47 protein-coding genes and 1 pseudogene (1 of these 48 running past the window's edge) are annotated in these 57671 nt (G+C 40.7%); 25 read left to right on the plus strand and 23 right to left on the minus strand.

Annotated elements, in window-relative coordinates; genetic code table 11:
* The coding region (locus VF06_RS17400; protein ID WP_143874522.1) for a two-partner secretion domain-containing protein at window positions 1-2158 on the minus strand (2158 nt) is incomplete at its 3' end.
* A 166-nt stretch (window positions 2159-2324) separates the two neighbouring features.
* Between VF06_RS17400 and VF06_RS17405 the strand changes: the two genes are divergently transcribed.
* The 3 genes from VF06_RS17405 (at window position 2325) to VF06_RS17415 (ending at window position 6700) form a co-directional block, all read left to right on the plus strand.
* The gene (locus tag VF06_RS17405) at window positions 2325-2816 is read left to right on the plus strand and encodes a COP23 domain-containing protein (protein WP_099070780.1); all 492 of its coding nucleotides are present in this window, start codon (window positions 2325-2327) and stop codon (window positions 2814-2816) included.
* Between the two features lie 625 nt (window positions 2817-3441).
* Window positions 3442-5439 (plus strand): tetratricopeptide repeat protein, encoded by a 1998-nt coding sequence (locus VF06_RS17410; RefSeq protein WP_099070779.1) that lies wholly within the window; start codon window positions 3442-3444, stop codon window positions 5437-5439.
* A 271-nt stretch (window positions 5440-5710) separates the two neighbouring features.
* A complete protein-coding gene (locus tag VF06_RS17415; RefSeq protein WP_099070778.1) occupies window positions 5711-6700 on the plus strand; it encodes an SGNH/GDSL hydrolase family protein in 990 nt (329 codons plus the stop codon).
* A 237-nt stretch (window positions 6701-6937) separates the two neighbouring features.
* On the opposite strand, the gene sbcD is transcribed toward VF06_RS17415, so the two are convergent.
* Together sbcD and cysH are read right to left on the minus strand one after the other, a co-directional pair.
* On the minus strand, window positions 6938-8191 hold the full coding sequence (gene sbcD, locus VF06_RS17420) for an exonuclease subunit SbcD (protein WP_099070777.1): 1254 nt from the start codon (window positions 8189-8191) through the stop codon (window positions 6938-6940).
* A 147-nt stretch (window positions 8192-8338) separates the two neighbouring features.
* Window positions 8339-9064, minus strand: a complete 726-nt coding sequence (gene cysH / locus VF06_RS17425) for a phosphoadenosine phosphosulfate reductase (RefSeq protein WP_099070776.1) — start codon at window positions 9062-9064, stop codon at window positions 8339-8341.
* Between the two features lie 110 nt (window positions 9065-9174).
* On the opposite strand from cysH, the gene VF06_RS40905 reads away from it, so the two are divergent.
* Window positions 9175-9339 carry a hypothetical protein gene (locus VF06_RS40905; RefSeq protein ID WP_244918165.1) on the plus strand — a complete coding sequence of 55 codons (165 nt, stop codon included), beginning with the start codon at window positions 9175-9177 and terminating at the stop codon, window positions 9337-9339.
* Window positions 9340-9640: 301 nt separating this feature from the next.
* Here the strand turns inward: VF06_RS40905 and VF06_RS17430 are convergent, their stop codons facing one another.
* Complete coding sequence (locus VF06_RS17430) at window positions 9641-11230, minus strand: DHA2 family efflux MFS transporter permease subunit (protein WP_099070775.1); 1590 nt, start codon at window positions 11228-11230, stop codon at window positions 9641-9643.
* Between the two features lie 88 nt (window positions 11231-11318).
* Here VF06_RS17430 and VF06_RS40910 point away from each other — a divergent pair, with 88 nt between their 5' ends.
* A complete protein-coding gene (locus tag VF06_RS40910; protein ID WP_180267866.1) occupies window positions 11319-11525 on the plus strand; it encodes a hypothetical protein in 207 nt (68 codons plus the stop codon).
* The gene (locus VF06_RS17440; RefSeq protein WP_257208132.1) at window positions 11462-12154 is read left to right on the plus strand and encodes a TetR/AcrR family transcriptional regulator; all 693 of its coding nucleotides are present in this window, start codon (window positions 11462-11464) and stop codon (window positions 12152-12154) included. Before VF06_RS40910 ends, VF06_RS17440 begins: the two co-directional genes overlap by 64 nt.
* 226 nt (window positions 12155-12380) lie before the next feature.
* Here VF06_RS17440 and patD read toward each other — a convergent pair whose 3' ends face one another.
* A complete protein-coding gene (patD, locus tag VF06_RS17445) occupies window positions 12381-12779 on the minus strand; it encodes a heterocyst frequency control protein PatD (RefSeq protein ID WP_099070774.1) in 399 nt (132 codons plus the stop codon).
* Between the two features lie 296 nt (window positions 12780-13075).
* Here patD and VF06_RS17450 point away from each other — a divergent pair, with 296 nt between their 5' ends.
* Both VF06_RS17450 and VF06_RS17455 read left to right on the plus strand, forming a co-directional pair.
* Window positions 13076-15352 carry a RelA/SpoT family protein gene (locus VF06_RS17450; protein ID WP_099070773.1) on the plus strand — a complete coding sequence of 759 codons (2277 nt, stop codon included), beginning with the start codon at window positions 13076-13078 and terminating at the stop codon, window positions 15350-15352.
* Window positions 15353-16032: 680 nt separating this feature from the next.
* Window positions 16033-21168, plus strand: a complete 5136-nt coding sequence (locus VF06_RS17455) for a DUF4347 domain-containing protein (RefSeq protein WP_099070772.1) — start codon at window positions 16033-16035, stop codon at window positions 21166-21168.
* A gap of 269 nt (window positions 21169-21437) precedes the next feature.
* Here the strand turns inward: VF06_RS17455 and VF06_RS17460 are convergent, their stop codons facing one another.
* Window positions 21438-22628, minus strand: coding sequence for a sensor histidine kinase (locus VF06_RS17460; protein WP_099070771.1), 1191 nt, complete (start codon window positions 22626-22628; stop codon window positions 21438-21440).
* A gap of 523 nt (window positions 22629-23151) precedes the next feature.
* Here VF06_RS17460 and VF06_RS17465 point away from each other — a divergent pair.
* The 4 genes from VF06_RS17465 to VF06_RS17480 all read left to right on the plus strand — a co-directional run bounded on the left by VF06_RS17465 (window position 23152) and on the right by VF06_RS17480 (window position 27196).
* On the plus strand, window positions 23152-23877 hold the full coding sequence (locus tag VF06_RS17465; RefSeq protein WP_099070770.1) for a class I SAM-dependent methyltransferase: 726 nt from the start codon (window positions 23152-23154) through the stop codon (window positions 23875-23877).
* 717 nt (window positions 23878-24594) lie between these two features.
* Entirely contained in the window at window positions 24595-25674 is a 1080-nt protein-coding gene (locus VF06_RS17470) for a M4 family metallopeptidase (protein ID WP_099070769.1), read from the plus strand.
* Between the two features lie 209 nt (window positions 25675-25883).
* A complete protein-coding gene (locus VF06_RS17475) occupies window positions 25884-26183 on the plus strand; it encodes a protealysin inhibitor emfourin (RefSeq protein WP_099070768.1) in 300 nt (99 codons plus the stop codon).
* Between the two features lie 101 nt (window positions 26184-26284).
* Window positions 26285-27196 carry a DUF4437 domain-containing protein gene (locus VF06_RS17480; RefSeq protein ID WP_244918163.1) on the plus strand — a complete coding sequence of 304 codons (912 nt, stop codon included), beginning with the start codon at window positions 26285-26287 and terminating at the stop codon, window positions 27194-27196.
* Window positions 27197-27328: 132 nt separating this feature from the next.
* Here the strand turns inward: VF06_RS17480 and VF06_RS17485 are convergent, their stop codons facing one another.
* Window positions 27329-28816, minus strand: a complete 1488-nt coding sequence (locus tag VF06_RS17485) for an amidohydrolase family protein (protein ID WP_099070767.1) — start codon at window positions 28814-28816, stop codon at window positions 27329-27331.
* 117 nt (window positions 28817-28933) lie between these two features.
* Between VF06_RS17485 and VF06_RS17490 the strand changes: the two genes are divergently transcribed.
* Window positions 28934-29728, plus strand: a complete 795-nt coding sequence (locus VF06_RS17490; RefSeq protein ID WP_099070766.1) for an aspartyl/asparaginyl beta-hydroxylase domain-containing protein — start codon at window positions 28934-28936, stop codon at window positions 29726-29728.
* A 222-nt stretch (window positions 29729-29950) separates the two neighbouring features.
* On the opposite strand, the gene VF06_RS17495 is transcribed toward VF06_RS17490, so the two are convergent.
* Complete coding sequence (locus VF06_RS17495) at window positions 29951-30739, minus strand: superoxide dismutase (protein ID WP_099070765.1); 789 nt, start codon at window positions 30737-30739, stop codon at window positions 29951-29953.
* 193 nt (window positions 30740-30932) lie between these two features.
* Window positions 30933-31283 (minus strand): phage holin family protein, encoded by a 351-nt coding sequence (locus VF06_RS17500; protein WP_099070764.1) that lies wholly within the window; start codon window positions 31281-31283, stop codon window positions 30933-30935.
* A gap of 463 nt (window positions 31284-31746) precedes the next feature.
* On the opposite strand from VF06_RS17500, the gene VF06_RS17505 reads away from it, so the two are divergent.
* Window positions 31747-32145, plus strand: a complete 399-nt coding sequence (locus VF06_RS17505; protein WP_257207690.1) for a hypothetical protein — start codon at window positions 31747-31749, stop codon at window positions 32143-32145.
* 333 nt (window positions 32146-32478) lie between these two features.
* Here VF06_RS17505 and VF06_RS17510 read toward each other — a convergent pair whose 3' ends face one another.
* The gene (locus VF06_RS17510; RefSeq protein ID WP_099070762.1) at window positions 32479-33609 is read right to left on the minus strand and encodes a site-2 protease family protein; all 1131 of its coding nucleotides are present in this window, start codon (window positions 33607-33609) and stop codon (window positions 32479-32481) included.
* 691 nt (window positions 33610-34300) lie between these two features.
* Between VF06_RS17510 and VF06_RS17515 the strand changes: the two genes are divergently transcribed.
* Window positions 34301-34996 carry a potassium channel family protein gene (locus tag VF06_RS17515; protein WP_099070761.1) on the plus strand — a complete coding sequence of 232 codons (696 nt, stop codon included), beginning with the start codon at window positions 34301-34303 and terminating at the stop codon, window positions 34994-34996.
* 75 nt (window positions 34997-35071) lie between these two features.
* Here the strand turns inward: VF06_RS17515 and VF06_RS17520 are convergent, their stop codons facing one another.
* Together VF06_RS17520 and queA are read right to left on the minus strand one after the other, a co-directional pair.
* On the minus strand, window positions 35072-36148 hold the full coding sequence (locus tag VF06_RS17520; protein ID WP_099072913.1) for a tetratricopeptide repeat protein: 1077 nt from the start codon (window positions 36146-36148) through the stop codon (window positions 35072-35074).
* Window positions 36149-36512: 364 nt separating this feature from the next.
* Window positions 36513-37814: a tRNA preQ1(34) S-adenosylmethionine ribosyltransferase-isomerase QueA gene (queA, locus tag VF06_RS17525; protein ID WP_099072914.1), complete on the minus strand. Its 1302-nt coding sequence runs from the start codon at window positions 37812-37814 to the stop codon at window positions 36513-36515.
* Window positions 37815-38061: 247 nt separating this feature from the next.
* Between queA and VF06_RS17530 the strand changes: the two genes are divergently transcribed.
* Window positions 38062-38451 (plus strand): hypothetical protein, encoded by a 390-nt coding sequence (locus tag VF06_RS17530; protein WP_099072915.1) that lies wholly within the window; start codon window positions 38062-38064, stop codon window positions 38449-38451.
* A 70-nt stretch (window positions 38452-38521) separates the two neighbouring features.
* On the opposite strand, the gene VF06_RS17535 is transcribed toward VF06_RS17530, so the two are convergent.
* Window positions 38522-39085, minus strand: a complete 564-nt coding sequence (locus tag VF06_RS17535; RefSeq protein ID WP_099072916.1) for a YraN family protein — start codon at window positions 39083-39085, stop codon at window positions 38522-38524.
* Window positions 39086-39150: 65 nt separating this feature from the next.
* Between VF06_RS17535 and VF06_RS17540 the strand changes: the two genes are divergently transcribed.
* Both VF06_RS17540 and VF06_RS17545 read left to right on the plus strand, forming a co-directional pair.
* A complete protein-coding gene (locus VF06_RS17540) occupies window positions 39151-40422 on the plus strand; it encodes a tyrosine-type recombinase/integrase (RefSeq protein WP_099073493.1) in 1272 nt (423 codons plus the stop codon).
* 524 nt (window positions 40423-40946) lie between these two features.
* Window positions 40947-41522 (plus strand): pentapeptide repeat-containing protein, encoded by a 576-nt coding sequence (locus VF06_RS17545; RefSeq protein ID WP_099072137.1) that lies wholly within the window; start codon window positions 40947-40949, stop codon window positions 41520-41522.
* A gap of 186 nt (window positions 41523-41708) precedes the next feature.
* Here VF06_RS17545 and VF06_RS40915 read toward each other — a convergent pair whose 3' ends face one another.
* Entirely contained in the window at window positions 41709-42086 is a 378-nt protein-coding gene (locus VF06_RS40915; RefSeq protein ID WP_099072136.1) for a hypothetical protein, read from the minus strand.
* A 129-nt stretch (window positions 42087-42215) separates the two neighbouring features.
* Here VF06_RS40915 and VF06_RS42755 point away from each other — a divergent pair.
* Window positions 42216-42293, plus strand: a pseudogene (locus VF06_RS42755) (Uma2 family endonuclease); the annotation flags it as partial.
* Between the two features lie 478 nt (window positions 42294-42771).
* Here VF06_RS42755 and VF06_RS17560 read toward each other — a convergent pair.
* The 4 genes from VF06_RS17560 to VF06_RS17575 form a co-directional block, all read right to left on the minus strand.
* Window positions 42772-43017, minus strand: coding sequence for a pepsin/retropepsin-like aspartic protease family protein (locus VF06_RS17560; protein WP_180267602.1), 246 nt, complete (start codon window positions 43015-43017; stop codon window positions 42772-42774).
* Window positions 43018-43049: 32 nt separating this feature from the next.
* The gene (locus VF06_RS17565) at window positions 43050-43322 is read right to left on the minus strand and encodes a hypothetical protein (RefSeq protein WP_099072135.1); all 273 of its coding nucleotides are present in this window, start codon (window positions 43320-43322) and stop codon (window positions 43050-43052) included.
* Window positions 43323-43663: 341 nt separating this feature from the next.
* Window positions 43664-44497 (minus strand): NAD-dependent epimerase/dehydratase family protein, encoded by an 834-nt coding sequence (locus VF06_RS17570; protein WP_099072134.1) that lies wholly within the window; start codon window positions 44495-44497, stop codon window positions 43664-43666.
* Between the two features lie 240 nt (window positions 44498-44737).
* On the minus strand, window positions 44738-46492 hold the full coding sequence (locus VF06_RS17575; RefSeq protein WP_099072133.1) for an N-acetylmuramoyl-L-alanine amidase family protein: 1755 nt from the start codon (window positions 46490-46492) through the stop codon (window positions 44738-44740).
* Between the two features lie 85 nt (window positions 46493-46577).
* On the opposite strand from VF06_RS17575, the gene pyrG reads away from it, so the two are divergent.
* Together pyrG and VF06_RS17585 are read left to right on the plus strand one after the other, a co-directional pair.
* Window positions 46578-48209 carry a CTP synthase gene (gene pyrG / locus VF06_RS17580; RefSeq protein WP_099072140.1) on the plus strand — a complete coding sequence of 544 codons (1632 nt, stop codon included), beginning with the start codon at window positions 46578-46580 and terminating at the stop codon, window positions 48207-48209.
* 123 nt (window positions 48210-48332) lie between these two features.
* Window positions 48333-48755 carry a hypothetical protein gene (locus VF06_RS17585; RefSeq protein ID WP_099072132.1) on the plus strand — a complete coding sequence of 141 codons (423 nt, stop codon included), beginning with the start codon at window positions 48333-48335 and terminating at the stop codon, window positions 48753-48755.
* Window positions 48756-49008: 253 nt separating this feature from the next.
* On the opposite strand, the gene VF06_RS17590 is transcribed toward VF06_RS17585, so the two are convergent.
* The 3 genes from VF06_RS17590 to VF06_RS17600 form a co-directional block, all read right to left on the minus strand.
* Window positions 49009-49446 carry a hypothetical protein gene (locus VF06_RS17590; protein WP_099072139.1) on the minus strand — a complete coding sequence of 146 codons (438 nt, stop codon included), beginning with the start codon at window positions 49444-49446 and terminating at the stop codon, window positions 49009-49011.
* Window positions 49447-49515: 69 nt separating this feature from the next.
* The gene (locus VF06_RS17595; protein ID WP_180267601.1) at window positions 49516-50208 is read right to left on the minus strand and encodes a hypothetical protein; all 693 of its coding nucleotides are present in this window, start codon (window positions 50206-50208) and stop codon (window positions 49516-49518) included.
* 316 nt (window positions 50209-50524) lie between these two features.
* Window positions 50525-51166, minus strand: coding sequence for a Uma2 family endonuclease (locus VF06_RS17600; protein WP_099072130.1), 642 nt, complete (start codon window positions 51164-51166; stop codon window positions 50525-50527).
* Between the two features lie 228 nt (window positions 51167-51394).
* On the opposite strand from VF06_RS17600, the gene acs reads away from it, so the two are divergent.
* The 4 genes from acs (at window position 51395) to VF06_RS17620 (ending at window position 56525) form a co-directional block, all read left to right on the plus strand.
* Window positions 51395-53368 carry an acetate--CoA ligase gene (gene acs, locus VF06_RS17605; protein WP_099072129.1) on the plus strand — a complete coding sequence of 658 codons (1974 nt, stop codon included), beginning with the start codon at window positions 51395-51397 and terminating at the stop codon, window positions 53366-53368.
* An 87-nt stretch (window positions 53369-53455) separates the two neighbouring features.
* Complete coding sequence (locus tag VF06_RS17610; protein ID WP_099072128.1) at window positions 53456-54124, plus strand: tetratricopeptide repeat protein; 669 nt, start codon at window positions 53456-53458, stop codon at window positions 54122-54124.
* A gap of 327 nt (window positions 54125-54451) precedes the next feature.
* On the plus strand, window positions 54452-55654 hold the full coding sequence (locus tag VF06_RS17615; RefSeq protein ID WP_099072127.1) for a nucleotide kinase domain-containing protein: 1203 nt from the start codon (window positions 54452-54454) through the stop codon (window positions 55652-55654).
* Between the two features lie 91 nt (window positions 55655-55745).
* The gene (locus VF06_RS17620) at window positions 55746-56525 is read left to right on the plus strand and encodes a Uma2 family endonuclease (RefSeq protein ID WP_099072126.1); all 780 of its coding nucleotides are present in this window, start codon (window positions 55746-55748) and stop codon (window positions 56523-56525) included.
* Here the strand turns inward: VF06_RS17620 and VF06_RS17625 are convergent.
* Together VF06_RS17625 and VF06_RS17630 are read right to left on the minus strand one after the other, a co-directional pair.
* The gene (locus tag VF06_RS17625; RefSeq protein WP_099072125.1) at window positions 56522-57103 is read right to left on the minus strand and encodes a Uma2 family endonuclease; all 582 of its coding nucleotides are present in this window, start codon (window positions 57101-57103) and stop codon (window positions 56522-56524) included. The two genes, VF06_RS17620 and VF06_RS17625, sit on opposite strands and share 4 nt — an antisense overlap.
* A 176-nt stretch (window positions 57104-57279) precedes the next feature.
* A protein-coding gene (locus VF06_RS17630) for a DHA2 family efflux MFS transporter permease subunit (RefSeq protein ID WP_099072917.1) crosses the window boundary here: on the minus strand, window positions 57280-57671 show its 3' end. It continues 1204 nt past the right edge of the window; only the last 392 of its 1596 coding nucleotides appear in the window; its start codon lies beyond the right edge, outside the window — the gene reads right to left on this strand; it ends in the stop codon at window positions 57280-57282.

Here is a 57671-nt window from a genome sequence, read left to right on the forward strand (position 1 = left end):
TAATCTTACTACCTTCTAAGAGTGTCACAAAGTTGGCTGGACTAAAGCCAGCAATGTTAATATTGCCTCCGTTACCACTTCCACCGGCGGTGGCGGATATTTGACTGTTATGACGCATCAATAGGGCATTTGTTTGCAGAGATATGTTACCACCTTCCCCTGATGTGGTGGCAGCAGATAACAAGGAGCGATCGTCGAGTGTCAACTGACTCGCTTCAATTGTCAATCTTCCACCTGCTCCCGTACCAAAATTGTCGCTAGATATCTGACTATTACCGAACACCTGTAAGGAATTCTTGACTCGTAAATCAATGTTGCCACCTTGACCGCCTTTGGTAGCGGCGGTGATTCCCCCTTGATTCTCCAGCAAAATAGAGCCAGCATTCACCTGCAACGTCCCTGCATCCCCTGTACCATCGTTCCTCGCCGTCACCTGTGCCCCATCTTTAACAATCAATCGTCCCGTATTAATTATCACATCTCCAGAATATCCACTGGGTACTGGTGGCACTCTTAATAGTTGTTGCAAAAGCGGATCGACTATATTCCCTGAGGAGATAATCAAACTAGGATTTACCGAGCCGGGGACTTTGCCACTTACCTCTACACTATCTTGAGCGTTAATGGTGACGCTACCAGCAGGGCCGCTGGCCAAGGTGGAAGCATCTACTCTACCACCGTCTTTGATGACCAAACGTTGAGTATTAATGGTTACGCTACCAGCTTTTCCAGGGCCACCAGTACCGGCGGTTATTTGGCTGGGAGTGAAAACAAAGGGTGTTACACCAAGCAATTCTACTAGCTTCGAGGCATTGACAGTGACATTTCCTCCAGAGCCAGTACCAGCAGTTACAGAGGCAATATTTCCTCCAGAAAGAGCAGTTAATTGCTGAGTTGTCACTGTCAGAGTTCCAGCATTGCCAGGGCCAAAAGTTCCCGCCGTAATATTACTGAAGCGAGTGGGGTTAAATGGTGAAAATCCCGACACTTCCAAATAATTATCGGCTTTAATATCAATATTTCCACCAGCAGCAGGTGTGTAAGTAGCCGCAGATATGGCTGCCCCATCTTGAAGGACTAAGCGGGGAGTATTAACGCTAATATCTCCACTCTTGCCACCACCGATGGTTTCTGTAAATAAATTGCTGGAAATCTGCCCATCTGTTGTGGTACTTACTAAAGATAAGGATTCAGAGGCATTGACGTTAATCCCTGCTGCTGATTCTGTTCCTTGGGTTTGAATTAACACCACCGAGCCATCGCGGATGGAAATGTTTCGCCCCTGCAACTGAATCGAGCCGCTACCAGGGCCGCTGGTATCTGCTAATGCCTTTTGAGATAAAGCAATGTCTTGAAAGCTTGTCACCCCTTGATAACCTAAATTCCAGCCTTGAGGACTGGGATTGAGACTGACTAAACCTCCTGCCACGCTACCTAAATCAATGCGCCCGCCTTCGGCTGTGAGGGTTCCCCCCTCTGAAATAATTCCTCCTCCCACCAACGCCAGGGTATTACCTGGCTGCACCTTTAGTCCTTCGGTGTTTCCCCTAGTGAAGGGTGAAAAGATCGGACTTTGCAGCGTAATGTTATGCCCTTGACCTTGGAGGCGAATCGCTTGCGGATTTTGCCCAAATTGCAAACCTATCGGCACACTAATGGTTAATCGGGGGGAAGTTGCATCAGTAGCACTAAATTCTGAACCATCAGCAAATTTCAGGCTCTCTGCTGTACTGGCCAAAAATGAGCCGCCAATATTGAGTTGAGCTTTAGTACCGAAGTTAATACCGTTGGGATTTATCAGTATGAAATTCGCACCGTAGTTTTCCCTAATTAAGCCATCAATATTGGAAATTGAACCACCTGTAACTCGGCTAATGATGTTATTAATATTAGTGAAAGCTGCGGTGTTGTTGAAAAAAGCCTCGCCACCAGTGGGGACAGAAAATTCTCGAAAGCTGTGAAAGAGATTGTTACCGACTTGTGTTCCGCCTGTAATGACAAAATCCAGCCCTGGGGTCGTCCCTGGTGAAACCACAGTTTGTCCATCACCAAGTGTGTTATCTGAGGAAATTTGTGCTAAAACGGGAAAGCCAGTAATTAGACAAGAGATATAAATAGCACTAGCAATTAAAATTTTTTGACAAAAAAATTGTTTCATTTTACACGAGTGAAATTACCCAATAAAAAATTAATTAAATGTGTTTTTTTAGTGCATTTTAAGTACATTTAACCAAAAATGATATTATTGAGTTTAATATTTAAGCCTAAATTTTGGTCAAGAAAGGTCTTTAAGTAATATGAACAACAGGCAGTCTTGGGCAACTATGGCGACAGCCCCAATATTAGCTATGGGTGTTATGTTAGCAGTATCTGTGCCCAGTAGAGCTAGTAGCGTACAAGTCAGCTGCAAGACTGACACCACTACACCAAAAGTGATTGTCAGTTTGGTGAAAGACGGAAGTACTCAAAATTACACTATATTAAATTTTCTGCCGAAATATTTCTCTGCGATGAATGGCGTGCAAAATTGCCAGAACACAGCTAAAAGTTTACAAAGTATATACGAGACTGGTGATTCTGAATATTTAACAGGCGATCGCCTGAACGATCAATCTGTTGTGTGTGCAGTAGAACGCAGAGGTATCGGTTGCAATCATTACAATGCTAAAGTTTTATTTACTCTCAAACCAGTTGATAACCCCTCTCAAGCTTTATACGAAATGTTGGGTAGCGATTTTAAGCAAGCAAAGCCTTCCAACACCAGGACTCTTAGCCGTACTTACACCAATACCAAACCTTTTTGGTGGCCATTTTAATAAGTATTAAATGTCACTGTTCATGGTTTAATGTTGACTGTTAACCGTCAACTAAAGGCTTTTGGACTTGATATGCAATGGTGTGGCGAGTCTCCTAAATTGAGGAGATGAGCAGCGTGTAGTGAGTAAATGATAGAAAATTTAAATCAATCATATTCAATCTTATTAAAACTATCGATATCAAATTATCAAAATCCGATTTGGTTCAAGAATACTCGTAGAGACTCTTAACAAATAACAGGAAATGGGGAACAGGTAAAGTTATTGTTATTTTTGTTATAAAAATTAAGTAAATTAAGTATATATCTATATCGTCGTCAGTCGTACTATAAAATACAAACACAACTAATCATCTAAGTAAGTCAGTGAAAATAAACAAAACTACACTTGAAACCTTTGCCAAGAACAAAGGACAAAGTGGAAAGTCTCTGGCGTTGATGAAAGAGCCACCAGACCCCAGTTCAAGAGCGGTTCAAGTTTAGTTTTGTTTATTTGCACCGAATTACTTAGGAGTATTAACAAAAAATAGTCAAAATTATTACATGAACAAGAAAATTGACCTTTGATAACTCAAAAAAATAAGTTCTTTTGCTACCTTCATAACTAAATATCTTTTTTTTCGATTATGAGGCCACTTGGTAAAGTTTTACAACAGGCTGACTTGGTTTCATCTGAGCAGATAGAAATTGCTCTCAAAGAGCAAGCTAAAGTTCATGGCTTGAAGCTTGGTGAAATTCTAGTTTTGCATGGATGGCTTAAACAAGAAACGGCTGATTTTTTCTCTGACAAGTGGCCAGTATTATTGGAGCAAAAACCAAAACAGCCTTTGGGTAAATATTTCCAAGAAGCTGGACTATTAAATGAACAGCAAATCAGAACTATCCTTGCTGAACAAGCAAACAAAAAACTTCGTTTTGGAGAATTAGCAGTACTGAAGGGTTGGTTGAAACCGACTACTGTGAATTTTTTTCTAGAGAATTTGGCTTTAGAATCCCAACTCCAGGAAGAAGAAATTTCAAATAATCAAAACTCAACCCACATAGAAAAATCACATTTAAAAATCGTAGTGCCGCAGCCAAACAATTTACAAATCAACCCCATTGAGCATTCAGCTTTTGCTTTTAATTCGGCAGAGGAAGAATCATCAACATTAACAGTATTTAGTCCTGGTAGTCTAGAATTATTCAAACAATTACAAGAAAAAGCTAGTTGTCCGGAAGCTTTGCTGACAGAAGTCCAATTTTGGACAGATGGGGAACCGAATTTAACAGAAAAACTTTGCCAATTGCTGGTGGAATGGCCAGATAATATTGCCGCCGGAGCAGAAGCGGTAATAGTGCAACAAATCGTATATAGAAATTTTACTAATAATTGGGAAACTCAAATTACTGCTGAGTATTTACAAGGTATACATGAAAGTACGATCTGTAATCAGCAATGCGATCCCTTATCTTTGTTGAAGCTGTATCGAAAAATTTGGCAAGAAGGCGAATTACCAATTAACAACAGTCCAGAAGAGGCAGAACTGTTGCGTATAGGGTTGATAGTTCAACAACAAGACAAACTAAAAGTTGCCAACCGCATTTATCAAGCAGTTTTTAATTGTAACTGGATAAACCGGGAATTAGAAAAAATTCTGTATAATTCATCATCAAAAACAGCTATTTCTCCAAATACGAATTGGAATATCAACAATACTATTACTAAGCCAAAATCTAGTTTAAATAAAAGGTTTTTGGCATTACTAGGAATAGCTGGTTTAATGGTGTGTGGTTCTGGCTTGATTATTTTTGGCTTGAGTGTATTTAGATGGTTGCAAGTAGAAAAGATTTTCAAAGAAGGTAATGGTTTCTTACAGCAAGGACAATATCAACAAGCCATCACCAAATATAACAACCTTCTGAAGTTTGATAGCAATTACTACCAATCTTGGACGAACCGAGGCTATGCACTAGCTGGACTCAAAGACTACGACCAGATGCTAGAATCATGCACCACAGCAACTATTATTAATCCAGAAGCTGTTTATGCGTGGAATTGCAAAGGAGAAGCACTATTTAACCTCAAACAATATAATCAAGCACTGTCAGCTTTTGATAAAGCCATTCAACTAAACTCGAAAGATCCTGTGTTCTGGATTAACAAAACAGAAGCTTTACTAGCAGTCAACCAACCTGATACAGCACTTGTTAGTATTAATCAAGCAATTGAGATTTTAAAAGAAATTGCAGAACTTCAACATAAAAATACAGATGCTAAAGAATTAGCCATTGCTTTTAGCTATCAAGGTAAGGTATTATTCCGAAAACAAGAATACGAAGGTTCTCTAAAAGCCTATGAACAGGCATTAAAATACAATCCTCAATACTTTGTAGCTTTACGGGGTAAAGGGATGGTGCTACAAGCTCTAAAGCGAGACGATCGCGCCATCGCGCAATTTTATTTTCTTCTAGATCATCACAAATTAAGTGATGGTCAAAAAGCCGAAGTCTGGTATTATTTAGGATTGAGCCTTTGTAGATTCCAGCAAACCGAAAAAGCGATCGCTGCCTTTGATGAAGCTTTGAAGCTCAAACCCAATTACCAACTTCCACAACAAGCCAAAGAGATTTGCCCAAAATAAATGGTTTAATTCGTAATTAAATCGATACTTTAGGTAGAAGTTTAATACTAATTAATCATAAATTCACTGAAATTAGCGCCCATATTTTTGGCGATTTCGGTAGATATATTATGTATATTTATGTTGAGATAATTTTGTTTTTCATCCCGACGACTTAATTTGATTTAGCCCTCAAAATGAGCAAAACAAAAATTATGATCGCCACAAAATAACTAGCTTTGCAAGATTTCTAAAACTATCTATTTAGTAAAAAAGACTAACGATAATCAGTATGAAAAAACATATTTTAGCCGTAGGATTGATATTATCTTCTTCTTTTGTATTCTCACTCAAAGCATCAGCCGCCAATTTTAGTCAAATTTACGCTTTTGGTGACAGCTTAGTTGATACTGGCAATGCTTACAATTTTATTAAAGCGGCTACAGGAGACGAATTTCCTCCCAGTCCACCGTATTTTCAGGGACGCTTTACCAATGGCCCGGTTTGGGTAGAAGGTTTATCTTCCAGTTTGGGAATAACACTAACTAACTTTGCCTTTGGTGGTGCTACTACAGGTACTTTGAACACCATTGATGCAAATTTACCTGGATTAGTTCAACAGATAGCAAGCTTTACTACAACAAATTCTCAAGCCGACAGCGAAGCACTATATGTCATCTGGGCTGGTGCAAATGATTACCGTAGTGGCATCACAAACCCTGCTGAACCAGTTAATAATTTAATAAATGCAGTAAAATCACTTGCTAGTGTTGGTGCTGAAAATTTTCTTGTAGTAAATTTACCTAATTTAGGTGCGCTTCCTAGCATTAATAACAATCCAACGCTTTCCGCTGGACTAACTGCTTTGACTAACGCCCATAACTCCGGCTTGAGTGCGGGTGTCAACACTTTGAACCAGCAAGAAGATCTTCATATCACCCTTTTTGATGCTAATGCCTTATTGAATAGAGGTCTTGCATCACCGCAAGAATTCGGTCTAACAAATGTTACTGATGCTTGCTTGACAATAACCAGCCCAACAAGTTTTACCACCTGTCCCGACCCCGATCGATATTTATTCTGGGATCAGTTGCATCCCACAGCATATACTAACAGCATTTTAGCAGGAGCCGCATTAGTAGCAGTTCCAGAATCTTCCCCAGCTTTAGGGATTTTAGCACTGGGGGCTTTAGGGACAATAGGAGTGCTGAAGCGTCAACGTATGTATAGGAAAACTCGAAGAGATAAATTATCTTTGTTGAAGTTGATGAGTGATGAGTGATGAGTGATGAGTGATGAGTGATGAGTGATGAGTGATGAGTGATGACGGGAAAAGCAGGATTTATTCTCCTTGTCTCCCCCATCTCCCCATCTCCCCATCTCCCCATACTTCGGCTCCGCTCAGTACAAGTCTCCCCATCCCCCAATCCCCCAATCCCCAAATCTTCTATTCGTATAGCGATCGCCATTTCTATATAAGTTTTGGGGAGTGGAGTCTGGTAAATTAATAGGCTTTATGCTATTCATTAGTTGCAGCTTCTAGCCAGATTTCTACATCATCTGCTAGCAACTTTTGTGCTGCTTCTAGCATTGCGGCTGCGATGTCTTTGAGGTCTTCGCGATTGTTTAAGTAAGTTTTCAAGGCTTCCATTGGGTCAATGCTACTACTAGCACTCAATTCGGGAATTCGCGGTCGAGCCAATTGACTGACTAATTCTGCTTGCATAGTGTAGGTGTGAGCCGCACTTAAAGCAGTATGTAAAGAAGCACTTTCAATTAAATCCATTTGTTCTGAGCGCAGTTTGTAGATTAACCGCACTACAGCATCTTCAATATCATACTTGGCGATCGCTTTGATTAATGCCCCTTGCGGATCTTCTGCTTTGGAGACATCCACCTCAATTGTGCAAAAATCCCGGACTGGTAACTGACAAAACTCCCACTCTGCCTTACCCCGTTCGAGTTCTAGCATTACATAGCCTTTATCTTCTTTTTCTTCACTAAAATCTACCCGCTCAATACTCCCTGGATAAATCACTGGCGGGTTGTTGGCTTTATTCAAATTTTGATGCCGATGCACATGTCCCAATGCTACGTAATCAAAACAAGGCCGCGTCAATAAAGATAAAGGCAGAGTAAAACCTTTACCCACTGCTAAGTAGCGTTCTGCGCCTAAAGTTGCATTGTCAGCCATCAAGTGAGCCAAAAGCACAGTTGGCACATGGGGGTCAAGACGGCGAACTTCCCCTTCTAAAACAACTCGCAGACGTTCTGTTAATAGTTCATTGACTTCAGCCAAAGACAAACCCTCAGTTTCTTGGCGAGTCATCAGCGTCGAACGAGTCAGCCAAGGCAGGGTAATTACTTGTACTTTGCCATTGCGAGTTTTGATGTGATGAGTAGTCAATGTGTCGCCAACGACAAAACCAGGCACTCCCAAGGTGCGGTAAATACATAAACTCGCGCCTCCTAATCCTTGGGAATGTTGGTCGTGATTTCCCACTAACAGTACTGTGGGAATATTCGCATCCACCAGACGGCGAAACTGATTAGCAAAAGCTTGTTGTACATAAGGTGGTGGTGTCGCATCTGGAAAAGCATCGCCACCAAATATTACTAAATCTACCGGATCTGCGATCGCTCGGTCAATACATCGAGATAAGGTATTGACAAAATCCTCCAATCGTGTATTTAACCCAGTCGCCTGATTAATTCGTCCGTGGGAAAAGCCGCTTCCCATGTGGATATCAGAAAGGTGGAGGATTTTAATCATATTTGTTCTTTGTCCTTAGTCATTTGTCGTCTCTTACAAAGTTCTGATCCAAGGAAGCCTTGGCTCAGACTTTGCGCTTTGTCTTTTGTCATTTCTTATTTTTAACTACTAACCAATGACTAATGACTAATGACTAATGACCAGTAACTAAATATGAATACCGCATTCTGTTTTATCGCTTCCCCGCCAGCGTCCGGCGCGTTCGTCTTCGCCATCTTTGACTTTTGTAGTAATGGGTTTGTCACCGATGCTGGGATAACCTTGGTCGTGTAGAGGATTGTAGATAACTCCGTGTTCAGCCACGTAAAGCCAGCTATCTTTGCGCGTCCAGGTAGCTATGGGATTTACTTTCAAACGACCCTTGCCGTCGAATTCAAATATGGGCATATTCGCACGGGTTACTGCTTGGTCGCGGCGGCGTCCAGTAATCCAAGCGACGCTGTTGAGTTCGTCTAAACCCCGTAGCAGTGGTTCAATTTTGGTAATGTCGTGGAATTTGAGAATATCTTTGTCCCAGAGTGCATCGCCAAATTTGGCTTCAAAAGCTTCGGGGCTATCCGCTTCTAAAGTTTTGTAAGTTTGCAGATCGAGGTTGTATATTTGTTTGGCTTTAGCAACTAGTTCTAGGGTTTCATCGAAGTGGTACAGGGTATCGAGAAAGATTACAGGAACAGGAAACTTCAGTTCGCTGTAAAGAATGTGGGTAATTACCATGTCATCCACATTAAAAGCACTGGTTTGCACCAGTCCGGTGGGGATGTTTTCTATAGACCATGCCAAGATTTGTTTGGGAGTGGCAGTTTCAAACTCCTGGTTTAATTTTTCTAAGTCAAAAGCGATGGTTTCGTTTTTAGGTGCTGTAAAAGCTGTCATGGTAATTTTTTGTTCTAATGATTTCTACCTTGATTAAGTTTTATTTTACTGCATAAAGGCCCATATCCCGCTAGGAGATGAGGTAATTATTAATTCTAGGGAGTGGGGAGGTGGGGAGATGGGGAGATGGGGGAGACAAGGGAGACAAGGGAGACAAGGAGAATAAATCCTGCTTTTCCAGTCAACAGTCAACAGTCAACAGTCATCGGTCAACACTGCCAATCCCCAATGCCAGTCAAAATTATTGTGTAAGTAAAAACTACAGCTTTTACTAAGAAAATTTACGCTTCTTTAAGTTTTACGAGTTTTTTATGGATATATATACTGATTTTGATATGGTTAAGGAACAATTAACAAACAAGGATTTTACTTAAATGAAGAATTCAAAAATCCGCAATCCATTAAGTGAATCTATAGTTATGGGCGCTTTAATCGCGCTGACCAGTGTTAGTATCATCACCATCATGAATGCTTTCTAAGATAAAAAAATTTTAATTTTAGCAACAAAACTTTACATAACCCTGCTCAAAACTGAGTGGGGTTTTTACATTTTGTTTACAAATTCACCTGTTAGCACTAATGAGCCATCGGTGCTTTTGCTCCTGCGCCGCCTTTACCCAGGAATAGTAATAAAGGTAATGAGCAAAGAAAGGAAATACCTACTACTCGAAAGCAATCTGCATAGGACAAAACAGCAGCTTGGGTATCTACTGTTTGACTCAATAAAGCTAGTGCTTGTTGTTGCGCTGTTGTGGCATCCATACCTTGACTTTGGAGTGCGCCGTTGAGTGCATCCAAGCGCTGATTGGTTTCGGGGTCATAGGGAGTGAGTTTTGCCAATAAAATGGCTCGATGAAAAGCTTGTCGTCGGTCAAGGAGAGTTGTAAGTAGGGCAATGCCGATGCTACCACCTAGTTGTCGGGTGAGGTTATAGAATCCAGAACCGGCAGAAATATCTTGTTTGGGTAACCCTCCTAAAGTTGCCAAACTCAAGGGGAGAAACATCAATACAGTAAAAGCCCCACGCCATACCAATGGCCAAAATAAATCATCTGTACCACTTTGTGGGGTAATTGCTGCCAATTGAAACATTACTCCAGATGTTCCAACAGCACCTATTGAAATTAAAATTCTGGCATCGATTTTGGTAGACAGCTTACCTAACAAAACCATAACGATCGCAGAAGCCAAAGCACCAGGCGCTAACAATAGTCCTGTCTGCGTCGCCGTGAAGTGCAGCACACTCTGAGCAAATATCGGCACTGCAAACAAAGCGCCATAAAGCCCCATCCCCACTATTGCTGATAAAAAACTGCCAGCCGCTAAAGAACGGTGACGCAAAACTCTCAAATCCACGGCTGGATGAGCTATTCTCAATTCCTGCCAAATAAACAATCCTAATCCAATGGCGCTAGCCACAGCTAATGTAGTAATGAAACCAGAGGAAAACCAGTCTTCTTTCTCTCCTTCCTCTAACAAAGTTTGTATACTTCCGATCGCAATCACTAAAAAGCCAATGCCAAACCAATCCACGGCTTGACTTTGTGCTTGGCTGTTGTCTTTGTCTTTGGGCAAAAATACTAAGGACATTGCCACTGCAACGATCCCAAAGGGAATATTAACAAAGAAAATCCACCGCCACCCCAAACCATCTACCAAGAATCCGCCCAAGGTAGGGCCGATGGCTGGCCCAGCAATGACACCCACTCCAAAAACTGCCTGGGCTAAACCTTGTTCCGCAGGTGGAAAAGTCTCGAACAAAATTGCTTGTGCTTTAGCTAGCAACCCGCCACCGCATAAACCTTGAAGAATTCGAGAAATCACTAGCATCGGTAAATTAAATGCCAACCCGCATAAAACCGAGGCAAGGGTAAAGCCAATCAAGGAGAAAATAAAGTAGGTTTTGCGCCCAAAGTAATCTCCCAGCCACGCAGATAAAGGAATTAAAACAACGTTGGCGATCGCATATCCAGTCACCACCCAACCGACTTCAGTTATAGTTGCACCAAGACTCGCTTGGATGTCAGTTAAAGCAACGTTGACAATACTGGTGTCAATCACTTCTAAGATGGCACCAAGGGCAGCCGTAAAAGCGATCGCCCACTTTAAAGACCCTTGAACATAACCAAATTCGTCAACAGTAGAACGTTTAATGTTGGTAGCCATCGTCAGAACGATCCCCAAAGTAAAAATTAGATATTAATATACGATACGGTAGCGTATCATATTAAAACGGTCAAGGGAGATAAGGGAGATGGGGAGATGGGGAGATGGGGAGATGGGGAGAGGGGGGAGACAAGGGAGACAAGGAGAGAAGTCTGAGCGGAGGTTTCCGACCATCAGAACTTCGGAGAAAAAGATTGCTACCTTGTCTACCTTGTCCTCTTTCCATGCCCAATGCCCAATGCCCCATGCCCCATGCCCGATGCCCAATGCCCAATGCCCAATGACTTTTTTATGAGTAACCAAATTAACACATCTTCTGGACGACCACGTAGTATTCACGCAGACCAAGCTATTTTGCAAGCGACGCTAGATTTGCTTGCAGAGGTAGGATATGAAAGCATGAGTATAGAAGCGATCGCCAATCGTGCTGGAGTTGGTAAAACTACCATCTATCGGCGTTACACCTGTAAAGAAGAACTTGTTGCCGACGCCATAGAAAGTTTGAGAGATGATTTAGCGATCCCCGATACCGGCAGCTTTTGGGGAGACATGGATATTGTCATCAAGAATGCAGCTAAAAAAATAGATAGTCCCCTTGGGCGTCAAACACTGGCCTTAATAATCAGCACAGCATCCAGCAATCCTCAATTTGCCCAAGTTTACTGGACGAAATATATCAAACTCCGACGCGAAGCCTTTGCCAAAGTCCTTGAGCGTGCCCAATCTAGAGGGGAAATCAAAGATAATGCCGACATAGACTTAATTATCGACCTGGTGAGTGGTTCGCTATATTACGCGCTGATTTTCAAACCAACAACTGAGCCGGTAGAAACCTACATGCGCCGCACCATAGATCTTCTCGTCAAGGGACTAGGACATGGGGTAGGGGGAGCAGGGGGTAGGGGGAGCAGGGGAAAAGGTTAATGGTTCGACAAGCTCACCAACCGGGAAAAGGGAAAAGGAATAAATTTAATCTTTCCCCTTTAGCCCTTGCCCTTTCCCCTTTACCCCTTGCCCTTTCCCCTTTACCCCTTGCCCTTTCCCCTTTACCCCTTGCCCAATGCCCATTCCCAACTTGTTGCTAAAATAACTTTTCACTAATCGTTGTAGATGAGATGATGTATTAATTAGAGAAAAAGGTGAACAATTGTTATTTTTCTCCCTCTGTTTGTGGTTGCAAAATGGCATCACAGTATTGTATGAGAGTTGTCAAGCGATCGCTAATCGTTTGGAGTCTCGTTTGTACGGTGGATGCCTGCCGCGCTCCCTGGAAAAACATCACATCTATTTCCAACAAGCGCAGTTGCTTACTCATCTCAGTTTGATAAGACTGCACTCGCGAGTCTTCTCCTTGCAAAGAGGCTTCCGTTTGGGACGCTCCGTCAACGCCAATGTCAGCCAAAGGCACAATTTCCTCTACAAACAGCCGCTGCAACGAGGCTACACGCCGCCGCAGTTCTGCTGCAACAATTGGCCCAGTTGTAGCATCTGAGCGTAATTGCTCTAGTAAGGTTACGAATGCCTGATATTTCTCACGGTTTAAAGACATCGATTGCTAGTTAAGATAGTATAAATGTCAAGCAATTTTTCTTATACAATAAACTTTCTTAACCACTTATCAGTACTAAAAGCCTCAAATTCTGATTTGAGGCTTTGTTTGCAATCAATCGATTTTCAAGTTTACGATCCCTGAAATTCACACTGGATGACTACCATTGCCAATTTGGAGAACCATCCTGACACTGTTTTTTCCACCGGTCTAGTGGCAACAGCATCTTCCCACGGTGATGCTGCCAGTTTTGTCTATCTCACACTTATCTACCGATCCCCTTAAGACCCAATTGTATGAGCAGCATAGCTATCAATTCACCAGTCGATCTTGCCATTCCGGAATGGTTAAAGAAATGTTTGAAGGAATTATCGACAACTAGTAGCGGCCAAGGCGAAGATGAGCGAAGGCATAATGAGGCAGTTTTAATTGGTCGAGCATTTGAATTTGCTTACCAACTGCATCAAGGCCAATACCGCAAATCGGGAGAGCCATACATCGCTCATCCCATTGCTGTGGCTGGATTGCTGCGGGACTTGGGAGGTAGTCCTGCTATGATAGCAGCTGGATTTCTTCATGATGTAGTTGAAGATACAGAAGTAACGATTGAAGAAATTGAAGAAAGGTTTGGCCCGGAAGTCCGGCAATTGGTGGAAGGTGTCACCAAACTTTCTAAAATCAATTTCACTAGCAAAACTGAAAGCCAAGCGGAAAATTTCCGGCGAATGTTTTTGGCAATGGCGCAAGATATCCGAGTGATTGTGGTGAAGTTGGCAGACCGTTTGCATAATATGCGAACCTTACAATATATGTCTGAAGCCAGCCGCCGCCGCAGTGCCCAGGAAACACGAGATATCTTTGCACCTTTAGCCAATCGTCTGGGTATCTGGCGAATTAAATGGGAATTAGAAGATTTAGCTTTTAAATATTTGGAACCAGAAGCTTTTCGGGAAATGCAGCAGCATGTTTCCGAAAAACGGACGGCGCGAGAAGAAAAATTGGCTAAAGCTACGGAAACTTTGCGGGAGCGTTTGCAACAAGCTGGAATTCGCTGCCAAGATATCAGCGGCCGCCCCAAACATCTCTATAGCATATACCAAAAAATGCAACGCCAGCAAAAGGAATTTCACGAAATTTATGATTTAGCAGCGCTGCGAATTATTGTCCAAACCAATGAGGAATGCTATCGCGCTCTAGCGATAGTTCATGATGCTTTTCGCCCAATACCGGGGAGATTTAAAGATTATATTGGACTGCCAAAACCAAATCGTTACCAGTCGTTGCACACTGGAGTCATTGGCTTGACTGGTCGTCCTTTGGAAGTGCAAATTCGCACGGTGGAAATGCATCATGTCGCTGAGTATGGGATTGCGGCCCATTGGAAGTATAAAGAAACAGGAGGCTCTAGCAGTAGCCATTTGACAGCCACAGATGAAAAATTTACTTGGCTGCGGCAACTGCTGGAATGGCAAACAGATTTAAAAGATGCCCAAGAATATCTTGATAGCGTCAAAGACAATCTATTTGAAGATGATGTCTATGTCTTCACCCCTAAGGGGGATGTTGTGCCTTTAAGTCCTGGGTCTACAACTATAGATTTTGCCTATCGCATTCACACAGAAGTGGGAAACCATTGTTCGGGGGCGCGAGTCAATGGGCGCATGGTACCTTTGTCAACACGACTACAAAATGGCGATATTGTGGAGATTCTTACCCAAAAGAACTGCCATCCAAGTTTGGATTGGTTGAATTTTGTCAGAACTTCCGCAGCCAAGTATCGAATTAAACAATGGTACAAGCGATCGCGCCGGGAAGAAAATGTCGCTCGCGGACGAGAATTGTTAGAAAAGGAACTTGGTAAAACTGGTTTTGATAGTCTATTAAAGTCAGAAGCAATGCAGATTGTTACTGAAAAGTGTAACTATCACAGCGTGGAAGACTTACTAGCTGGTTTGGGTTACGGTGAAGTGACATTAAATTTAGTCCTCAATCGTTGGCGAGAAGTGGTGAAGGGACAACAACCAGTTACAGCACCGCTACCATTTCTTCCCAAAGAACCCACATCTACAGCAAAAGCTTTGCGAGATGCGCCTCCAAATACCTCCCGTTCCACAGATTCGCCGATTATTGGCGTAGAAGGTTTGGTGTATCATTTAGCTGGGTGTTGTACCCCGATTCCTGGCGAAGCAATCATTGGCGTAGTGACGCGGGGTAGGGGGATTTCAATTCATCGCCAAGGCTGCCATAATCTGGAAAATGTCGAGTGCGAACGCCTAGTACCCGTTAGGTGGAATCCAGCAGCAGAAAACAGCGGTCGTCCGCAAACTTACCCAGTGGATATTCAAATTGAAGCACTTGACCGCGTAGGAGTCTTAAAGGATATTTTATCAAGGCTGAGCGACCAGGGAATCAATGTCCGCCATGCCCAGGTAAAAACTGCCGTTGGTCAACCTGCATTGATGGATTTAGGAATAGATATACGCGATCGCTCTCAACTAGAACAAGTATTTATGCAAATTAAGAAAATGAGCGACATTTTGAATATCCGTCGCATTGGTCAAATTGACGAATAGTAGGGATTTCTGTATCTCTCTATGATTTGTTGGTAGGGTGCGTTAATTCGGTATGACGCACCATAGTTTTTTTCAACGCCAAGGTACTGGACTGACACAGCTAAAATAGTGCATTAGGAAACTCTTGTGGGGTGGGCATCCTGCCCGCCCGGACGGGTGAGGACACCCATCCCACAATAAAATCTACTGCAACATTTTAGCCTTGTCACGCCAGTACGTAGAGGTTTTTTAAAGATAATTCCTATGTCCTGTACTTAAAAAGGTACTTCAAAAGGGCGATCGTTATGTCAAGAAGAGGGGGTAAGAGGGCAGTTAGTTGCCATCTTACCCCCTAATCCTATATTAGGAGTAAATTTATATTTAAGTGTTTTTTTATACTTTACACATTGTTAATAATATTTCAGGAAATATATCGATGAAATTAATACCTGCAATCAGCAAGATGTTGACAGGAGAATAATTTTGATTTTTGAAATGTATTTGAGTAATTAAGCCGATAAATCAAGCTTGATTTTCAAAAAATATTTCATTTAGTGGTTTGCAATCAATTACAGTATCAAAATTCTAAGTTTAACATAGTGTTAACTTCTAATTTATGTGCTGTAAATAATGCTTTGGCGCTGAAATTATCTTATCTCCTAATATCTTAACTACAAAAATTAGTGAATGATTTAAACAGCATGAGTACTCAAAAACAAGGCATTATTTTCATTGATTCATCAGTTCATAACTACGAAATATTGCTGGATTTACTTGTATTAAAACTTGAGCATGTAGTTCTTGACTCCAGCCAAGATGGGGTAGAACAAATTACTCAAATACTGTTACAACACCCTCAAGTAGAAAGCGTCCATATTGTCTCTCATGGTTCTCCTGGTTGCCTTTACCTGGGTAACACCGAACTCAGTCTCAGCAGCTTAGAACGCTATACTCAACAACTACAAAGTTGGTTGTCTTCATCTCTGATACTCTACGGCTGTAATGTTGCTGCTGGGGATGCGGGAGAAGAATTTTTACAGAAGTTGCACCAATTGACAGGAGCGAATATTGCGGCTTCTAATACACCAACAGGTAATGCGGCGTTAGGAGGAGATTGGAATTTACAGGTTCAAATTGGCAAAGATTTTCCAATTGCACATCTGGCATTCCGGCAAGAAACACTTTCCACCTATACTGGAGTGCTTGCTCCTGGTAACCTCGATACTACCTTTGGGGTTGGTGGTAAAGTCATTACAGATATTGGTAGTAGTGACACAGCTTATAGTGTTGCCATTCAAGCAGATGGCAAGGTTGTAGTAGTAGGAGAAAGCTACGCTAGCAATAGTAACTTTGCAGTGGCTCGTTATAATCCAGATGGTAGCCTGGACAGCAGCTTTGGCAATGGTGGCAAGGCGTTTGCCGATTTTACTAACCAAAGCGATAGAGCTTACACCGTTACCATTCAGTCAGATGGCAAAATTTTAATCGCGGGAATTACCTACAATGGTAACCAAACTGATGCTGCTCTTGTACGCTACAACTCTAATGGCAGCTTAGATACCACCTTTGGGAATGCCGGACAAGTTTCTACAAACTTTGAGGGTAAAAGCGAATGGATAAAAAGCGTTGCCGTCCAGCCAGACGGCAAAATTATTGTGGGGGGATATCTTACCCAAAATGACACTTACCTGAATACTGACTTTATCCTGATACGCTACAACTCAGATGGCAGTCTGGATAATAGTTTTGGTAATGGGGGTAGGGTTCTTACTGCTATGAGTGACGGCCAAGACGCTATTACAAGTATCCTGATTCAGCCAGACGGTAAGATTGTAGTAGCTGGGAATGCCATGAATAATAATGGCTACATTAACTCTATCTTGGCACGTTACAACTCCAATGGGAGTATAGATACTAATTTTGGCACTAACGGTAAAGTAATCACAGACTTTCCTGGCACAGATGACTTTGGAAATAGTGTTGCTCTCCAATCTGATGGCAAAATTGTCGTGGCGGGATCTACTGGAAACATTGGTATCAGTGGAGATTTTGCTCTGGCACGCTATAACTCCGATGGTACTCTGGACGGTAGTTTTGGTAATGGCGGTAAGGTTGTTACAGATCTAAGCAGCAATGATGCTGGCCAAAGTTTAGCGATTTTGCACAATGGCAAAATTGTAGTGTCTGGGTTTGCTCAAAACGTAAGCGATCGCCGCGATCTTGCTTTAGCTGTCTACAATTCCAATGGCAGCTTAGATACCAGCTTTGGTGATAATGGTAAAGTTATAACTCCTGTTAGCAGTAGTTATTTTCAAAACACTGCGGTTGCCGTTCAGTCTGACAATAAGATTGTGGTTACTGGCAGTGACACTGGTGACTTTCTTATAGCCCGTTACGAGGCACCTTCTAGTAATATTCCTGTTGCCTTGGATGTCATTTATCACAAACTAGCAACTAGCGAGTTTATCCAAGACTGGTCAAATGCTAATTTGATTACTACCGATGATAATTGGAGTAATTTACCCAGTATTAGGGGTTTTCGAGGTGATGGTTTAGTGGGTACCACGGGTATTAACCCACAAACAGTACTAGCTGATGGTTCTGCCACTCCTATTGATGTGAATGCTAATCAAACTAATCCAAGTACTTACACAAATAGTGGAATTACAGAATTCACATTCAGCAATCCAACTATTGCCCTCAGAGGTTCATCAACTGCCACAGCACCGCATTTAGTTCTCTATTTAGATGCTACCGGACGGCAGAATGTTCTACTTAGCTTCACCCTACGTGATATAGATACCTCAACGCGCGATGCCATTCAATCTGTTGCCGTACAATACTGCGTTGGGGATACAGGAGATTTTATCAATCTGCCTACAGGTTTTGTACCTGATGCTTCTAATAACGCCTCAACCTTAGCGTCTTATGAGTCACGGGAAGCACGCCTGATTGTTTTATTGCCACCCGAAGCTACCAATCAAGCAAAAGTCCAAGTTCGTTTTATTACTACTGATGCCAATGGAGAAGATGAGTGGATTGGGGTTGATGATATCAAGGTTACTAGTGCGGCTATTGGCACTAATCAGCCACCAATAATTAAAAATGATACTTACTTTGTAGCGGCAAACGGACAATTACAGACTGCTGCTGCCATTACAGCGCTGACTTTAGATAGCGATCGCGGTAACTATATCGGTCAGAGTGATTACTATACCTATAGTCCCACCCCAAATAGGATTAGCGCTGTCCGTGCCTACCCCACAAATCCCAGTAAGAATAATGCTATCCGAATTAGTTTCTCTGGTATCAACGATTGGTGGGATCTTTCATTTGCAGCTCCATTTAATGCTCCACTGACAGCAGGCACAACATACACGGGTGCAGCGCGTTTCCCATTCCAAGCCTCTAATCAGCCTGGTTTAGATGTCAGTGGTAATGGACGAGGCTATAACACTTTAACAGGGGAGTTTACAGTCAACCAAATCACCTACGGTTCTGGCGACGAAATTCTCAACTTTGATGCCACCTTCCAAGAATACGGTGATGGCGACCCTGCCAACGAAAGCTTCAAAGGCCGCATTCAATACCGCGCTACCCCTAACAATTTAGTTGCTGGTGTATTAACCAATGACTCAGATATTGAAAACACGCCACTGAAAGCAACTTTAGTGTCTAGCCCAAACAACGGTAGCCTGATTTTCAATTCTGATGGGTCTTTTACTTACACTCCTAATGCTGGCTTTCAAGGTATTGATACATTCAGCTATCAAGCCAATGATGCGATTGTAGATTCTAATATCGCCACAGTTAATTTATATGTTGGCAATCAAGCACCTACAGTCACTTTGCCCAGCGCCAACCCCACTTACACTGAAAATGCACCTGCCATCTTCATCGACTTGAATGCAACTGTTACAGACCTTGATTCCCAAAATTTCGATTCAGGTAAATTAATTGTTCACTTCAGTAATGGTGGAAGTGCTGATGACCGTTTGATTATCCAAAGCAACATAACAAATAAAATTCAAGTCAATAACACAAGCTTTTTGCAAGATGGTAGTTTTGTTGGTACTTTCAGTGGTGGTATTGGCACTGAAGACTTAGTAATCAACTTTACTTCTAAAGCTACGCCTGCTGCTGTCCAAGCTGTGCTACGCAGTATTAGTTACTTCAACATCTCGGATAATCCGCTTACTATTCCTCGTAACGTTAATTTTGTGTTAACTGATGGTGATGGCGGTACTAGTGCCACTGTCTTTAAGACGATTAATGTTACTGCTATCAACGATTCTCCGATAATCACTTTGCCAGGAACTAACCCTACTTACACTGAAAATGCCTCGGCTATCTTCATTGATCTTGGTGCAACTGTCGTAGATCCTGATTCTCAAGACTTCGATTCCGGTAAATTGACTGTTCGCTTCAGTAATAGTGGAACTGCTGACGATCGCCTCATCATCCAAAGCAGTACAACAAATAAAATAGCAGTCAACAACACAAGCATTTTGTACGATAGTAGCTTTATCGGTACTTTCAGCGGCGGTATTGGCACTCAAGATTTGGTAATCAACTTTACCTCTAAAGCTACGCCTGCTGCTGTCCAAGCTGTGCTACGCAGTATTGGTTACGCCAACATTTCAGATAATCCCCCTACTACTCCCCGTACCGTTAGCTTTGTTTTGACTGATGGTGATGGCGGTACTAGTGCCGTAGTCTCCAAGACAATTAACCTGACTGCGGTCAATGATGCCCCAATTATTACCGCAAATCAAAGCTTCAGCATCAAGGAAAATAGCAGTAATGATACGGTGGTTGGTACTGTAATTGCTACCGACATCGAGGGAACTAGCTCATTTTCCAACTGGACAATTATTGATGGTAACCTTGACTTTGATGGAGATGGGAAAGCTGCTTTTAGCATCAACTCGACTTCTGGACAAATTATCGTTAGCGATCGCGACGAGCTTGATTTTGAAAATAAGCCCAACTTTCAATTACAAGTTACTGTCAGTGATGGCACGGATACTAGTATTATGCAAGCGATCGCTATTAATTTGATTGATGTTAGCGAAAATACCATCTATGGTACATCTTCAGGCAATAAATTAAATGGTGGTACAACTGATGATACTATCTACGGCAATGCCGGAAATGATTCTTTATACGGTAATGACGGTAGCGATCGCTTGATTGCTGGTGTTGGCAATGACTACCTTTTTGGTGGTGGAGGTGATGATATTCTTGATGGTGGTGATGGCACCGACTCAATTAGGGAATCTGCTGATATCAACTTTACTTTAACTAATACTCAATTATTTGGTTTAGGTAATGATAGCTTCATTAATATTGAACGCGTGACCCTGACGGGTGGTATTAGTGATAATACTTTAGATGCATCATCATTCACAATTGCCAGTGTATATCTTTATGGCGGTAATGGTCATGATAGTATCTTGGGTGGTAGTCAAAATGATTACCTAAATGGGCAGAATGGCAGCGATCGCCTGATTGGTAACGCTGGAAATGACAAGCTTTATGGTGGTGCAGGTGATGACACTTTGATAGGTGGTGCTGGTAATGATGCACTCTATGGACAAGCAGGTGCTGATATTTTTGTTCTCGCTTCAGGAAACGGCAGTGATACCATCTTTGATTTTAAAGATGGTATCGACAAACTTGGTTTATTGGGGAGTTTAACTTATGGGGCTTTAACTATCTCAGCAAGTGGTACTAAGACTTCGATTCGGATTACTTCCACTGATGAGGTATTAGCTATTTTGAACAACATCAAACCTAGCTTGATTACTGAAAGTGATTTTGTCGCAATTCTGTAATGGTGAGCAATATCATGTCCGGTTGAAGACTTATCATTAGGACTATTTTTTTGATAAATGATTAGTGGTCTGTCCCATTAATTTTGATGAGTTTGTAGTAAGCACTTCAGTGCTTAAAAATCAAGGACTAAAGTCCTAACTACAAACTTATTTATCTCTCAGAACTAATGGGACAGACTATTAGGCGGATATGATATGATTTTCAATTGCATTAATTTTGATGGGTTAGCGGTGGTCAGATCCCTGACTTTTTCAATAGGTCGGGGATCTTAGTTTTCAGAATTAATGGGCAAAATTACTGTAAATGTAGAACCTTTTCCCAGTTGGGAATCCACTTGAATTTCACCATGCATTAACTGAACTAACTGGGACACTATTGCTAAGCCTAATCCTGTACCATCAGAACTTTGTACCTTTGGAGCAGTTAGTTCGCGAAAATAGGGATTGAAGATTTGTGTTTGAACATCTGGGGAAATACCAATTCCAGTATCAGTAACGGAAATCGCCCACTGCTGTTGAGATATCCTCCAACAGTGCAAATGAATTGAACCGGATTCTGTGTAGCGAATTGCGTTACTCAATAGATTTGTGAGAATTTGCTGAAACCGCAGAGGGTCTATAGTAACTTCATTTGGGGCGCGTTCGCATTCAACAACCAAGGATAATTCTTTAGCAGCCACCAGTGGTTCAATCATCTCTATGACTGAATTGATTAAACTACGCACATCGATTTGAGTGGACTGCAATTTCATCTGTCCGGCACCATAACGCGAAATTTCCAAAGTATCGTTAATTAGCTGGACAAGAAGTCTACCACTTTTGAGGACTCGCTCGATACTTTCAAGATTGGTATAGGTGTCCTTGAGTTCTGGTTGTTGACGTTGCTGGCGGAGAAATAAATCTGCATAACCGATGATTGAAGTCAACGGCGTTTTTAGTTCATGAGCTAAATGAGACAAGCTTTCTTTACTAGCACGAACTAAACGAGTTAACTCTTGGTTAGTCAAGCGCAACTGACTTTGGAGTTGTTTGAGTTCTTCTAATCGTTCTTGAGTATAACTGTTAAAGCAACGGGCGATCGCTTCATCAATTACTGTATCAATCAAGCGAACGGCTCTTAGTACTTCTTGTGCAGATCCCTGCAATAAATCTTCTTCTAAAAATGAAAAAATTACAAACCTGAGTAAACGATACTCCCGCGCAATTTCCGCTGGTTCAAATCCCTGTTGAGCGCGGAGTGTACCGTGTTCTAAACTTGCGTCTACTACTGTCTGCAAATCGCTGGTTGCAGATTCAGAAAGTACTGTTGCTAATGCTTTCAAAATGCGGGGTAAACTATCCCTGACAGCCTTGAAAGTAAGTTCTTGAGTAGCTTCAATTTGCTCATCTTGGTAAACTGCTTCTACCCATTCATCAATAATGGCATCACTTTTAGCAATTAAAGTTTGACTAAAATCCATTTTTTGCCCAACCAAACACAGTCAGCGCCCACAGGCTAGAAGTAGCTTAGTGTATAGATATCAATCCCGCAACTAACGAAAGATAGAGTTAGGGAAAGACCACTGATTGCTGAATTAATCAGTTTGATTGAGTTGCTCAATGGTAATTTAAATCGCGAATATAAATTCAGGGCGATCGCTTCACCAAACCGCTTCGCTTTACAAGCATTATACCATCAATTAATATTACTAAATTTCTGATTTACCATAGATATTTTTTGACAGTAAATTGATGAAAAAATCATTATTTAGAGTTGTACATAATTTTAAAACATTATATTTTCCTGTTAAATAATCTCCAGCTATCTAGCTAATAAAGTAGATAAATCATACAAAAATCTGACAAAATTTTGATACAGTAAATGTAGGGTGTGTTAGCCTACGGCATAACGCACCGTCAAGAATTTGTGCTTGAAAACCTTGATTTTTGAGTCCTCAATCAGTTTAAGCTTTGTACTACTAATCTTATTAGTGAGATAAATTTATGCAAAATGTATTTCCTGGTGAAGTATTCGCTAACACCGATGATTTTGACATTGGTATTCGCCAACTATTACCGCGATACGATGAAATGTTGGAGGTAATTACTCGTTGTCTACCTTCCACTAGTGGCCGTCTTTTAGAATTAGGCTGTGGTACCGGTGAAGTTAGTATCAAGATTCTCCAACGTTGTCCAGATGCTCAAGTAATTGCCTTAGATTATTCACCCCGAATGCTGGAATTTGCCCAAGATAAAATCACAAAAGCAGGATATAAAAAACGCTGGATTGGTATAGAAGCCGACTTTGGTGACTGGGCAAATAATCCAAATAAATTTGATATTGGTGGCGAATTTGATGCTTGTATTTCATCCTTAGCAATCCACCATCTTGAAGATGAGATGAAATTGAAATTATTCGAGCAAATTGCTGCTAGCCTCATTCAAGAAGGTTGTTTTTGGAATGCAGACCCACTTCTACCAGAATCTCCAATTTTAGCAGAAGTTTACAAAATGGCACGAGAAGAATGGGTAGTTCAACAAGGAATTAATTTGACAGAAATTAACGCTAAACGTGGTATTAGCACTACTCAAGGTTACTCTAATCAAGATCGGCTAGCCACTTTAGATGCCCATTTACAGATGCTAACTAAAGCTGGATTTCAGACAGTGGCAGTACCTTGGAAATATTATGGTTTAACAGTATTTGGTGGCTGGTTGCAAAAATTTTAGATTTCGGACACCAAAATTCGAGATGAATAGAATGTTCAGATTTCCGACTTGATAAATATAAAGATTAGACCTCTTGCAATCAATTGGTTTTTGGACTCTTGTGGTCAAAGGGATGCATCTTTATTGGGGAAAGGGAAAATACCAAACATGCACCCCCTTTCCCCTTCCCCTTTTCCCTACTTCTGCAAGAAGTCTATTGTTGGCTGTTAACCGTTAACCGTCAACAGTCAACAGTAAACACCGATATTTTTCAAACCTAAAATATGATTGCTACATACGAGTTTACTTTGATTTTTCAAATTATTTATATACACAGATAATGGTAAATAAGGCTTTTTAAGTTCTAGCTAGCTTCCGAAAAATCAAACCAAAGTCGAATAGTAACAAAATGGCAATAAATAATATTATTTGCTTGAAAAAGGAACTATTATATAAACGCATTGGTCTAGAGGGAGTGTTGAATTTCAAGTTCTGAGTTTTGAGTGGAATCTCCTAACTTTAGTTAGACGATTGAACAAAGAACTTGTCTGTTTAGCAAAAGTACCCCATGAGGGTACTGTGCATAGTCCCCTGACTTATCTGAAAATACAAAGTAGAAAATTTGCTTGCCTAAAGACACCAGGGACACAGGATTAGATTGGTTTTTCTGCTTTTTTCAATTATTGGAGTTAAACTCACTGTTTGCCATCACTTAGTTTCAAAAGGAGAATATCTTGGATGGCTCGAAATAAAAAGAAATCAGCCAGGTTTAAGCATGAGCATCCACTTTACTCTAGATGCCCAATTTGTTGTATTGTCCCACCGCACATGCTGGAAAATGTCGTAGTAAATGGGAGCCCCCAGCAGCGGAGTTGGGCTTTTCATACATTAAATGTTTCGGCACAGCTTCGCGGACGAAGAGACATCATTGGTAGTATCTCCTTTGCACCTTCTCCCGGTGAGAAGCGCCGCACCATTTACGATGCCAAAAATGGGCAGCAACTTCCTGGAACACTGGTGCGTAGCGAAGGCGATCCTCCCAGCAACGACATAGCAGTGAATGAAGCTTATGATGCTGCTGGTGCGACTTATGACTTGTTTCATGAGATATTCGATCGCAATTCCATTGACGACAAAGGTCTACGTTTAGACTCCACCGTGCATTATGGCGTGAAATACGACAACGCCTTTTGGAACGGCGACCAAATGGTTTATGGTGATGGTGACGGAGAACTGTTTCAACGCTTCACAATCTCAATTGATGTGATTGGTCATGAATTAACTCATGGCGTCACTCAATACGAAGCAGGTTTACAGTATTATGGCGAACCAGGGGCATTGAATGAATCGTTTTCTGATGTCTTTGGTGCCTTAGTAAAACAAAAAGCTAAAAATCAAACTGCACAAGAAGCAGATTGGATTATTGGTGAAGGTCTTTTGGCATCCACCGTCAAAGGTGTTGGTATCCGTTCCATGAAAGCGCCGGGAACAGCATACGATGACCCAGTACTAGGTAAAGATCCGCAACCAGGGCACATGAAAGATAAGTATACTGGCTTTGAAGATAACGCTGGAGTGCATATCAATTCAGGAATTCCTAACCGTGCCTTTTATCTAGCGGCTGTTGAAATTGGCGGCTATGCTTGGGAGAAAGCTGGTAAAATCTGGTACATAGCATTACGCGATCGCCTGCGTGCAAAAGCTGATTTTCAAAAAGCTGCCAACGTCACCATTCAAGTTGCAGGCGAACTCTACGGTAATGACAGTAGCGAACAAAAAGCCGTACAGAACGCTTGGCAAAAGGTAGGAGTTATCTAAAGTCAGGAGTGAGGAGGGAAGAGTGAGGAGTTAAAAAAACTCACAATTTACAACTCCCAAATCCTAACCCTTACCTGTTAACTCCCAACTCCCAACTCCCAACTTTACTTTTAGCTGTGCTATTTGTTGTTGCTAAACTGGGAGGTGAGAATTCTCATCTTCCAGTCTTTGCATTTCTCCCACTCAGTAGCACAACGGAGAGCAAACAAATGCGGATATCCTTGGAACGCACGGGCGGCTTTGCTGGAATTACGAAAAAAACAACGGTTGATACAGCCGAACTCCCAGCAAACGAAGCTAAAACCCTTCCCCAACTCGTGGAAGCTGCTGATTTATTTAGGCTACCAGAACGAATTACCTCGCCTAATCCCCAAAGCGATCGCTTTCAATATAAATTAACAGTGGAAGATAACGGTAAGCAGCATACGGTGACTGTTAGCGAAGCCGCATTACCAGGAACTTTAAGACCCCTGATTGAATGGCTACAAAACATAGCACAAAAAAGATAATTTCCTCAATTAACAACTTAATTTTTAATAAAAAATATAGCCAAGTCCATATCAAAATTAATGCCCAAGGTGAATCACCATAAACAGGAGAATGTAAATTTGTGGGTGAAGAGAATATAAATTTTAACTCTCTACAAGAAAACCAAACTGATGATTTTTTGCATGTACCATCTATAAAAGAAGATTGGGGTGGAGATGGAACAGGGCGGATGAATTTATCAGGAAGATGTACAGCAATTTCCCAAGAATATGTACCCAGTAAGTACCAATTTTTTGATACAAATACCGTACCAGAAAAACACAATTGGCGAGTAATTGGAATGCCAGATGATGTAGGATTTGGAAGTAGGCGATCGCTAACTTGGCATGATTCTGGTGCATCCACTTCCAAAGTAGTTTTACCGCCTAACTTTGAAGCACCTTCTGGCTATTTTACTGCGGATTTAGAAATTTTTGTCTTAAAAGGTACAATTCAATTAGGTGAATGGCAATTAAACAAGCATGGCTATTCTTTTATTCCCGCAGGTGTGAAAGTCGGCCCTTGGAAAGTGCTAGGAAATGCACAAGTTGAAATTCTGTGGATGGAGAACGGCCCAGTCAGATTAGAGTATAAAAATGCATTAAATAATCATCCCCTTGCTCAAGTAAAAGATTTTATTCCGGCATTGGATAGCAAACTACTACCCTGGGGAAAAACAGACACAGTTCAATTTGAACAATCCAAAAAAAAGTACCTGAGAAAAGCTAATAACGGCGGTGGGGTATGGTTGCTGACAATTTTGCCTCATTATGATAGCAGATATCCAATGATTCAATGTTATAACGAAGAAGCATATTGCTTGTCTGGATACTGCGATATAGGGGATTTTCGATTTGTAAAAGATTGCTTTGGTTATGTTCCTAGCTTTACAATTTCTCCTTGGCATAGAACAGATGATGGTTGCTTATTCTTTATCCGAGTTGATAGAGATTTGTCAAAACTTGGAACAGTATTATCATATCCACAACATTGAGGAAGAATTCAGAATTCAGAATTCAGAATTCAGAATTCGCAACTCCCAACTCCCAACTCCTAACTCCTAACTCCTAACTCCCAACTCCCAACTCCTAACTCCTAACTCCTAACTCTTTATCTCTATTCATTTTTAACTTGATAAACTACTAGAATATCTTTTTAAATATCGCCCCGTGGGTGAACCTAGAATCTCTCCATTGTTGTAAATCAAATTTCCACGTAAAAAAGTACTTTTTACCTTTCCAGTTAATTCCATGCCTTCAAAAGGTGTATAACCTTGTTGTGATTCTGACTCTGCCGCACGCACCACAAAACTTTCATTGGGGTCTAACAAAACTAAATCAGCATCATAGCCAATAGCGATGTCGCCTTTTTCTAATAAACCAAAGCGTCGCGATGGGTTCCAAGATAGTAACTTAGCCATGTGGTTGTAAGACATTCCCCGCTTACTACCTTCACTAAATACACCAGAAAGCAAATATTCTGTACCGCCAAAACCAGATTTTGCTAACCAAATATTATTAGGATTTTTTGCACTTCTTTTTTGTTCCGCAGAACAACAAGCATGGTCGCTAACTATCCAATCTACTTGATTGTTAAGTACTGCTTGCCATAGATATTCAACATCAGCACGAGGACGAATAGGTGGGTTTACTTTTGCCCAAATTGTATTCGGAGTATCCACATCTAATAACAAATGTCCCACAGTAACTTCTCGACGAAAATTGATGTGAGGAAAAGCAGTTTGCATCGTCAAAGCTGCTTCCATTGCTTTACGAGAACTCAGGTGCAATAAATTGATATTTACACAATTAGTTTCATGTGCCAAATAAGCAGCAATGCAAATTGCTAAACCTTCGGAATGAGGAGGACGCGCTGCACTGTAAGCGTGGAGTCCGCTAAGACTAAAGTCATTTTCAACTATTTTGGTGTAAGCGTTCAGAATTTCTGCTACTTCGCAATGCAAACTTAAGCTGATAGTATCTCGCGCTTGTGGATGTTTTTCCATCAAGCGAGTTAGACCGCGCATAATAAATTCAAAATGAGCGAAATCGTAGCGTTCTTCTTTATTAATCATCAAAAATAGATTTTGCTGGTCTGACAAACCATGCAACCCATAGCCGCCATAAAACATGAAAATTTTAAACGAACACACACCGTGTTCTTCAAACAATAAAGGTATTTCGTCAATGTGCTGGCTGGCTATGGGTGCAATGTGATAGCTATAATCAACAAAAAAATTACCTGCGGATAACGCTAAAACCTCTGGAAAAAAATCTTGATAAGAACCGCCTTTATTGAGATAATACTGCCCTGTACGAATGTAATTTAAACTAGTAGTTACCCCTCCCATAGCCGCTGCTTTGCTTTCAGTTACAGCGTCTTTGTCGAGGGGTTGATAAATTCCGATGTGCATATGGGCATCCACTACTCCAGGAAACCCCAGCAAGTTTTTGGCATCAAACACTTCTTTAGCTGTGTCTGGGCTAATATGAGAAGCAATGCGAGCAAATTTTCCATCTTTAATTCCTAAATCAAGTAGTTCGATAGCATCATTATGGGGACGAACTACCCGCACATTTTTGATAACTCGATCTAATAGGGAAGCTTCAGACACAGTAGACCTCACACTAAAATGAGTTTAGTTAGGAATTTCCACATCGTACTGGGACGCAGACTAAATACCATCAACATGTAACAGTTTTTTATGAAATCATCTTCAGGAGTAAAGACAATGGAAAGTTTTAATGAATATCATTTAGATCCAGAACAATTTTTGTTTCTGAAAATTTTTCAAGATAATTGGCAAATCATTAGAGATGAGTTTACATACTTTCTTCAAAATGCATCTGAAGAAGAATTAAAATTCACTTACGATGTTTTGGGCCCTAAAAATAAAACCATTAAAACCAAGGGAAATTCTAAATACAGTGCTTTTGGGATTTTATTTCAAGGTCTTTTTATTGAACAATATATCAAAAAACATCAAATACAATATCCTGATTTTGGTTCAGAGGACGCATCAGCCAAAGCGTTACTATTAAGAGAAAAATATTTTCCTAATTTGACTCAGGTAATTGAAAAAGTTAATTTTGAACATGATGAAATTATCAGAAATGCCTATTTTGGTACATTTCATCCAGGCTTAGATATCAAACTACATGTGAACTATAACCCTCACATGAATCGTGGTTATTTAGGATTAATTGTGCCAGAGGGCGATGTGGCGATGAAAATATGCCACGAACAGCTTTATTGGCATGAGGGACAAATTATGGTTTTAGATCACAGTTACCCACACTGTCCGCATAATTACACTAATTACGATCGCACGGTTTTAGTTATAGACTTTTTTAAACCGGATCGACCTAGAGAAGAAGTGATGCAATTTGAAAAAGAGCAAGTTATCCAACGCATGGAAGACAATCCTTACAGCTTGGGTGTTTTTGGTAAAAGCGATAAAGCTGAGATAGAAGATTTTATCAAGTATGGTTTAGCCCATCAATTAGAGTGGGATAAAGCTTTATGATGCTGTGGCAGGGAAAAGTAATAAAGTTGAGCATGGGGCATTGGGCATTGGGGATTTTTTCCTAGCCTATGGCTACCCAAACCTTTAATTTTTCGTTTACCGTACCTAAGTCCTAAAGAAGCCTATTGACTCAATGAGGCTGTTGACAGTCAAAAGTCAACCGTCAACAGTCAACTATCAACAACCACCACGAATAATTATGCTTTTTTACCGCGCATCATCTTACTGTAATGACAATTGAGACCGCCTATTAATTTGCGGCCAATTGACTACATTCCACCAATTATTTAAATAGTCAGCACGACGGTTGCGATATTTCAAATAATAAGCGTGTTCCCACATATCATTTCCTAAAATCGGATAGAAACCATCCATAATTGGATTATCTTGATTGGCTGTAGTCACAATCTGGAGTTGATTTTGGGGATTACGCACTAGCCAAACCCAACCACTACCAAAACGACCTGCACCAGCAGCGTTAAACTCTTTTTTAAAGGCATCGAAACTACCAAAAGTTTTGTTAATTTCTTGAGCGATCGCTCCTGTTGGTTCTCCTCCACCTTGGGGACTCATCAGTTGCCAAAAAATCGTGTGATTGAGGTGGCCGCCAGCGTTATTACGCACTTTTGTCCGAATATTTTCAGGGACGCTGTTCAAATCTAATAATAAGCTTTCAACACTTCTTTTTTGCAACTCTGGATATTGTTTCAATGTATCATTTAAGTTGTTGACATAGGCTGCATGATGGGCGCTATGATGCAATTTCATTGTTTCAGCGTCAATGGCTTTTGTCAGCGCTCCATAAGCATAAGGTAATGGTGGTAATTGTGCCGGAGAAGCGCTCAATGCCCTATTAGGATAAGCTACGGAAAGAAGCGATTTATCAGTTGTTGTTGGTGTTGTTGTAGGTTGTGCTTCAGCTATGGGTAGAGGATTGTAAGAGTTGAGGAGAATGACCAGGACAATTGTTGTGAGAACACAAATTACGGTTTCTCGCCAAAATCTTATCATAAATTATTACCTCTAAATAAATATTAGTAATTTGTAATCTAATGATTGAGTCTTCTTTTACAGCCCAATCAATCTAGATATATGTCTTATATCATAAATCTGCATAACTACAGACCAAAAAACTCTTTTTATCTCCACAGCTGATATCAAATTCAGATAATCACTGATTAAGTTAATCATCTAAGTTAATTTATCAGCTGATTCGAGCGACAATATTCAATAAAATAGAATTAATAATGGCCAAGGCAATTGAACCACTTAACGCACTCCAAAAACCCCACCTCAAGCGAAAACCTTCTACTAGATAAGCCGCCAGAGCAAAAATAATTGCATTTAAAATAAAGAAGAATAAACCCACAGTCAGGATAATGAGGGGAAGGGTAAACAAACTGAGTATTGGCAGCAAAATTGCATTTAAAATTCCAAAAACAACCGCAGCGATCGCCGCTTTTTTAAAACTATCAATTTCTATACCCAAAGGTAATTTAGAAATAATCAAAAAACTGACAGTTGTAACTAACCAAGTCAGGAGAATGTCCAACATCATTACTTCTCCAATTATTTGTGTGAATACAGTAGTTAATTTTCAAATCAGTTTAAGTAATATTTATTACTCAAAAACAACTTGGTATAATATCCAGCAAAATTTTATCAATTAATTTACAAATTTTAGCATAAAATTATTTGCATTTTCTGTCTATTGTATAATTTATTCCCTTGGATATATAGCTGTAAATTATAAGCAAAACTCTTGGCAGATATAGGTGAAATTTTATTTTGGTAAACCTATAATTAAAAGCTTGTAAATCTAACATTTTAACTTTCATCTAATGTACTTAAAATACCACCATCAATTTTAGTTAATTAAAACACAACTAAATAAATTGAATCCGTCAACACACTGATTTACGTAAATTGCCAATATGTAAATCTTTGAAAAATAGACAAAACCAAGGATTTTGACAGTCAAACTTTCTCAAACTTGAGTATTAAAGACAAAAGCAAAAATGGTAAGTAATATGTATGATAATCAAACCCTACAAAAAGCTGTAGTAGCCAATAAAAACTTAGACCAGATAATCCACAATGAAGCTAAAAAGGAGCAACCACCAACCAATCAATTGACTATTCCCGATATCGCTATATCTTTATCGCCCCTTGGATTTATCATCGGTTGGGTAGTTTTTTTAGTAGTTTTGCAAAAAATCAGGTCTTTTTTAGACCAAAAAATGGTTTTTCCCACTAATACTTCACACAAACTTCCTTGTAAAAACTGTCGATTTTACTCAAATAATAATTATATCAAATGTGCGGTAAAACCTTGTATTGTACTAACCGAGGAAGCGATTAATTGTCCGGAATATTCACCAATTCATAAGAGATTTGGCTCGAAAAAATTTCCGTGAATACAAAACTATTGAATAAATTAAGAGTATAATCAAGCATCAAAGAAAATTCTTGAAAACTAATACAACAGATTTTATTAGACTTCTAACAGAAGTCGGGATAAGGGGCAGGGGAAAGGGGGTGCATGTTTGGTATTTTCCCTTTCCCCTTTAACATGATTCCCTTTTCCCTTTTCCTAGAAGAGTGCAAAAAGCAATTGATTGCAAGAGGTCTATTGTTTGTTGCGGGGGTAAAGTGTACCAAATACAGGATTTTTTCTTCCCCTACACCCTATTCTTGGTCAACCGTCAACAACCAACACGAAAAAGTATGCAACACCAAATGCTGCTGATTTATCGTATCTGCGTGCCTAAGTCTCGCTGACGCCGTAACCAATGTGCCACATCATTAGCAGTGATGATGCCTTTAAGGGAACCATTTTGAGTCACTAAGACGCGACGAATTCCTGATTCTTGCATTTTTTCCAAGACCTGAGACATTTGTTCTTCTGGACGAACACTAACTCCTGTATGCATAGGAATCATCGTATCTCTAACAGTGCGATCGCCCCATTCTTGCCGTGGCACATCCTTGACTTCATTTAAAGTGATAATACCAACAGGATGGCTATTTTCAACTACTGGAAAAGACTGATAGCGGCGACTGAGAAAATATTTATCTACTAAATCTTGTAGCGTCAAATCAGTATTTACCGTTTCTGGGTAGGGAGTCATAATTTGCTGTGCCCTGACTCCCTCAAGACTTCTACGGATTAACAGCTCTTCGTAACCGGCTTCTGCGGCATTGTATAAGAACCAACCAATCAAAATTAACCACAGTCCACTCAACAAAGCCGAACCAAACAACTCCCAAAAACCAAGGGCAATCAATAAATATGCTAACAATTTACCACCATTGGAGGCAATTTGAGTCGCCTTTTGTTGATTGCCAGTATACTTCCAGATAATCGAGCGAAAAACGCGACCGCCATCTAAAGGAAATCCAGGCAGCATATTGAAGATAGCGAGGATGAGGTTAATGGAAGCGAGGTAAGACGCAATACCTGTAACCACAACACTCCATGCCGCAGCTTTACCGACATACCAAATTAAACCAAACACCGCAGCCAGTAGCAAGCTGGTAAGAGGCCCCACAATAGCAATTTGGAACTCATCATCAGGACGTTCCGCATCCATGCGAGTGCGCGACACCCCGCCAAAGATAAATAAAGTGATACCTTCCACAGGAATTCCTTTGGCTCTAGCAACAAGCGAGTGGGAAACTTCATGAGCCAGCAGCGACGCAAAGAACAAAAGCGTTGCTACTAAACCCATACCGAAATAAGTTGCATTGGACAGTCCTGGATAGTTGCTTGGAAATAGACCTGCGCTTAACGTCCATAGAACCAGGAAAACAATTAACAGCCAAGACAAATCTACTCGGATTTCAAACCCGAAAATAGAACCTAAGCGAAAACCGTGCATATATTCCTCTTTATTTAAAGCAATTTTTTCTATAAATGCTGTTATGAAAAAAATAAACAGACCAGTTATACTAAATCACCAAAAGCATAAGAAATCAGAATTTTGTCTTCCTCTGGCAAACGATAGATGTTGGAAAGTTATAGCAATTTGAAAAAAGAATGAGACAAATGTATAGTATGGGCGCAAAGCTTTGCATCCATAAAGATTTTGGATCTGTTGCAAAGATTTTTTTAATCGGTATTAAGTAAGTTGGTGAAATAAAACCAAACTATGTAAAGAAAAGTAAATAAGGCTCAAACTCTTTCTCCCCCTGCTCCCTGCCCCCTGCCTTATCCCAACAATAATTATTTACATCGGCCTACTTAGTACCCCAACACCCAAGCCTTCAGAACAAGCATCATGGCATCGCGTTCTACCTGTCCTAACACCGGATCGACCAACATCGCTGTTTTAGTTTCTAAATTTACAATTTAACTAAGTATATGTACTTATTTTTGGGTCAAATAGCCATTGAACTATTATGTCCAGCTTCATATTCAATTGTATAATTCTTAACTCCTAACTCCTAACTCTCAATGACCAATGACTAAACTGATAAAATATACAATCTAAGGCAAAAATAAAATTTTAATTCACGCGGTATAACCGTTTTTTGCCCTAAATACAGGGAGCCATTATAAGGATAACAACTGTGAATCTGTCATCGTTAGGTTTTTTTCGCAGTTTACGTAAAGATAACCACCAATTTGCGGTAATTGGGCTAGGTCGTTTTGGTAGATCTGTTTGTTCGACATTGCACAATTTTGGTTATCAAGTCTTAGCAACAGATATTGATGAAAAACGAGTTTCCCAAGCATTAACTGAGGAAATAGTTGGTCATGCTTTGCAACTAGATTCTACTGAACCAGCTGCACTCAAAGAAGCTGGAGTTTTTGAATTCGATACCGTAATTGTAGCGATCGGTAACTACGTTCAGGAAAGCATTATCACCACTCTTAACGTCAAAGAGGCTGGTGTACCCCACGTAGTTGCAAAAGCTTCTAGTGAAGTTCACTGTAAACTGTTACGGCGAGTAGGAGCAGATCATGTTATTTTTCCTGAATACGAAGCGGGTTGTGCCCTAGCGCGTACACTCACCAAGCCATCAATCTTAGATCGGTTTGACCTCGACCCAGATAACAGTATTGTGGAATTAATTGTACCCGATGAATTTCACGGCAGAACCATCAGCGAACTTCAACTTCGCAACCGCTACGGTTTAAATTTGCTAGCCGTGAGTCAGGATGGTAAATTTCAAATTAATCCTGACCCCACCAAGCGTTTAGAACGTGGTTCAGTAATGGTAGTTATTGGTTGCAATAGAGATATCAATCGTTTGCCGATTTAATAAAGTTGGGCATGGGGCATGGGGCATAGGGGAAAAACTCATCTCCCCATCCCCCCATCCCCCACTCTCACTTCTTCACTGTCCAAAACTGCTTGAACCAGACTGTGGTTCGGCGGAAACAGGTATATCACTGGGGCTAGCGGGAGTTTCTGGTTGATTTTGTGTCTCTGATGCAGGTGTTGGCGAAGGAGTAGCAGTTTGATTGGTTTGAGGTTGCTGTTGCTCTCTTTTTTGGGCAATTTGCTGCATTAGTTGTTCAATTTTCTCGGCTTGTTCGATATTGCCTTGCTGACGATATTCATTATGGGCGCGTTTTAAGGCTCCGTTGGCTTTTTTGATGTCGCCCTGATTATATAAAGTTACTCCTAAGTTATAGTAAGCCGAGGCATTTTTGGGATTTTGGCGAATGGCTTGCCGATAAACGGAAATCGCTTCAGCAGGTTGACCGTGAATTGCTAGCAAACTTGCCATGTTGTTGTAGGCTGTGGCATTTTTGGGGTCTAGCTCTAAGGCTTGGCGATAGGTAGCGATCGCCATCTCTATATTTCCCTGCTGCTGCAAGGCAATGGCTAAGTTAAAATAAGCGTTGGCGTTGCTGTTATCGAGATTAATTGCTTGTTGATATGTAGCGATCGCTTCTTGTAACTGTCCTTGTTCGTACAATACTAAACCCAAATTATATAAAGTTGTGGGGTTTGTCGGATTAATTACTAAGCTTTGGCGATAAGCTGTAATCGCTGCCTGTTTTTCTCCTTGTCGATGCAATACTAACCCCAAGTTATAATAAGCTTCACTAAAATTCGGATTGATTTTAATCGCCTCTGCATATTCTTGCACAGCCTCATCGAATCGATTTTGCTGCAAGAATATATTACCTAGATAGTTTCGCGCTGCACTCAGGTTAAAGTCTTTCTGCAACGCTTGGCGAAAGGCGTATTCTGCACCCTGTAAATCGTTGCGGTTATAACGCATCACTCCCTGTTGGAAAAAGCTTGCTGCTTCTAAGTCCTGAGAAATTGCCTTTTGTGCTAGCAGCTTGCTTGATGGAGAATTAATTGTGGGTGCAACCAAAACCAAAAATGCAGAACAACCAAATACTGTCACTTGCAAAAATAAATGTAACCACCGAGAAAATAGGTATTTTTTAGACATGAATACCAGACCTGTAATTATTTTTAACTCCTCATAAGTCAGAGTACCCACCACGCCAAAAAAAATTCCAAATTCTCAAGTTTTAATTCCCAACTGCGGCAATTTTAGATTTTGGATTTTGGATTTTCAATTTGAGGAAAATTAGGTATTGAGCCGAAATATTCGCAAAAATCTGTAATATTGCGTGAAAAGACTCGATTTTAATTTGCGTTCTTCTTTAGGAGACGCTATGCAAATGCGTACTTTGCGGTTAGTTCTCTTAACCGTGCAAAATTAATGCGATACACCAGTAGATTTTGAAATCGACTGAAGTCTAAAACGCCATGAAAAAGAGTCCCTGTTGCCTGTTGTCTGTTGCCTTTATTCAAATTGCATGTCCTACAGCTTCTGGTAAAATCAGCATGGCATCACCGAAGGAATAGAAACGATATTGAGAAGCGATCGCTTGTTTATATATATTCAATAACCTTTGTCTACCAATGAGGGCACTAACCAACATTAATAAACTCGAACGTGGCAAGTGAAAATTCGTAATTAAACCATCAACTACCTGCCATTGGTAACCAGGATAAATAAACAAGTTTGTCTTACCACAAAATGGTTCTAAATTTCCAGATTGAGCCGCCCCTTCTAAAGCGCGTACTACCGTTGTCCCCACAGCAATAATCCTACCGCCAGCAGCTTTAGTGGCACGGATTTGCTCTACTGTAGTGGCGGGAACTTCAATCCATTCTTCATGCATTTGATGAGTAGTTACGTCCTCCACTTCCACAGGGCGAAATGTGCCTACGCCGACATGTAGCGTTACAAAAGCTTGATTAATTTGGCGATCGCGCAACTTTTGTAATAATTCTGGGGTAAAGTGTAATCCTGCTGTGGGAGCTGCGATCGCTCCTGGCTTTTGGGCATAAACTGTTTGATACTGTTCATCACCAGCAGCCGAAGCAGTAATATACGGCGGTAACGGCACTTCACCAAAAACCTCTAACAGTTGCACCAAAGATTTTCCTTCTGGCACATCAAATTGCAACAAACGTCCCCCAGTAGCGGCGTCTGTTTCTAAAACAGTAGCGGTGAGGTAAGGAGAGGACACGGGGACGGAGAGACCCTCTGACACGGAGAAAGAAGAAACTGAGGTACTCAGAGTAGGGTATGCAGGAGAGGAATTTTCCCTCTGGTCACTGGTGGCTTTTCCATTCCCCGCGTCCCCGCGTCCCCCTGTCCCCGCGTCCTCTTCCCTCGCTCCCCTGACATCAAAAACAATCCTCGCTCCCTGCTTAAAGCGTTTTCCTGGCTTAACTAAAGCCAACCAACAGTTATCTTGCCTTTCTTCCAACAGCAAAACTTCAATTTGGGCACCAGTGGATTTATGACCATAAAGTCGGGCTGGAATAACTTTTGTATTATTCATCACCAACAAATCACCACACCGCAACAGTGCAGGTAAATCGCGGAAAATGTGGTTTAGAGGTGGTGTTTCCATGCCTGTAGTGGGAGAATCAACCACCAGTAATTGCGAGCTATCTCTGGGAAATACTGGGTTTTGAGCAATTAATTCTGGAGGTAGTTCATAGTCATATCCAGCTACAGAACAATCTAATTCCAAATCTTTTGTTTGTGAACTAAAAGTATTGTTTAGATGAATTTGTGATATTTCTCGCTTCATATATTAGTATTTGTACTGCTTTAAAAAAATGAATTAGAGCTTACGCTTATAGATACTCCATGACATTACTGCTGATTTTTATTTTTACTCCAAAAGATACATATTATTAGGTAACACGCAAAAATCAACATTAGAATTGGGTAAACCTCCCCATCCAAAAACGGGGGCTTTTACCCTACCGGGAACAAGCATAGATTTAGGAATATAGATATGTAGGATTGGCTTTGATCCCAAGCATCAACAAAACATGGAATACTTGTATTATTTGGCTAATGCCAGTCTAACTCTGAGGGTCGTTCAATACCTGCACGCCAGACCCCAAACACCTGTTTCGTTCGTCACTGTAATTCATCAAATTGATGGCTGGGTGGTTAGGATCAAACTCAAAAGTCAAGTCTCGCCTCAAGAAGATGGTGACTTTCGGGCTTTTCTAAATGAATTAGGAATTAGCTACGAACCGCCAATGAGGGTACAGATGGCACTTTGGAGTTTGGAAGCGGGACAGTGTCCAGTGGATGTGATGCGTCGCTATCAGGTAGCGATCGTCTCTCATGGTAGTCCAGAGAGAGATGAAATCGAGGCTTTCCGGCAACAATTTGTCCGGGGCTTAGGCTACTGTCCAGAAACTTTGGCGTGATCCGATTTGGTTATCACCATAGTACAAAATTATTGGTCATTGGTAATCAAAATATTTTATCCGTTACCGATTAACCATTGTCATTATCAATTAAACAATCGAAAGCTGCAAGAATGTATTCTTGCAGCCTATACTCATATCCGGCTGCTGACGAAGTAGCGAGAGCTTCTTGAGTACCTGTAACCCCAGTTACGTTTTTTGATATTTCGCGACAAGAGACAATGGCAACATCAAATCGGCAGGAATAATCTGCTTTTTCAGGGTATTGGGCTAAAAACATTCCCGCTGTACGGGAAATTTTGCTTTGCTTTTGCGGGGTAATTGCGCTTCTTCCTCCCGCATCCCAACTGCCAAAACTGCGGGTTTTGACTTCCACAAATGCCAATATTGGCTGGGGAGTACGGAGTGGAGAGTTAGGAGTTAGGAGTGAGGAATTATTGTCTTTGTCTCCTTGTCTTTTCATCTCCCCATGTCCCCATCTCCCCATCTTCCCAGTTCCCTCGCAATATTCGGCGATAATATCAATTTCTCCCCAACGGCAGGAAAAGCGACGATGTAGAATTACCCAACCTGTAGATTGCAACCATTGGGCTACTAAGTCTTCTCCAAAATGACCAGTTTTAAGATATTTCATAATAATCCAGTATTATAGAGTTATTTAACAACTTTAATCGCCTCAATTTACTAGAGGATTACTAGATGTACTCAAAGCAACGTGATAGCAAGGCTTCCAAGAAATTAGCTGATGTAAACATAGGTGTAGACAAGGGTTCTCTACGCTTGCAGTTTAGTACACGTATAAGTCGTAAATTTTACGACAAAAAGCAATTCTATAAAGGGCTGGGTAGGAGCGATACACCAGAGAATCAACAGTGGGCTGAAGGAATAGCCAGACGGATACAGGCTGATATTGACCATCCAGACGGGGGGCTGTTTGACCCTACCCTTGCTAAGTATCTGGATATAAAGCCGATGCTAGCTACAGTTACCCAGTTACCGACCGCAAAACCATTGCCGAAGTTAGGGGAACTGTGGGAAGAGTTTCTGGAATGGAAGCGTAGTCGCGTCAAAAAAACTACTTACCAAGGAATGTATATTCGTACTTACACGGCTTTATTAAAACCATTTCTAGATAAACCTTTAAACAGTAACCTAGCAAATGAAATTTTTGAAGCATTGAACAAAAAGAAAGCCAACAGAACTACTACCAGAAATTTATTATGTGTCTTAAGCACATTAAGTAAAAGAGCGATAAAAAAAGGGTTAATAATAGAAGATTATTTTGATGAAATTAAAGACGCTTACAAAGTACCAAAAAAATCACGGCAATTGAAAGATGAAGAGGATTACAAAGCTTATTCAATAGAAGAAAGAGACTTGATAATTGAAACATTTTATCAATCTGATAAAAACAGTGAAAAACATATTGCCCCATTGATTGAATTCTTATTCCTTACTGGGTGTAGACATGGTGAAGCGTTCGCTTTGCAATGGAAGGATGTTAAATTTGAGACTGGATGGATAGTCTTTGACGAAAGCTTTGCGTCTGAAATTCGTGAAACACAATCAACCAAAACCGATACTACCAGAATTTTTAAAATGAAGGGACTAACACGACTTCAGAAGGTATTAAACTCCCTCAAGGATAATAATTGTAATCCAGATGATTTAGTATTTAAAACTTCAACAGGAAAACAAATGTCTACAGCAATATTAAAAGCTGCATGGTTAGGTGGGGGATATACTAATCATGGAAAACATTACAAATATCTTGGTGCTGTAGCTAGATTAGCAAAGGAAGGTGGAATTAAATATTTAAAAGCTTATGCTACTAGGCATACTTTTATTACCATTATGGCTAATAATGGTGCTGACTTAGCATTATTAGCTGATTGTTGTGGTAACAGTGTTGAAATAATAATCAAGCACTACTTACAGCTAGATAAAGAACGACTACTACCAGACATATAAACCCACCTTCCCCCAATTTATCCAACAACCTCAATCAGGTATTTAGTCATAACCCTTATTCTGTATAGCTTTCATTACTTTAATTTGAATATGTAACTAATCAAGAGGAATAAAAAAGGTTGATAGATTGCGATCGCTCACCTTGTTTTGATTATGTAACGAATTCAAGCCAGGTAGTGAGCGACTGGAAGGTACATTACATTCGTGTCTACCCTTGTTAGTGAAACTTGTTTAGAAGTTATCTAATAACTTTAGACATGTAGAATAGAGATGAATTTGCGCTCTCACTGTTGAACATCAGTCAATTGATTTACAAAATCAAATTAGAAAATTACTAGACAGTTAATCACCCTGAGATGCTAGTTCAAATGTACTAAAAAGGGTTAAATACTAGAAAGTTAGTAGAAATTAAGAGATAGTAGGTTGAAAGTATTGATATTAGGAACCTTTTACTAATTATTGACCAGTTTTAAGATAATGAGATGGAGGAAGGTTAGTCATTGACTAAAAACATCATGAATTCCATGAATTCTAGGTTAAGCGATCGCATAAAAGTTTCTCAATTAAGCTCATCCCATAATGAGTTGCAATTGAAGCGTAGAAGATATTATTTGATTTGGGCAACCATACTCAGCTTATTTGTTTGGGGAATAGTTGGCCTCACAGCAACCATCGGTTTTGCTCCCGGAGCTTTGGCACTGGAATACAATAAAGAAATTTTGGTAGAAGCTGATTTTTCCGGACGTGATTTAACAGATTCCAGCTTCACAAAAGCTAATCTTCGTCAAAGCAACTTCAGTAATTCTAATTTAAGCGGTGTCAGTTTCTTTGCAGCAAATCTGGAGTCCGCGAATTTGGAAGGAGCTGATTTGACAAATGCCACACTAGACTCAGCTCGCCTGATTAAAACAAACTTAACAAATGCAGTTTTAGAGGGGGCGTTTGCTGCTAACACCAAATTTGATGGTGCAATCATTGACGGAGCAGATTTCACCGATGTGCTACTGCGTCCAGATGAACAAAAAAAATTGTGCAAAGTCGCTAAAGGCACTAACCCGGTTACAGGACGAGATACGCGTGATACGTTATTTTGTCCATAAAAACTAGGGATGAGGGAGATGTAGCTTTAGCTTCTCTTTGGGAGACGCTAGCGCAAACCCGCAGGGTGGGAGATGAGGAAGATGACGGAGAAAAAACTGCCTAACTCCCAACTCCCAACTCCCAACTCCAAACTCCTAACTCCCAACTCCAAACTCCTAACTCCCCACTCCCCACTCCCCATTCCCTTACCAACCACGAGCGCCAACCTTTTCGCAGACAAATTGCATTCCTTTACCTGGTGAAGAGTCTGCCACAAAAGGTATTTCTCCTTTTTCGTCATCTTCTTGGAGTAGCTGTCCTTGTGAGCCGTAAATGACTATGCGATTGAGAAAAAGCCGCGATTCCGTACATGATGCATCGAATGTAGTCTCAAAGATGCCATCTCCATAGATGCCGTAAAGTTTGTATCTTGTGCCCTCAATAGTTTTTGTGTCTAGGGCTATGCTATTTCCTAATTTATCGTGACCTACAGTCACATACCTTTGTGCATCTTGGGCGATGGCTGCGCCACTACTCAATAAAATAGCGATCGCTCCCACAATGCCACTTATCTTAAAAGACATAAAATTTAAAAATATCAGATTTCATCTATTTCTACTCCCAAACCCAAAGATTTTGGCACTGTAAAAGCACTGAAATCCAGATATAGCAAGGTGTTATACTAATTCCTAATACCTTGTGGGAAGCGTAAAGGTCAAGATTGTGGTATTGATTGGCGAGAGACTGAACCACCAGAGAAAGGAGCAGTAGCACCGGACTGGTTTTATGTTCAAATGGGAACCATAAGAAAATAAGCTAATACCGTGCTTTGGTATGAAGTAAAGAAACGTAATACAGAAAAATTTTTATGCTGCTTCGCCATTGCAAACTTCTTGCCAAAAGTTATAGAATTTCATCTACTAAAACCGTATCGCCTTGACAAAAATCTATACTGAGATGATAATCTTCAAGCAACGCAGTTCCAATGAGTGGACGACGACCCATTGCTAGTGCTGCAATATTACGCTCTACACCATTCCATACAATTGTTGCTAATTGAAGAAGAATTCAGAATTCAGAATTCAGGAGTCAGAATCAAGACGCTCTCTACGAGACGCTACGCGTAGCTTGCTTAAGAGCAGGGGTACGCGGACACGGCTTAGCTGCGCTATCAGTCGGGGATTCAGACCCGCGACTGATTGTTCGCGTAGCGTCTCCCCTTGGGAGAAGACCACCAAATCTAGAATTTGGTGGGGGTCTTAAACCCAGTTATTCATCCACCACTCGCACAGAATTCATTCTGAATTCTGGCTCCTGACTCCTGAATTCTGTTTGATAAACATCGGTTTCCACAGTGGAATTGTTAGCGAGGTTTGCATTGATGTTGATGAGGTAGGGCAAACCAAGAGCAGCAATGATAGAAGGCGGCAAGGTTAAGAACCCTTCAAACCCTGTATCAATAACGCATTCGATTTCTACACCTGAACGTTCTGGGGGAAGAATAATGACATTCATTCTTGCCTGGAGTCCAACTACATTCCCATGTATCACTGTGCCGTCCTGAGCAGTGTACCACCAACTGCATAAACCGCATCAAAACCAATTCTCTCTCCCCAAAGTGGTGCATCGGTTTGCTTGGCTCGTAATCGAAGACTCGTTTCGACTAAATCATCACCGATTTCGTAATCTCCTGTTTCAACATTAATCGAGATAATTTTGCCAATGTTCTCTTGTGTCTCAACTTTGGCACGGATACTTGTTTGATAAAGTTCCTTTCCACGCTGGGCGACTTCTTGGCTACTGAGCGTAGGGTGGGACATAAATAAATCCCCTATTTAAACTGCTCGATTCCTCACTTCATTGTAGAGCAGAAACTACAGAGGTTAGAGAGCAATGCTTGGTGTTGTAGAAGATAAAAGAGCGATCGCATCTGCGATTACCTTTTTGTTTCGCCCGATGAGATGCAGAAAATTGTTGCCGATACCGAATGTCAAATTAAAGAATTTATCAGGCCGGAAGAGGCGAACTACTTCGCAGTAATCAGTAAAAAATTTTTACAGACTGTCGGCAAAGTTCAATAGTAGTTTGGAGCCAGGATTATTTGTAACTATAAGGATAAAACAAACGAAAGATCGTTGCTGATTCTATAGGAATTTGAAATTTAGTTGTTTCGTGGTCGCCATGTATGGCGCGGAATCCATTGGAGAACCTTTTTAGCAAGTTGGGTGTTAATCAGAGGTTTGTAAGGCTCATGCTCATATTCATGTCCACCACGCCAATCCACTTCAGGAAGTAGGGACTGGGCCAATTCAAGACTAGTCCGATGTGCCGAAGAAATATCATCCGCGCATAGCAGCAAAGTGACATGACCAGGATTAGGACAGTGTAAAGCGCACCGTGCTGCTTGGGCTGCATCTCTCACGTCGAGAAAAGCACCGTATTCCCAAAAAGGATTCCATTCAAAATCGGGATTGGCTTGCCGATTGGAAATAATAAAATCGTAAGTTTCTTCATCAAAAACACCTGGTGGTCGCAAACAAATAGTTGAGATGCCTGTGCTATCGGTAAAATATCTGCACATTTCTTCACCTAAGCGTTTAGAAACAGCATAAGGAGTGGTGGGATAACAAGGATGATTGTCGTCTAACGGAAGATAATCCGGTTTTCTTTCACCCTTAAAAATTCCCAAGGCATCAACACTACTAAAGAAAACTACACGTTTGACTTTTGCTTGTGCTGCTGCCGTGAGAATATGCCAAGTACCAAGAAGATTGACTGCCATTATTTCATCCGGCGTGTCTGAAGAGTTTCCAAGTAGCGCAGCAAGATGAACAACTGCATCGCAACCAACAATAGCAGAACAGATTTGATGGGGATTGAGGATATTATAACCACTTGCGATATCAAAGCCAATCACTTCATCTCCGTCGGCACGCAAAACTTTTTCAACAACTGAACCAATCATTCCTTCGTTGCCTGTGACTAATATTTTCATAGTCCTCACTTGTATATGATTTCGCTTAAGGCCAATAAAGCGTCTTTGGTAAACCGAATTGGCTTCATAGAGTTTACTTAAACCTGCTCCTATCAAGACTGTAACAAGACATAAGCTAAGAAATACTAATAGACTATAAAAGTCAAAAAGCTTGAACAAAGACCGATCGCAACATTGAGCAGAAACTAGCTAATCGCCCTCTACCAAATTCAATGAGGCTCAAACTCTAGTTATCCGAATTTATTTAACACTCTTAAACCACTCAGTAATACCTTGAGCGATCGCTTTTGCCATTTTTTTCTGTTCTTCTGGGTTCACCACCTGTTCAAATTCATCGGGATTGCTCATAAAACCCAATTCCAACAACACTGATGGGGCGGCGGCTGGACGTGTCAGCGCCAGGTTATTCCAAAACACACCATAGTCAGGTCTACCGAGATTTTTGACTACATAATTTTGTAAAAATATCGCTAGGCTGTGGGCTTGGGGATGATACCAAAAACTGCCGAATCCCTTGGTTTTTTCGGCATCGCCATTATCGGGTAGAGAATTGTGATGTATAGAAATAGCGATCGCTGGTTCTTCTTGACTAATAATTGCTTGACGTTCTACTAAAGAAACTTCCTTGTCGTCCTCCCGCGTCATCACCACTGTTGCTCCTCGCTTGACCAACTCATCCCTTAACAACTTCGATACCACCAAATTGACATCTTTTTCTAAATATCCAGTTGGCCCACTGGCACCAGATTCTTTACCTCCATGCCCTGGATCTAGTAAAATCTTGAGATTAGCTAAAGGCTTGCGTTTTGTGTTCCCAATTTTAGGCGGATGACGCAAAGCTAAAACCAGGGTTGTACCGTCGTATCTTAGCTTATATCCCCACTGTTGAGCTTTTTTGAGGTTAAAGGTGTATTTTACTCGTTCTAGTGTCTCCTGTTGCCAATCTAGGCGAGAAATCAGGGGGTCGTCGTCCAAGCGAATAATATCGGTTTGGGCAGTAGTATTGTAGAGAGTGAGACTAAAAGTGCGATCGCTCTGTTGTACGCTCACAGGTACGGGGACTTGTAAGGGGAAAACCATCTCTGTAACACCAGGGAGTTGACGGTATCCGACGCTGCGAATTATTGTTTGTGGCGGAACTGCACCGGGTAGAGTGCGGGTTTCCTGACTATTAATCCAAGCTCCATAGTCTAGGCGCAACCATTCACCTTCCTTACCTGTAACCGTTGCTCGCGTGCCTTTGGGCAATGGTGTAAGTCGAGAATAATCGGTACTAGGGCCAGTGCGTGCTACACCTGCGTCTACTGTCACCTGGGCAACTGGTAACTCTGTCTTGGAAAGGATTTGAATCTTACCATTTCCTGGTTGAGTTATTGTCTTACCGTTGAGGGTCAGTTGAAACTGGGGTTGTCCCAGATCGCCAGGAGTTGCCACAGTGGTGCAACCTTTATAGCTGCCTACGCTAGACTGGCCATGAGGCTGATTTTGTCCCGTCAAAGCTGCCAAATTATTTGGTAGTTGGGCTTGCTGGGGTTGGGGCAAAAGGGCAACAGTTTGATTAGCCAGGTAGACGGATACACTGGCGTTCGGGGGTGCGATCGCGCTAAAACAAATAAGTTCTTCTGGTAGTCTGGCAATGTCAGCTGCTGGAGTCAGAGAATCTTTCGCAAAGGCTAACCCCTGTGGAAGTTCAGGCAAAGTGGCAACCCTTGTCACCTTAATCTGGAGTTCTTGATTGCGGTAACGCACAGTAAACAGATTCTCTCCCAACTGCAAGGGTAAACTTGGAGAAAAATGACCAGCTTTGCTGCGGTTAATTGGCTTACCATCGATGGAGACTTGTCCATCTGGTGGTGCTGTGCCCAGAAAAAAGATTTTTTCGGCACTTGTTTGGTAGTTTGTCTGAGGAAAAACGATTAGAACAGATGGTTCTGCCAAGGCTAAGGAGGAGGTGAGAATACAGCCTAATATTACTAATCCTAAGAGCTTTTTCACAGCAAGAGTGCGGAAGATTTAACCACAGTCACTATGGCACAATTACGGGATGTATTTTTAGAAGTTGTTAGAAATTCAAACTACTATGACTAAGTTTATCTTTGTAACTGGAGGCGTAGTCTCCAGTATTGGCAAAGGCATTGTAGCAGCAAGTCTAGGGCGTTTGCTCAAATCGCGGGAATATTCAGTGTCGATTCTCAAACTCGACCCTTATATCAATATAGATCCTGGGACGATGAGTCCGTTTCAGCATGGGGAAGTGTTCGTTACCCAAGATGGTGCCGAGACAGATCTGGATTTGGGACATTACGAACGCTTTACCGACACTTCAATGTCGCGATTAAACAGTGTGACTACTGGCTCAATTTACCAAGCAGTCATTAATAAAGAACGACGCGGAGACTATGAAGGCGGTACAGTACAGGTAATTCCCCACATCACGAATGAAATTAAAGAACGAATTCTAAGAGTGGCTAAAAGTACAAATCCATCTGTGGTGATTACAGAAATTGGTGGTACTGTGGGAGATATTGAATCCTTGCCGTTTTTGGAAGCAATTCGTCAGTTCCGCAAAGAAGTGGGACGGCAGAATGTATTATACATGCACGTGACGCTGGTGCCGTGGATTGCCTCTGCGGGTGAGATGAAAACCAAGCCAACACAGCATTCAGTCAAGGAACTGCGATCTATTGGTATTCAACCAGATATTTTAGTTTGCCGGAGCGATCGCCCATTATCGGCAAAGTTAAAGCAAAAACTGTCGGGATTTTGTGATGTGCCGGAAGAATGCGTCATCACCTCCCAAGATGCCAAAAGTATCTACGAAGTACCGTTGAATCTGGAATGGGAAGGACTGGCAGAACAAGTACTAGACTTACTGCAAATGGAACAGCGGACACCAGATCTAACCCAGTGGCAAACCCTGGTAAAACGCTTACATAGCCCTAAACACGAAATAGAAATCGCCATTGTCGGTAAATATGTACAGTTAAGTGATGCTTACTTATCTGTAGTGGAAGCACTCAACCATGCTGCAATCTCCACCTATGGCAAACTGCGCCTGCGTTGGGTAAACTCAGAACTTTTGGAAACTGAACCCGCCGAAACCCACCTTGAGGGTGTAGACGGCATAGTTGTCCCTGGAGGTTTTGGACTCAGGGGAGTAGATGGCAAAATTGCTGCGATTAAATATGCCCGGAATCGCCAAATTCCTTTCTTGGGTTTATGCCTGGGAATGCAATGTTGCGTGATTGAATGGGCGAGGAATATAGGGGGATTAACAGACGCCAATAGTGCTGAATTTGACGCTTATACCACTGATCCGGTAATTAATTTATTACCAGAACAACAAGAGGTGGTGGATTTAGGGGGTACAATGCGCTTGGGACTGTATCCTTGTCGTGTTCTCCCTGATACTCTGGCCTTTAAACTTTATCAAGAAGATGTAATTTATGAACGACATCGACATCGCTATGAATTCAACAACGCTTACCGCGATTTGTTGTTAAAGTCTGGCTATGTGATTAGTGGTACTTCTCCTGACGGACGCTTAGTTGAAATTGTGGAATTACCGAAGCATCCATTCTTTCTTGCTTGCCAATTTCATCCCGAATTTCAATCCCGTCCTAGTACCCCTCATCCCTTATTTAAAGGATTCATTCAAGCGGCGATTTCTCTGTCAACTTCTGGTACACCAACACCATTGGAGGTATCTTAACAATTCGTAATTCATAATTATTTTTTGAATTTTGAAGCGGCGCATAGCAACATTAACTTAGGACTTGGGTACATTTGGCATACAGGGTGCATCATTCGTAAATTTTGGACTTGAGGAGATGTTGTGACGTACTGGGTGAAAATCCTTTACGAGAGGAAAGAATATGTAGTAAATTTTGAACGCGTCCATGCTTTCTGTTACGAACGAAATGGCAGGGTAACTTTTTGGTTACCTGATAGTGCCATTCCCATTGTGATTAATCCGCAAAATAATTTAGAAGATTATCAAAAAATTATCGATTATATAGAGTGCGTTACTCAATTAGAATTAAATTACGCCTATTGGGTGAAAATTATTTACGAAAAAAATGAATATATCATTAATTTAGATTGTATAAGTTCTTTTTGTCATGAACCAAACGGTAGGATAACTTTTTGGTTGCCAGATGGTACTATTCCCATCATCATCAACCCTGTGAATAATCCCGAATCCTACGAAAAAGTCGTCAAATATATTGAGAAAGCAACAGGATATTTTTTGTCTTAAAATTAACTCTATTTACAAAGCTAAATCAAAAACCTGTTGTGCAGTCAAGTTGAGTTTTAGAAAGGTGGGAGAAACAATCACATCACTACCTCTAAATAGCTTCTTGATATATTCTACTGACGAAAAGTCACAGAAAATAGAAATGAAACTGTTTCCTGTGTTCCCTATCCTAGCTATAAGATTTTTTTTCGCAAACTCTAATGAGGTTGAAGCACTTATGCAATTCAGCTTAAATCTGCTATGTTCAGAAATTCTACAAAATATCTGCCAACTTCACCAAGAGACTATTAGCTAAATTCACTAAGCTGATGTCATCTTTATGAACATTATTTTCACCAGTAGCTAATAGATTTTTCACAGCTGCTAACCTGTCATCTATCTCAGGACTTCTCCAATATGCTTCTAAACTTACTGCAAAATCGAATAGCGATCGCTCCCCTAAATATTCCCTGACTTTTACAGCTACATTATCATCACTTACCAAAAATTCTTTAATTGCATCCAATCGAGAATTACCCAATATTTCATCATTTCCCCAGGTTTCTAACCAGTCTCCATTTACATCTTCAACATAAAAATTCACAAAATCAATGCCGTAAGTTAACCAGTTCTGCTGCATTTGTCTAGCTGTTGCTAAAGCTTCGGCAAAATTAACATTGTTGCAGGTGTGAGTTTCTCTATTGTGAGCCATAAAAGCTGTAATGAGCAGGTAAGTATGTAGGCTAGAATACAAATCTTGTACATCAAAATCCAAAAACAATCAGGAAAATTTTAAATATTTTCCACCAGAAAGATAATCACTGTTATACAGCGCCACGTTGACTAACTGGTTCACAAAATTAGCATCCTTGGGATTGTAACTTAAAAATAATCCTCGCTCTATTTCCCACGATCGCAGTGTATTTTGCCAAGCTTGGTACTTTTGTTGATTGAGTTCTTCACTGACACTGGTAACTTGAATGCAGAGTGGTTGATTGTGACGATTACTGACAATTAAATCCGTTGCCATTGATAGGTCGGCAATATAACGCTGCCAAAAACTACCTTCTCGCTGAACAATATCTTGGGCTATATTTCTAATAATATCATCATCACCGCGATTAAACTCGCCTGCCATTAATTTTTGCTTCCAAATATAAAACTTGGAATCATTTGCATTAATCCATTTGGGAAAAAGGTAACCATACCAATATCTTTCAATGGGTGTCATTTGCTCAAATTTTGCTTTTTGTGCTTCTTGCGAAGGTGAGGATTTTATTATCAGCCAAATTGTCGAGTCCGTAATTACTTCTAAAAGAAAAGCAAGGACAAAAGGTTTAGCCGTCAGGGAACCTGGTTTGATATTCTTCACCCAACGGTTGATTTCATCTAATCTTCTCGCTAAATTAGGATCTATCGAGTAAGCTTGCTCGATGAGGGATTTTAATTTATCCTTAATCTCTTTTGCTTGCAAACGAGGCCCTACTTTCAGATACTAAAGCTTTTTTTAACAATCAGTAATTCAGGAATCAGAATTGAGAATTTAATTCTATACGACTATAGTGCTGTGGCACAGCTACAATGCTGCATTAGCTTTCTTCTTGCAGGATGCGGGTTTCCCCTGCCCTAATTGGCGGACAAGATGCCCACCACACAAGAAAATATATTTACTATTGCAATATTTTAATCTTGTCACGTCACTAGTAATGAATAGGTTGATTCTAAATTCTGTATTTTGTATTCTTCTCCAATTTTAACTGTAAAGTGTCTATGTAAATTTGGTCGTCTGATTAAATATTCTCAGGGTTAATGCCCTGTGTACGCAAAAGTTCGCGCAATCTGGCAATTTCTTGTTCTGCTTGTTGGACGCGTTCTTCTGCTTGTTGGGCACGTAAACTTTCTTGTTGGGCTAGTTCTTCAGATGATGGTATCAATTGGTTTTCAGTAGTAAAGAATCTTAATTTACCTTCATAAACTCCCAAGTAAAGTTCTAACTGTTGACTCCATAAACGTCCATCAGTGGTAGATTGAATTTCTTGATACTTTCCATCTACTAAGTGAAATCCCTGTAACTCCATTTTTATGGGGTCAAACAGGAAATAATCCGGTGTACGAAAAGTATCTTGGTAAATTTGTTTTTTAAAGCCTTTGTCAATGACTGCTGTGGAATTCGACAAAATTTCTACAATTACATTTGGGTATTTCCCGTCTTCTTGCCAAACTACCCAACTTTTACGGTCTTTTTTCTCGGTTCCCAAAACTACAAAAAAGTCTGGCCCCCGGAAGTATTCCGATTTTTTTTGGTTGGGACTGTAGTAAATTGTTAAACTCCCAGAAGCATAAAAATCCTGCTTTTCTCGCCACCACGATTTCAGTAGGCGAATCAGCAAATCGATTTGGTCTCGGTGGAGGTCATCGAGAATAAGTGGCATAGTTTTTGTAAAAGGGAGTGGGGAGATGGGGAGGTGGGGAGGTGGGGAGATGGGGAGATGGGGAGATTGGGAGATGGGGAGATGGGGAGATGGGGAAAATTCTTAACTCCTAACTCCTAACTCCCCACTCCCAATGACTAATGGCGCTTAATGAAAATCTAAACACAGTACAGCATAACTGGGCTAAGAATAGTTTTTAGTAACAATAGCGATCGCGCTTATTAAACTATGTCTCAACCAACCATAGAATCAATCCTACAAGAGAATCGCCTTTTCCATCCTAGTCCTGAATTCTCACAAAACGCCCATATCAAGAGCTTAGAAGACTACCAGCGTCTTTATGAGAAAGCTAAAGCCGATCCGCAGCAATTTTGGGCAGATTTGGCGACAAATGAATTAGCATGGTTCCAAAAATGGGATACAGTCCTAGATTGGCAACCGCCTTTTGCTCAGTGGTTCGTAGGCGGTAAAATTAACATTTCTTACAACTGTCTTGACAGACACCTCACCACTTGGCGCAAAAATAAAGCTGCATTGATTTGGGAAGGGGAACCAGGAGATTCCCGTACCCTCACCTACGCCCAACTGCATCGGGAAGTTTGCCAGTTTGCCAATGTGTTGAAGCAATTAGGCGTACAAAAAGGCGATCGCGTTGGTATTTATATGCCAATGATTCCGGAAGCCGCCATCGCTATGTTAGCCTGTGCGAGAATTGGCGCACCCCACAGTGTGGTATTTGGTGGTTTTAGTGCGGAAGCTTTGCGCGATCGCTTAATTGATGCGAAAGCTAAATTGGTAGTTACCGCTGATGGTGGCTGGCGCAAAGATGCGATCGTTCCCCTCAAGGAACAGGTAGATAAAGCCTTGGCTGATGGCGCTGTTCCCAGCGTAGAAAATGTCCTGGTTGTCAAGCGCACCGGACAAGAAACATACATGCAATTAGGCGGACGCGACCATTGGTGGCACGATTTACAAAAAAATGCCTCCGCTGATTGTCCAGCTGAACCGATGGACAGCGAAGATATGCTGTTTATCCTCTACACTTCTGGCAGTACGGGCAAACCAAAGGGTGTGGTACATACAACTGCTGGTTATAATCTGTATACCCACATGACCACCAAGTGGATCTTTGACCTGCAAGACACAGATGTATATTGGTGTACCGCCGATGTAGGTTGGATTACTGGACACAGCTATATAGTGTACGGCCCCCTTTCCAACGGTGCAACAACTATTATGTATGAAGGTGCGCCCCGTGCTTCTAATCCTGGGTGTTTCTGGGATGTAATTGAAAAATACGGTGTCAACATTTTTTATACTGCACCTACGGCAATTCGGGCATTTATTAAGATGGGCGAACACCACCCCAAGGCGCGAAACTTGTCTTCGTTGCGATTGTTGGGAACCGTCGGCGAACCCATTAACCCAGAAGCTTGGATGTGGTATCACAAAGTGATTGGTGGAGAGCGCTGTCCAATTGTTGATACTTGGTGGCAAACTGAAACTGGCGGTATCATGATTACCCCGCTACCAGGGGCAATTGCCACGAAACCCGGTTCCGCAACTCTGCCCTTCCCTGGAATTCTTGCAGACATCGTAGATTTAGAAGGAAATTCCGTACCAAGCAACGAAGGTGGTTATTTAGCAGTGCGCCATCCTTGGCCGGGAATGATGCGGACAGTGTACGGCGATCCGGAACGCTTCCGCCGCACCTATTGGGAACATATCCCCCCCAAAGATGGGAATTATACTTATTTTGCTGGTGATGGTGCAAGACGCGATGAAGATGGTTACTTCTGGGTAATGGGTCGGGTAGATGACGTATTGAATGTATCTGGACACCGCCTCGGTACAATGGAAGTCGAATCAGCCTTAGTTTCCCATCCAGCAGTTGCCGAAGCGGCGGTAGTGGGTAAGCCGGATGAACTCAAAGGAGAAGAAGTAGTTGCTTTTGTGACATTAGAAGGCACCTATCAAGGAAGTGAGGAATTGAGTAAAGAACTCAAGCAACACGTAGTCAAAGAAATTGGTGCTATTGCCCGTCCTGGAGAAATTCGCTTTACCGACGCTTTACCAAAAACGCGATCGGGTAAAATTATGCGGCGATTATTGCGAAATCTCGCTGCGGGACAAGAAGTATCTGGTGATACTTCAACCTTAGAAGATAGAAGCGTATTAGACAAATTGCGGGAAGGGGCGTAGCAAGTTTAGATAAATCCTGGGGCGTTACACGGTAACGCGCCCGCAATTTATCATAAGTATTAGAGCACTATTGAGGCATTCAGGGCGATGAAACCGAACAGCAAACTGAAATCAGCATTTGTTCAACCTTTTAGCTGCATAGCACTGACTACGATCGCTGCCATTGGTCTATCACCATCCGTGTTAGCAGTTTCTTTCGATTCGCCTCAACAGTATCCCCAAAGACAAGTACACAAACTAGCGCAATTTTCAGACCAAGGGCCATCAGAGCGATCGCAGATTCTCCAACAAGCCAATGCTTTGTATAATCAAGGAGACATGAAAGGTGCAGAGGAAAATTTACGCAAGTTAATTAAACAATTCCCCAGAGATGCCTTTGGACACTTTCAGTTGGGAAATGTGCTGTTTCGACAAAAGAAATCAGAAGAAGCAATTAGCGCATACAAAGAAGCCATCCGCCTCCAGTCAAAATATGCTTTAGCTTACAATGCCATTGGTATGGTTTACGCTAGCGAAAGTCGGTGGCAAGAAGCTATCACTGAATATCAGAAAGCTTTAGAAATTAATCCCAATTATGCGGAAGCATTGACTAATTTTGCTCTAGCAATGTGGCAAACAAATAAAAAAGATGAGGCTTTATCTTCTTTAGAAAAAGCTTTAAATCTTTTTAAAGAACAAAATAGGAATGAAAAGGTAAATCAAGTAGAACGAATCTTGCAAGAAATCAAAAAATCAGACGATCCTACTATTTCATAATAATTAAAGCAGAATTTAGGAGTTAGATAAAATTTTGGTCTCTTTACTAAACTTTTATCTACTATAAAAAGCCCATTTGATTGCTGAACAAATCTATGTATATGTAGGGTGTGTTATGGCGTAGCCTAACGCACCAAAACCTTGAAATGGTGCATTACCAACAGTTGAAAAAACCTGCCCTAACTGCTGGTTACCCTATATGTATTTGAAAAATAAAACATAAGTTTTATATATCTTTTCAGTAGATAAAATTTCATCAGATTTGCTATATGGGTTGCCAAAAATACGATTGTCGCATAATCTAAGTCTTGAGAGGAGAGAACATATATGCAAGTCAGACAAGAAATTTTTGATACCTATTGGCGATTTGCTGCTATGCGGCAAGAAGTATTTTTCAATAAAATTAATAATCTCCCACCACCTTGGACGGGCGATCCTATTATTAATACCTATAAATTTTGTAATGCCTATCGAGCAAGCGATCGCGTTTCCCAATATTTAATTAAAAATGTAATTTATGATAACAATAGAAGCAAAAACGAAGAAGAAGTAATTTTAAGAATTTTGTTATTTAAAATTTTTAACAAAATAGAAACCTGGGAATATTTAGAAAAACAACTAGGTGAGTACATTACACTGTCTAATTTCGATTTGAATATATATTCAAACATTTTACAAGAAGCAATGAATCTTGGGCATGTTATTTACACCAGTGCGTACATGTCTTGTGCCAGCAAAGAATTTGGTTATGATAAAAAACATCAAAATCATTTGGCATTAATTGATAAAATGGTTGTTCAAGAGAGAGTAGACAAACGCATAGTTAAAGCCAAAAATTTTGAAGATGTTTTTCACATAATCCAAGAATATCCATTACTGGGTAAGTTTATGGCTTACCAATTAGCCACAGATATAAATTATAGTGAAATTATCAACTTTGATGAAAACAGTTTTACTATAGCAGGGCCAGGAGCCGAACGTGGTATCAACAAATGTTTTATTGATACAGCAGGTAAAACATACACAGATGTTATTCATTGGATGACTGAAAATCAAGAGAAAGAATTTCAACGTTTAGGGTTAAATTTTCAATCACTCTGGGGTCGTCCGCTACAGGCGATAGACTGTCAAAATCTATTTTGTGAAACTGATAAATATTGCCGAGCAGCTTTTCCTGATTTGAAGAGTAATCGCAAAAAGATAAAGTCTAAGTTTACTTCAACGCCTCAACCCATTGATTATTTTTATCCACCTAAATGGCAAATTAACCATAAGATACAACAAACTATAGGGAATATATCGCCAACATTAGATATTCGTAATTTACAACAAACCAATAATACTAATCAGCAATTGTCTTTGGAATTAGACTCGACCGTAAAAGAAACTTCTGTAATTAAAGAAAATAAATCAAAATTCTACAAAACATCTGAACGACAGTTCCAATTAAAGCAAAAAATAAATAAAAGCAAAAAATCAAAGCCTTTAGACAATACACAGATAGAAAAATCTCAACAGTTGTGCTTATAAAATGGGAGTAACCTAACAGCAAAGTCAAAGTAACAATAGAATAAGTCAACAGATAATAAATAAAATACAAATATAATCTTGGTTAAAGCCTATGACTTCCTTATCGTCATTAACTTTACCTGACCACACCCAGTTACCAGATTCAGATGGTACATTTGTGTTCGCGAAGCGTGCCGGAGGCAAAAATCTTCAGGAGCATCCACAAAGTATCTTAATTACAGATTCAATTAAACCTGTGCTAGAACAACGCCATCCTGATGGACAATATTTTGTTGGAGAAAATTTAGATATCTACTGGGGATTAACAGATCCTTCTGAGAAGGGTGCCTCAGCACCAGATTGGTTTTATCTACCCAATGTATCACCAATTCTTGAAGGTAAAACGCGGGGTTGTTATGTGTTGTGGCAAGAATCTTTCGCACCTTTAATTGTGTTGGAATTTGTCTCTGGAGATGGTTCAGAAGAACGAGATAAAACACCGCCATCTCAAGGGGAAAGTGGAAATGTTGGGAAATTTTGGGTTTATGAACAGGCAATTCGAGTGCCTTATTATGGAATTTATGAAGTAGCGAAAGCCCAGGTTGAGGTGTATCATTTAATTGATAATACCTATCAAATGATGCAACCCAATGAAAGAGGACATTACCCGATCGCTCCTTTAGGGGTAGAGTTGGGAATATGGCAGGGTTTGTATCAGAATGCAGAGTTACCTTGGTTGCGGTGGTGGGATGCACAAGGAAATTTACTGCTAACAGGTGAAGAACGCGCTGAAGTTGAACGACAAAAGCGGCTATTAATTACCGAAAAATTGCGTAATCTTTCTGTGGAACAACTCAATGCTTTAGGAATTGACCCAGAAATGTTGGATTAAAAATTATTATCGTCTGCTAATGATACATCTTCATATATTTCGGCGATCGCACAACGAAAATCAACGCTAGCTAAATGTACTTCTTCTCCTTTTTCATAAGGGTAAAGTACCCAATGTCCTTGTTCATTACGACGGAAGCATTCTACACTCATTCTATCTGATGAAATTAGCACATATTCTTGTAGCGATTCTAAGTGTCTGTAACTAGCAAATTTTTTCCCTCTATCAAAACTTTCTGTTGATTCAGAAAGCACTTCTACCACTAAGCAAGGATAGCACTTAAAATATTCAAATTCTTTATCTCGTGTATCACAAGTAACTATTACATCAGGATAGAAATAGCGATTTATGACATCAATTCGCGCTTTCATATCTAATATGTAGATACGGCAACCACTACCGCGAAGATGGTTTCGTAGCAAAATAAACAAGTTTCCTACTATAGTCACATGGGCATCACTGGCCTCAGCCATAGCATAGACTTGCCCATCAATATACTCGTGTTTTATTTCGCTTACTTTCTCGCCTTCTAAATATTCTTCTGGGGAAATATAGTACTCATTTTGGCTGATGACCATGTTAGTACCTGAATAGTTTTAAGTAGATGGACATAAATAAATATAATATTTTCTGTCATTGCGAGCGAAGCGAAGCAATCCCAGAGACTTTGCGATTGCTTCGCTTCGCTCGCAATGACATCTTAGATTTAATCATGACTATCTACTTATCTAATATTTTAACTCATCAAACAAATTTAATGAGCGACTGCACTACCACTTGCTTTCACTTTTTTAAAGAACAAAATCGCAAGTCCACTCAACAATAAAGCAATGCCAATAAAGTAGAAACAATCGTTAAAAGCCATGACAAATGCTTCCCGACGAACTATATTTGATATAGATGCGATCGCCTGATTTTGTGCCGTACTCAAATCCGCACCACGACTAATAAAATATTGAGTCATTTGGTCAATGCGCTGTTGAGTTGTTGGGTCATATAAAGATATGCCATCCCCCAATCGATTCGAGTGAAATTGTTCTCTATTTGTTAATAAAGTTGCCAAAGAAGCGATTCCAATCGAACCGCCCATATTCCGCATCATATTAAATAAACCACTCGCCGAACCTGCTTCTTTCGGACTTAATC

The sequence above is a fragment of the Nostoc linckia z4 genome (assembly GCF_002608075.1).
In the GTDB taxonomy this organism is placed as follows: Bacteria; Cyanobacteriota; Cyanobacteriia; order Cyanobacteriales; family Nostocaceae; genus Nostoc; species Nostoc linckia.

What these genes read in the sequence shown, in the direction of transcription:
- VF06_RS17405 (WP_099070780.1), top strand. Translation starts at nt 2,325, where the DNA reads ATGGCGACAGCCCCAATATTAGCTATGGGTGTTATGTTAGCAGTATCT.
- VF06_RS17410 (WP_099070779.1), top strand. Translation starts at nt 3,442, where the DNA reads ATGAGGCCACTTGGTAAAGTTTTACAACAGGCTGACTTGGTTTCATCT.
- VF06_RS17415 (WP_099070778.1), top strand. Translation starts at nt 5,711, where the DNA reads ATGAAAAAACATATTTTAGCCGTAGGATTGATATTATCTTCTTCTTTT.
- sbcD (WP_099070777.1), bottom strand. Translation starts at nt 8,191, where the DNA reads ATGATTAAAATCCTCCACCTTTCTGATATCCACATGGGAAGCGGCTTT.
- cysH (WP_099070776.1), bottom strand. Translation starts at nt 9,064, where the DNA reads ATGACAGCTTTTACAGCACCTAAAAACGAAACCATCGCTTTTGACTTA.
- VF06_RS17430 (WP_099070775.1), bottom strand. Translation starts at nt 11,230, where the DNA reads ATGGCTACCAACATTAAACGTTCTACTGTTGACGAATTTGGTTATGTT.
- VF06_RS40910 (WP_180267866.1), top strand. Translation starts at nt 11,319, where the DNA reads ATGGGGAGATGGGGAGATGGGGAGATGGGGAGAGGGGGGAGACAAGGG.
- VF06_RS17440 (WP_257208132.1), top strand. Translation starts at nt 11,462, where the DNA reads ATGCCCAATGCCCCATGCCCCATGCCCGATGCCCAATGCCCAATGCCC.
- patD (WP_099070774.1), bottom strand. Translation starts at nt 12,779, where the DNA reads ATGTCTTTAAACCGTGAGAAATATCAGGCATTCGTAACCTTACTAGAG.
- VF06_RS17450 (WP_099070773.1), top strand. Translation starts at nt 13,076, where the DNA reads ATGAGCAGCATAGCTATCAATTCACCAGTCGATCTTGCCATTCCGGAA.
- VF06_RS17455 (WP_099070772.1), top strand. Translation starts at nt 16,033, where the DNA reads ATGAGTACTCAAAAACAAGGCATTATTTTCATTGATTCATCAGTTCAT.
- VF06_RS17460 (WP_099070771.1), bottom strand. Translation starts at nt 22,628, where the DNA reads ATGGATTTTAGTCAAACTTTAATTGCTAAAAGTGATGCCATTATTGAT.
- VF06_RS17465 (WP_099070770.1), top strand. Translation starts at nt 23,152, where the DNA reads ATGCAAAATGTATTTCCTGGTGAAGTATTCGCTAACACCGATGATTTT.
- VF06_RS17470 (WP_099070769.1), top strand. Translation starts at nt 24,595, where the DNA reads ATGGCTCGAAATAAAAAGAAATCAGCCAGGTTTAAGCATGAGCATCCA.
- VF06_RS17475 (WP_099070768.1), top strand. Translation starts at nt 25,884, where the DNA reads ATGCGGATATCCTTGGAACGCACGGGCGGCTTTGCTGGAATTACGAAA.
- VF06_RS17490 (WP_099070766.1), top strand. Translation starts at nt 28,934, where the DNA reads ATGGAAAGTTTTAATGAATATCATTTAGATCCAGAACAATTTTTGTTT.
- VF06_RS17495 (WP_099070765.1), bottom strand. Translation starts at nt 30,739, where the DNA reads ATGATAAGATTTTGGCGAGAAACCGTAATTTGTGTTCTCACAACAATT.
- VF06_RS17500 (WP_099070764.1), bottom strand. Translation starts at nt 31,283, where the DNA reads ATGTTGGACATTCTCCTGACTTGGTTAGTTACAACTGTCAGTTTTTTG.
- VF06_RS17505 (WP_257207690.1), top strand. Translation starts at nt 31,747, where the DNA reads ATGGTAAGTAATATGTATGATAATCAAACCCTACAAAAAGCTGTAGTA.
- VF06_RS17510 (WP_099070762.1), bottom strand. Translation starts at nt 33,609, where the DNA reads ATGCACGGTTTTCGCTTAGGTTCTATTTTCGGGTTTGAAATCCGAGTA.
- VF06_RS17520 (WP_099072913.1), bottom strand. Translation starts at nt 36,148, where the DNA reads ATGTCTAAAAAATACCTATTTTCTCGGTGGTTACATTTATTTTTGCAA.
- queA (WP_099072914.1), bottom strand. Translation starts at nt 37,814, where the DNA reads ATGAAGCGAGAAATATCACAAATTCATCTAAACAATACTTTTAGTTCA.
- VF06_RS17530 (WP_099072915.1), top strand. Translation starts at nt 38,062, where the DNA reads ATGGAATACTTGTATTATTTGGCTAATGCCAGTCTAACTCTGAGGGTC.
- VF06_RS17535 (WP_099072916.1), bottom strand. Translation starts at nt 39,085, where the DNA reads ATGAAATATCTTAAAACTGGTCATTTTGGAGAAGACTTAGTAGCCCAA.
- VF06_RS17540 (WP_099073493.1), top strand. Translation starts at nt 39,151, where the DNA reads ATGTACTCAAAGCAACGTGATAGCAAGGCTTCCAAGAAATTAGCTGAT.
- VF06_RS17545 (WP_099072137.1), top strand. Translation starts at nt 40,947, where the DNA reads ATGAATTCTAGGTTAAGCGATCGCATAAAAGTTTCTCAATTAAGCTCA.
- VF06_RS40915 (WP_099072136.1), bottom strand. Translation starts at nt 42,086, where the DNA reads ATGTCTTTTAAGATAAGTGGCATTGTGGGAGCGATCGCTATTTTATTG.
- VF06_RS17560 (WP_180267602.1), bottom strand. Translation starts at nt 43,017, where the DNA reads ATGAATGTCATTATTCTTCCCCCAGAACGTTCAGGTGTAGAAATCGAA.
- VF06_RS17565 (WP_099072135.1), bottom strand. Translation starts at nt 43,322, where the DNA reads ATGTCCCACCCTACGCTCAGTAGCCAAGAAGTCGCCCAGCGTGGAAAG.
- VF06_RS17570 (WP_099072134.1), bottom strand. Translation starts at nt 44,497, where the DNA reads ATGAAAATATTAGTCACAGGCAACGAAGGAATGATTGGTTCAGTTGTT.
- pyrG (WP_099072140.1), top strand. Translation starts at nt 46,578, where the DNA reads ATGACTAAGTTTATCTTTGTAACTGGAGGCGTAGTCTCCAGTATTGGC.
- VF06_RS17590 (WP_099072139.1), bottom strand. Translation starts at nt 49,446, where the DNA reads ATGGCTCACAATAGAGAAACTCACACCTGCAACAATGTTAATTTTGCC.
- VF06_RS17600 (WP_099072130.1), bottom strand. Translation starts at nt 51,166, where the DNA reads ATGCCACTTATTCTCGATGACCTCCACCGAGACCAAATCGATTTGCTG.
- acs (WP_099072129.1), top strand. Translation starts at nt 51,395, where the DNA reads ATGTCTCAACCAACCATAGAATCAATCCTACAAGAGAATCGCCTTTTC.
- VF06_RS17610 (WP_099072128.1), top strand. Translation starts at nt 53,456, where the DNA reads ATGAAACCGAACAGCAAACTGAAATCAGCATTTGTTCAACCTTTTAGC.
- VF06_RS17615 (WP_099072127.1), top strand. Translation starts at nt 54,452, where the DNA reads ATGCAAGTCAGACAAGAAATTTTTGATACCTATTGGCGATTTGCTGCT.
- VF06_RS17620 (WP_099072126.1), top strand. Translation starts at nt 55,746, where the DNA reads ATGACTTCCTTATCGTCATTAACTTTACCTGACCACACCCAGTTACCA.
- VF06_RS17625 (WP_099072125.1), bottom strand. Translation starts at nt 57,103, where the DNA reads ATGGTCATCAGCCAAAATGAGTACTATATTTCCCCAGAAGAATATTTA.